Here is a 54,463-nt window from a genome sequence, read left to right on the forward strand (position 1 = left end):
CGGGTGGGCAATGCCGACTTGCCGAGCACCTGGTTGCGAATGACAGTGACGCCGGAGCCGGCATCGGCGATATCGGTCGCGACGTCGTTACCCATGCGGACATAATAGCCGGCGACGCCAAGCGCCGGGTCAGGGTCACGAACATAGGTCCAGTTCTCGATCTGCTCATTCCAGCAATCGGCGGTTTCGCGCAGATGCGTTGCGGCAGTGGCGTCATCGAGCAGGTCGGCCGCCGCCAGCAGCGCCGCGATTTCGACAGCGAGCGTGAACGGGCTATAGCCGCCATCCTCTTCCCAGCGGTCCTGCCGGCTGGCCGGACCATTGGCGACGATGTAGCCGGCAGCGCGACGGATCATCGGCAGATAGCGACCAAGCGCGGTACCATCGAGCACGCCCTTGCGGCGCAAGAGATCGGCCAGCAGGATCGGAAAAGCGCATTCATCCATCTGCACGCCACGCCAATAGGGCCGCCCATCCAGCCACATATTCTGCGCCCAGCGGCCGGAGGCCAATTGCACCTCGCGCAGATATTCGAGAATGCTGAGCGCCTCACGCTCGTCGCCTGCCGCGAGGAAACCGCCGGCGGTTTCGACCAGGTCGCGCGGCCAGACGAGATGGTAGCCGCCCATGTCGTCGTCACCCTTGGCCGGGCCCCAGGGGATGGAAAGGCTCGCCACTACCGCACCCGGCCGATCGACTGCCCGGTGGCTGGCGAGCACGGCGGTGGAGACGCGGTAGGCATTGATGGCGCCGGATCGCGGCTGGTCGAGTGGCTTGAGGCTCTGTTGCCAGTCGTGCCAGTTGTTGCAGTAACCGGCGAACGCCCGATCCCAGCCTTCGCGCAGGCTAGCCCCCACATTGGCACCCGCCTCGGTCTCGGACTGCCCGAAACCCACGACCAGCTCGACGCTGTTGTCGCCATCGAAGCCGATCTCGGCGCAGAGGGCGACATTGCCGTCATCGGCGCGCTGGTATTGCGGATTGAGCCGGCCGTTGCGGCTCAATTGCTGATAGCCGTCCGAGACACCGACAAAGCCGACGGAGCGGCTGCGCCAGGGCAAGGAACTGCCCAGCGCCAGATAGCGCGAGCGACCGCTGGCATAGAGCAAGGTGATGTCGCGTTGCTCGCCGATCCAGGCGGAATTGTCCATGCCGGCATTGACCAGATGCGGCGCCAGGAGCGCATAGACTCGATAATCGGCGAGACTGCCCACCAGCGGGGTAAATGTGACCTTCTGGATGAGGCTGGGCCGCGCCGGATCGGAGATGACATGTTTTTCGATGCGGTAGCGACCATCGCGCGAGAGATTGCTGACGGAAAAGGCCGGAATACCATCCTCAACCTGGCGTGTGGTGCTCTGGCAGTCGCGCTTCTCCTCGGAGAAATAGCCATCCGGCCCCACCACCAAGAGCTCGAAATCGCGGGTGCAGGCGCTGTCGACGCGTGGAAAATAGACCTCGTTGACCACGCCATGGCTGATCGTGAACCAGAGCGGGGAATGCCGCGACAGCGCCGTGCCGACACCGCTCTTGGCGCTCGAGGTCCAGCGGGGCGCGATACCCGGCGCGCCGGGAGCGAAATCCAGCATGGGGGCGGCGGATGGACGCATGGGAAGTCTTTCGGGTGGAGAACGAGACGCCGGCAGGATGCTACCGCGAAAACGCGCCGGAACAATGGACGTTGCTTGCAATGCTTGCTGCGGCGTTGCGGCAGAGCCACCAGGAAGCAGCGAGGTGCCCAACTGTCTGGTGGGTTGGCGGTGTGCGTGCTAGTCAGCGCGGTCGAAACTTTCTGCCGAGCCCCGCGCCCATGACGTTCTGCATCGTGACCAACGAAACTCCGGCCGCCATTGCTGCGGCGGCACGGTTGCGTGATCGCTATGGCATGGTGTCGCTCGAAGATGCCGATGTGGTGGTGGCGCTGGGCGGCGATGGGCTGATGCTGCAGACGCTGCATCAGGTCATGGGCTCGGGCAAGCCAGTCTATGGTATGAACTTCGGCTCTGTCGGCTTCATGATGAACAATTTCAGCGAAGACGATCTCGACGAGCGGCTCAAGGTCGTGCAGCAGACTCAGATCTATCCGCTGTCCATGAACGTGCTCGATGCTTCGGGGACGAGCCGCTCGGCGCTGGCCATCAACGAGGTGTCGCTGTTCCGTTCGACCTACCAGGCTGCCAAGCTGCAGATCCTGGTGGATGGTGAAGTGCGGCTCGACGAGCTGATCTGCGATGGCGCGCTGCTGGCGACGCCGGCTGGATCGACCGCCTATAATCTTTCTGCCCACGGCCCGATCCTGCCGATCGAGGCGCCGCTGCTGGCGCTGACGCCGATTTCACCATTCAGGCCGCGCCGCTGGCGCGGGGCCATCCTGTCGAACCGCGCCGAGGTGACCTTCATCACCCGCGAGGCGGAAAAGCGGCCGGTGAGCGCGGTGGCCGACAATGTGGAATTCCAGAATGTGCGGGAAGTGACGGTGCGCGAGGACCGCACGCACGGCGTTACGCTGCTGTTCGACCCCGGCACGAGTCTCGAAGAACGCGTGCTGAGCGAACAGTTCCGCTTCTAGATTTTATGCCGCCGGCAGGGCCAGGGCGGGCTGGACTTGAGCGGGCGGCAGGGACATGACAGCGCTGCTGGAGCCGGCAAAGGCCGCCATGACGCCGCGCGCAGCCTTGCGCGCCAGGGCGATGTTCTGCTCGCCGAGATAGGCAAAGGCCTCTTCCAGCTCGGGCGGGATATCGCCGTCATAATCGGCAATCATTTCCTCCGTCAGCGCCGTGACGACGTAGTGACGGGCCGCCACGTCGTCGGCGAGGTCGGCCGCACGGGCATGCAATACCAGCCGGACGAGCAGGCGGCTGATGCCGCTGTCCAGCCCGCAACGGACGAATAGCGCCATAAGGGCCGGGCGGCTGCCGGATTCCAGCAGCGAAAAGACCTTGTCCCGCGAGACCTGCGCCAGATTGGCAAGGCAGGCAGCAAAGAACATCACATGGCCGGTGACCACGGCATGGAGCAGGAGGCGCGTGTTGAGCTGGTTGGCGCCCACTAGCTGCTCGACGAAATTGGGGTCGGCAGCGACGCTGGCGCGCTCGCCAATGGCCGAGACGGCGGTATCGTTGCCGTCGCGCAGGAGGCGCTCCAACCGGTCCGGCGCGAGAGCACCCTTGACCATGCGGCATTGGCGCAGGCTTTCGGTGGCCCGCTGCACCAGCAGCAGCCGGGCGGGCGCGGGCAGATCCTTACGGGCCAGCAAGGCACCGCGCATCTGGGCATTCTCGCCGCGGGTATTGGCCAGCGCCTGCAGCACATCGGCGGCGAGTTGCACCTCCTTGCGGCGCAGCACGCGCAGGGTCAGGCTGTCATCATTGCGGGCAATGAGCGCCGCGCCGATGCGCGGGCTGATCGTGGTGCGCTGGGCAATCGAAACGAGCGCCGCGATATCGCCATTGCGCACCACCGACATGAGATCGGCATCGACCAGAATGGGCGAATATTGCAGCACGGCGCGGGAAATGATCGGGCTGTCGCGCAACAGCGCCAGGATGATCGGGCGCGGCGCATCGAGCGAATGCAGCAGGCCATAGGCCAGCGAGGCGCGCACTTTGACCGAAGGATCGTCGAGAAAGGAAATCAGCGCGGCGTAAAGCGCAGCATGCTCGTCGGCCGGACCATCGTGCTTTAGATAGGCCAGCGCGGCCAGATGAGCGGCATGCCCACGCTCGTCACTGTCACTCGACTGTGAGAGATCCGCAAACGCCTGATACCCAATCATTACACTCTCCGCGCACTCGCGAAGAGCACCTTAGAATGCAGAGTTTAAGGAACGGTTCACCATAAACATGGCGTGGGTCAGCCGGTTACGAATGTCCAGAGCCCGGCCAGCGTTTGCGCGGCGGCGATGGTGACAAGCCAGGAGCAGAGCGCCAGCGCCGAGATGACCCAGCCGCGCGGAATGGCTGCAATGGCGAGTTCCCATTCGAGCGGTCTGTCTTGCATGTGTGGTCGGTCTCCGGCGAGACCCTGACTTCACTCGGAAATAGCTAACGTAGCGTTAGGATTGCCCGGTGCCACCCACTTTGATGGAGTGCCAAATGCGACCTATTGGCCGTAGAGCTGGGTGAAGAAAGCGGCGCCCGCTCCGGCGGCACTCTCGGCTTCGCTGGGCAATTCGACTTCGTTCTTGAACAGGCCCGTGAACGACATATTTTCGCGCGAGAAACGGGAGGGCAGCGGCGGCGCCTGATCTACCCCGCGCGATCCACCCTGCCCCGCCATCTGCTGGGTGGAAAAGGCCGCATTGGTGCCGGTCTCGTGCTTGGCCACCAGCACCCGGTAAACCTCGCGAATGGTGCGCGGTTTGCCATTGTCGAAGAAGATGGCGACGTTGGAGGAGGCCTGGCGGGGGAAAAGGTCGGCTGCGAGCTGGTCGGCATTTTGCAGACCGGCGCGGAACAGCTTTTCGGCGCCCTGCGCGCCCAGGAAATGGGCAATGTAGAGCTCGCCGGCACTGGGCATGCGCCCGAAGGCACCGCGCAGATAGTCGCCATTGGAACGGGTGAAGGCGGCGGCGAGGTCGGCTGCTATCTCGGGGTTTTCCCGCAGCTTGAGAATAGCGTCACGCGTCGCCGGATCACGCACGGTGTAATTGCCGTCGCTGGTGATCTCGATCTTGTCCGCATAGGTTTGATAGCCGAGACGCGGGCCTTCCTGCTTCATCACCTGCAGCCAGGTGCTTTCGAGAAACTGGAACAGGCCGACCGCGCTCGATGTGCTGGCCTTGGCCGCCGGATTGAGACTGCTCTCGCGCATTGCGGTCTGCAGCAGGTAGCTGAAGTCCACACCGCTGCGATTGCCGGCCGTGGTCAGGGCCTGCGCAAGGTTCTGCGGGATGGAAATCGACTGCACACCCATCGACGGGCTTTCGTGTGGGAATCAACCGCAGCGATCCTATCACGCAAGCCCGTTAATACGTGATTAACCATGTGCAGGATGCGGGGCCGTCCAATAGGTGACGATATCGGCGAGGTCAGGACGCGGACGATCCTCGGGAGCGACGGTCGGGGTGCCGATATGCACGAAACCGACAAAACGCTCCCCAGGGCCAGCGCCCAGCATGGCGGCGGCGTCTTCGTCGAAGCTGAACCAGCGAGTGATCCAGGACGCGGCAAAGCCGAGGGCGTAGGCGGCATGTTCGAGATTGAAGGCGACATTGCCGGCGGACAGCAATTGTTCGAATTCGGGCACTTTTGGGTGCGGCTTGGGGGTGGAGAGGATGCCGATGACCAGGGGGGCGGGCAGGAACTGGCGGCGTTCGATCTCAAGGCTCGCTTCATCGATATCGGGACGCCGCCGCGCCGCGATTTCGGCTAGGGCATTGCCGGCATCGATGCGGGCCTGACCCGCGAAAACCACCAGCCGCCAGGGCGCCAGCTTGCCGTGATCAGGCACGCGGGTGGCAATGGTCAGAAGCGTCTGGAGTTCCCCTGCCGAAGGTCCCGGCTCCTGCAGGAAGGCCTGGCCGACCGAGCGGCGGGTCAACAGATAATCGCGCAAAGCAGAATTGGCGGGCATGGCTGGCTCCTTGTTGGCCGACACATAGCCGGGGCAGCGCAGCGCGACCAGCCCTCCCGCAAAATTGAGCGTTCGGGCATCGCGACGGTTTTAAAACCGCTGGGGTTGTGACACAGCTTTTCCGTGATTGCGGCTTAATCACCGCGGAATCGGCCAGCCAGCTGGCCTATCGGACGACGTCGGAGAGTTCATGCGTATTCTACGCCTTTTGTTGTCGGTTGTTTGCCTCGCCGCCGTCGGCATTACAGGCACGGCGCATATGGCCGCCTGGGCGCAGGAAAATGCCGAAATCCCACCCCTGCCCCGCCCGCGTCCGGATCGCGATGCATCAGGCGCCGTGGCGCCGGTTCCAGCCCCGCCGCCGCGGCAGCAGACACCGGCGACCGAAGCCATCGACACGCTTGCCGGTGCCCCGCAACCGGTCACCCTGACCGCCCGGATTACGCAGGACGGCACCAACATCCCCGAGGGGTTGATCTGGCGCATCTTTGATAGCGTTCCTGATGCCAATGGCGAGATGGCGCTGGTGGCCAAGGTGGAGGGCGGCACGGCGCAGCTGGAACTCCCCCCCGGTGAATATGTCATCCACCTCGCCTATGGCCGTGCCCAGACCAGCGAACCGCTCTCGGTGGCCGCCGGACAGAACAGCAAGGACATCGTCATGGAAGCGGGCGCGCTGCGCCTCAATTCGGCTGTGACCGGCGATATCCCAATCGCGCCGAACCTGCTGCATTTCGACATCTACACGGCTGGGCCGGAGAATAGCCGCGTCATGCTGGCTGAAAACCTGCAGCCCAACGAGATCATCACCCTCAATGCCGGCACCTACCACATCGTCTCGCGCTTCGGTGATATCAATGCCGTGGTCAAGGCCGACCTGCGGGTCGAGCCCGGCCAGTTGACCGACGCGACGCTCTACCATCATGGCAGCGAAGTCTCATTCAAGCTGGTGTCCGAAGAAGGCGGCGAGGCCATTGCCGACGTGGAATGGACGGTGAAGTCGACCGACGGGGCGACCTTGTTCACCGACCGCGGCGCCTTCCCCTGGACCGTTCTTGCTGAAGGCGATTACACCGTTCTCGCCAAGCTGGGCGACCAGGTCTACAATCGTGACTTCCAGGTGCAGCCGGGTGGCCAGCGCGAAATTGAAATCCTGAACAATAAGTTCTGAGCGCGCCTCCCCGATTGAATTGCCACTCTCATGTCATCTTTGTCGCTTGGACTGGGCAAGCCTGCGCCTCACCTCGCCGGGGAAACCTTGGCATTTGCACAACGGGTGGCGTCTGGGTATTTCTGTTGCTTGAACAGCAGTGGCCAGTTTCCTAGGTCTGGCCGGACAATGGGAGAAAAGCATGCTCAACAGTTCAACGGGTCGGCGCCGCCTCGCCACCTTCGCCGCCGCCTGTCTGCTCAGCGTTGCCCTTCCAGCCGGCGCCGCCTTTGCCCAAAAGCAGAAGAACAAGGACGTCGCGCCACCGCCCGCGGCAGAAATGTCGATCGACTATGTCGTCTCCATTCCGACGGTGACGGGCGTCGACTCCAGCATTGATGACGCGACGCTCACCGACATCCTAACCGGCGCCTTCGTGGAAAATGCCGACGCCCTGGCCGGTCTGGACGCTACCAGCATCACCGTGCCCGAAATTGCAGTGACGGTAAAATCCACCCGCGCCGACGAGGTCAAAGAAACCACCATCACCTTCAGCAACCTGGTGCTTGAGAACGTCACCGATGGCGTTGCCGACAGCGTCAGCCTGGGCTCCATCGGCATGGAAACCGGCGAGGGTACGGTGGATTTCGGCGCGATGTCGGCCGCCAATTTCGATATCGGCGGCGTCCTGGGCATTTATGGCCTGGTCGACCGTGGCGGGCAGACCGCACTCGAGACCATCTATACCGATTTTACCGCTGAAGGCGGCAGCATCGACATGACTGACGGTTCCTGCACGATTGGCGGGACCTATGGTGCCGAATTCAAGGCGCGGCCGCTGAAAATGCCGTTCGGCGAGATGATCGCGCTGGCGCAGGAGCTGGAAGATGATCCGGACACCATGGATCCGGCGCTGATCGGCCAGGTGATGCGCATGTATGCCGACATCCTCACCGCGTTCGAGACTTCGGAAGTCACCTTCGACGGTTTCAGCTGTGACATTACGGACGAACAGGGTCGTCCGGTGAATTTCGCCATTGCCAGCATGACGCTTGGCGGCATGTCGCCCGGCACCTACCCCTCCATCGTCCTCGAAGGCCTCAATATCGCCGTGGAAGACGACGGCGCGATATCGCTCGACAATTTCACCTTCAAGCCGATGGACCTCAGCGGCACCATTGCCGTGCTTGAAGGCGCGCCCGAACTGGTCGACGAGGCCTGGCTCGAGGCAAATGCGCGTGGCCTGATCCCGGCGATGGAAGGTTTTTCTCTCAGCGGCATGAGCGTGGACGTGCCGGACCCTGACAATGAAGAGGCGCGGGTGAAAGCCGATATCGGCAATTTCGACCTGACGCTGGGCAGCTATGTCAACGGTATCCCGACCCTGCTCGACACCTCGGCGGCCAACATCCAGGTCGCCCTGCCCGAGAATGGCGGCGACGAACAGATGCAGCAGCTCATCGCCCTTGGCGTCACCGATATCGACGCTGGGTTCCGCCTGGCGGCAAATTGGGACGAGGCCAACAGCACTATCGTGCTTGAGGAAGCCTCGGTCACCGGCGCCAATCTCGCCACCGTCAAGCTGGCCGGTACTATTGCCAATGCCACTGCCGACCTGTTCGCGCTCGACACCGACACGGCGCTGATGGCGGCAATGGGCGTGGCGATCCAGTCGCTCAATCTCGACGTGACGGATGCCGGTCTGTCGGACATTGTCCTCGCCGCGGCTGCGGCAGAACAGGGGGGTGACCCCGCAGCGTTGCGACCGATCTTTGCCGGTCTGGCCGAAGGCACCATTATCGGCTTCATGGCCGGGGCCGCCGACGCCGCCAAGCTGGGCGCCGCGGTGAACAGCTTCGTCAGCGGCACCGCCAAGTCGCTGAACATCACCATCGATGCCAAGTCGGCGCCCGGTCTGGGCCTCGAAGACTTCATGGCCGCCGAGGAAGACCCCACCACGCTGCTGGGCAAGGTGAACATTTCCGCCACGGCAAAGTAAGCCGCCGAAAAATATTCGAAAGCGAAACGGGGCCCTTGTCACAAAGGGTCCCTTCTTCATTGGCGTTGGCGCAAACTATGCCGCTTATCCCCGGGCATCGCGGCGCTTCTACACTGGGCTCATCAATCTTTGAGGAGTCTGAGGACCATGACCGACCGTTTCGCCAGCCATGCCGCCACCATTGATGGCCCCGCCCAGCATGGCTTTGCCATTTCGCCCCATGACAGCACCGAGCTGAGCGAAGCGACGCGCGCGCTCTATGTCGGCGCGGGCGGCACGCTAGCCGTCGTCACCGTGTCCGGGGCAAGCCTGGCCTTCGCCAATGTCAGCGCCGGCAGCATTTTGCCGCTGCGCGTCGTGGCCGTGAAGGCCACCGGCACCACGGCCGCTGACATCGTGGGTCTGGTCTGATGCTGGGGCTGAAACTCACGCCTCTTAATTGGCGCCCTCGGCAATGGTGGCCGCAGGGTGCCAGCTCCGCGATCGATTTCATCGCAAATCGCTCCATGTTCAATGGCTTGGAGAGCCCGCTTGACTCAATTCTTGAGTTTTCGCGGGGCTCGACCAAGCTCGCCGCCGATGCCTCGGGCAATTATCACGGCTTTTCCGAAGACCAGCTGGCGCGCACCAATAGGGGCGCCAGTCTCGAACCGCAGGCCACCGAACTGCTGCCGCGCAACAGCTTTTCAGGCATGACGCCAGCGCGCGGCAGCGGCGCCTTCCCCATGGGCTGGAGCGTCGTCGGCCCGAGCTCGGAGTTTGCCGAGATCCTGGCGCCGGAGCTGGTCTGCAATGTGGAAACCCAACCGCTTCGCTATAATGGTGGCGGCGAGGAAAGCTATGCCGGCTTCAGAACCGCCGGGGGGCTGCCCCACAGCAGCGGCACCGACTATTGGCTTTCACTTTATGCGCGCCTGCCGCCCGGCAAAGTGGCCTTCGACCTATACTGGTATACGCCGCTGGACTCCGAAGGCATCGCCAGGATCGTCGAAGGCGCTGCACTCACCCCCGACTGGCAGCGTTTCGACGTGGGCCGCCAGGCGGGGTCGACCGGGGCCCGCGAGGTCAACCTGATCAAGACCGCGGTACTGAGCGCCGATCATGCCATCGACATCGCCCTGCCCATGCTGCGGGAGGCGCGTCCCGGCTCGTTCATACCGACCACCGGCAGCCCGGCCACCCGCGCCGCCGACCGGCTGGCACTGAGCCCGGTCGATCTGGGGATCAGCGCGGCGTCTGGATCACTGTTCCTGCGTTTTGCCCTGGACGCCCAGGCAACCGGACAGAACGAAAGGCTCTTGTCCCTCGAAGGCGCCAGCTCTGCCGAGGATTGCATCAGCATCATCCGCGACACGAATGGTAACATCGTGGTTGCCGTTATATCGGACGGCGTTCTGCAATTTGAGCGCAGTTTTGATCCACTCCCTGTGGGCGAAACGCACAAAATTGGCATGGCCTGGGGTGGTGGCTCGGTGCGCGTCAAATGCGGAAATGCAGCTGCCCAGACAATCGCCGCAGCCGGGCCGACACGCCTTGAGGCATTGGCGATCGGCGCTGGTGTCGATGGCGCTGAGCCGACGACTATGTGGCTTGAGGCGCTCGCCGCCTATTCAGGCCATCTCGACGACACCGCCTTCGCGGCCGCATTGGGCGACCTGGGGGGCGGACTATGAAGCCTTGGCTCGCTGGGCGGCGTCGCGATAGATCAACAGCAGATGTTCGAGATTGCGCTCGGGCGTGTAGCGGCGGAGATAGTCGCGCCGCGCGCCTGCGCTAAGCGCTCCCAATGTATCGGAATTGTCCAGCACGTCGGTGACCGCCCGCACGAGATCGGCGGCGTCGCCGGCCTTGAACAAGACCCCGCCTCCGCTTCGGCCGACCAGTTCGGCCGGAGCCCCGATATCTGATGCAATAACCGGCAGCCCCGCCGAAAATGCTTCGGCAATGGTCATGCCAAAGGTTTCATAGGCAATCGAAGGCACGACCAGCACGGCGGCGCGGCGCATCAGCGGCGTAACCGCGTCCTGCCGGAGGTGACCGGTAAACACCACATTGCGCGGCGCACTCGCCATGAGACGCGACCGCTCGGGGCCGTCGCCGACAATGGTGAGCGGGATATTCGGCAAAGAGCGCCAGGCCTGGATCAACGTGCCGACGCCTTTCTCAGGCGATAGCCGGCCGACGAACAACGCCCCTGCCCGGCTATGCTCCATGACGCCGACATCTTCGACAAAGTGCGGCTTCACCACGATCCTGTCGCCATCGAACCCGCCGTCGATGAACTTGCCGCGGGCGAACTCGGTGAGCGCAATAAACCGATGCACATGCCGGGCCCAGATGTCATTGCGCGCCGCATGCTGGCGCAGGCGCATGGCGGCCAATGTCGCGGCAAACGAACCGCGATAGCACCGGCTCAGAAACGCAACCGCCTTGTTACCGTTTATGCAGGTTTCGCACACCGCACCATTGCGCAGGAACAGGGCATTGGCGCACAGCAGCCGATAGTTATGCAGGGTTTGCACCACCGGCAGCTGCCGTTCTGCCGCCCCTTCGTGCACTGCGGTGGTGAGCAGCGGAAAGAAATTGTGGATATGAACGATATCGGGGCGATAGTCGTCGCAGAGGCCCTGTACCCAAATCTTGCGCTTGGGATCGTTGGCAACGGTTAAAAACAGGCGCGCCTGCTCGACGGGAGAGGAAATGCCCCGGTTCGACACAGTCTCCAGCCGCACATCCATGCCGGCCTTGCGCATGATGTCGACTTCGCCGGCGACGGCAAGGTCTTCGCCACCTTGGTTGCGGTAGCTGTTGTGCAGGACAAGAACTCTCATGCGCGCTGCGCCTTTGCATTCGCCCGCACCGGCCCCAGCAGCCAGGCGATCATGAGGGCGTTCGCGAACATGAAGTTGGCGCTGTCGAGGCTGGGATTGACGGTGAGAGAGGTCAGCAACGTGCACAAGGCCATCCAGGCGAGCGCCGGTCTGGCGTTCTGCCTTGCCAAAGCGCAAAGCCGCCAGCAGCCCAGGCCGAGCAGCAACAAGCCAGCCATGCCGACCCGCACCAGCGCCTGATAGAACGAGCTATGCAGGCCGATAAAGATCAAATGCCCACTGCCGTCATCCACCAGGCGCCAGTCGAACGGCAGCGACGGATAATAATTGCGCACCAACTCAGTCCCCAAACCAATACCGATAAAATGTGATTGCGCGGCCAGTTCCAAACCGTCGCGCCAGAAAAACGCCCGGACCCCGGAATTGGCGTCCAGCGACAGCAATTGCAGCGGAAATAGCGGCGCCAGAACTGAAAAGATTGCCAGCAACGCCGCAATGAGCACCGCAGTTCGGCCGCGGCAGGCAAGGACACCAAAGAGGATGGCGAAGACGCCCAGCAGTGCTGCCGATGTGGTGCCGGCACAGGCGATGACATAGACGCCGCCCAACACTGTCCAACCCACGCTCGGCCGCGCCACCATCGACCAGTAAAAGAACAGCAGCAGCGGGATGGCGTGTTGATTGGTGAGGTTCTCGACATTGAAAAGCGCGGCGAGAAATCCCGCCTCACCGCTCCAGGCCGACACCGCCGCCATGACCAGTTTCAGCCCAAGCGCCGTCAGCACCGCGTTATCGCCCGCCATAAGGCCGCTGCCGTAGCTGACCCGATGAAGCAGACACACAAGGACCAGCAGCGCCGGATAGCTCACCACCTGCTGCGGAATGGCGCGCGGATCGAAGAGCCGCGTCCAACCGGTTTCGAACAATCCAAGGGTAGAAAGCACCGCATAGACAAGATAAAGCGCCGCCAGGGCCACGAAAGGCCAGAGTTGGCGCAGAAGGGCGCGGTTGACGAAGGGCAGGCATAGCGCCAAGACCACGGCCAGCGCGCCCCCGCCCCAGCCGCGTGTCACCGGCCATGCCGCGCAGTAGAGCAGCACCAGCCCATAGGCAGCGCCTAGAACCGGAAACATGAGGACGGGTCGCGCGGATAGTCTCTGGCGCATTGGAGCGGGTTGAAAGGCGGCGAGAGCGTTCATTTACCCTTGCCCCTGAGCGACTGCGCCGATGTCGGCCGCCCTCGCGATCTCAGGGCCTGCAAGCCTACGCGCCAGACGAAACGCGGCGCCAGCACCAGGTAGCGGCGCCAGAGGCGGCGCGGCTCGTTCAGCAGGCGATAGGCCCATTCGAGGCCGTTGATCTGCATCCATCGCGGCGCCCGCCGCTTGCGTCCCGCATGATAGTCAAAGGCAGCCCCGACCCCGATCAGCAGCCGCCCGATCTCGCGATAGTTGTCACGCATCCAGGCATCCTGCTTGGGTGAGGACAGCCCCACCCAGACGATGTCGGCGCCGCTATCCCGAATGCGCCGCAGGGTGTCGGCCTGTTCAGCTGCCGTCGGCGGGTGAAAGGGCGGGGTCTCTACCCCGACAATTGAAATGGCCGGATTGAGCTGCCGCAACTGCTGCGCCAGAAGCGCGGCGGTGCCCTCGCCGCCGCCATAGAGATAGTGGCGCAGGCCATTGTCCCGCGCGCAAACGAATGGCAGCAGATCAGGACCACAGGTCCGCTCCACCGCATGACCTTGCAGTCGTCCCAGGAACACCAGCGGCATGCCGTCGGGGACGATCATCGCCGCCTCTCCATGCAGCGGCGACAGCACAGGATCATCGATGATGGCCATGAGACTAGCCACATCGCGGGCGCAGATGAAGCGGCCGATGGGTTCGCCGGCCCAGGCCTCGATACTGTCCGTGGCGTCCGGCAGGGTGGTGACGGCAATCGGCACACCCAAGACGTCATATGTCGTCGCGGACCCGCTCATGCCCCCGCCCCTGCCCGCTGCGCCTGAAACCACGCATAGGTTTGGCGGATTCCATCCTCGAGACCGATACGAGGTCTCCAGCTGAGAGCGCTCATTGCGGCGCCATCGAGCAGCTTGCGGGCCATGCCGTCGGGCTTGCTGGTATCGAACACGATCTCACCGTCGAAGCCGACAGTGTCGCAGATGGTTCGCGCCAGATCGGCAATGGCAATATCGGTACCACTGCCAACATTGACCGGCAGATCGCCGGAATAGCTGCGCAGCAACAGAACCAGCGCTTCGGCGCAATCATCGACATGAAGAAATTCGCGACGCGGCCGGCCACTGCCCCAAACAGGGAGCCTCGCCCATCGCTGCGCGCGTGCCGCATCGGCCTTGGCGATCAGCGCCGGCAGCACATGGGCACGGACCGGATCGAAATTGTCCCAGGGGCCATAAAGATTGGTGGGAAGGGCGGCAATATAGTCGCGGCCGAACTGGCGGCGATAAGCTTCGGCCAGCTTGACCCCGGCGATCTTGGCCACGGCATACCATTGATTGGTCGGCTCGAGCGGGCCAGTCAGCAGCGCCGCCTCGGTAATGGGCTGCGCGGCATCGCGCGGATAGATGCAACTGGACCCCAAATAGAGCAGGCGACCGATATTGGCGGCATGGGCGGCCGAAAAGATATTGGTGGCGATGGCGAGGTTTTCGAGCAGGAACGGCACCGGCTCACGATCATTGGCCAGAATGCCGCCGACGCGCGCCGCGGCAACGATGATCGCATCCGGCCGCTGCGCCGCTACGAAGGCCTCGACCTCGGCCTGCCGCGTCAGATCGAGTGCGCGCCGATCGGCGAGAACAAGGCGGCAGTCTTCGCGCTCCAGACGCCGCGCGAGGGCCCGCCCCACCATTCCGGTATGGCCGGCAATCCAGATGCGCTTGCCCCCGAGATCAAACATGCTCACCACCGCCCCGGATCCAGGCGGCGGCTAAGCAGTTCGATATCCGCGCGCACCATTTCGGCAGCGATATCCTGCACGCTTGCCTTGGGCGCCCAGCCCAGTTCCCGTCGTGCCTTGCTGGCATCGCCGAGCAGCAACTCAACATCGGTGGGTCGGAAACAAGCTGGATCGACCGCGACGAGACATCTGCCGGTGGTTCGATCGAAACCCTTTTCGTCCTCCCCCCGCCCCTGCCAGTCGAGCGCAATGCCAACTTCGGCGAAGGCCAGTTCGACAAAATTGCGGACTGAGGTGGCGACGCCCGTGGCGAGAACATAGTCGCCCGGCGACGGCTGCTGCAGCATACGCCAGGCGCCCTCCATATATTCGCGCGCATGGCCCCAATCGCGCTGCGCGTCGAGATTGCCCAGCACCAGACTTTGCGGCAGGCCCAGGTGAATGGCGGCCACGCCAAGCGATACCTTGCGGGTCACGAAGCTCTCGCCGCGCAGGGGACTGTCATGGTTGAAAAGGATGCCATTGCTGGCATGCAGCCCATAGGCTTCGCGATAATTGATGGTTATCGCATGGGCGTAGAGCTTCGCCGCCGCATAGGGCGAGCGCGGATAGAATGGCGTATTCTCATTCTGCGGTACGTCGCGGGCCTGGCCGAAAAGTTCGGAGGTGGAGGCCTGATAGTAGCGACTGTGCTGTTCCAGGCCGGCCACGCGGATGGCCTCGAGCAGGCGCAAAGCGCCAAGCCCATCGATATTGGCGGTAAGCTCGGGCGTGGCGAAGGAAACGCGCACATGACTTTGCGCTGCCAGGTTATAGATCTCGTCCGGCCGCGTGGCCGCCACGACGCGCGTCAGGCTGGCGGCATCGCTCATGTCGCCATAATGCAGGGTCAGGCGTTGGGACAGTTCCGCGTCGTCGCCGATCAGTCGCTCTATCCGGCCGAGGTTGGACATGGAGGCATGGCGGCGCAGGCCATGAACGACATAGCCCTTCTCCAACAGCAGCCGCGCCAGGAATGCACCATCCTGCCCGGTAATGCCGGTAATCAGCGCCACTTTGTCCGACACAACCACTGCCCCCGAAATAACGCCGGCACTGCAGGCTGCCGCTGCGCTATCGGCGACAATCCGCGCCTATGAATTTGCATAGTTCAAGCCGTGTTACATTAGGGTAGATTTACGGCCAGACCCCAGTACAAGGCCTCAATTTCTCACCAGGCAAGAAGTCTTGCATGAATTTCGGCAGGTCGATCGCGGCCTCCGGTAGCAACAGCAACAGCAGTGCGCGTATTCAGGCATAAGTGTTTTCTTCCCGGATCTGCGGAAAGTGCTGGGCGGCGGGATACTCGGTCATGGCGAGCAATACCGGCAAATTCGGGCGACCGGCATGGGCCATGGTATCGAGAGCCCGCAGCACATCGCGCTGCGGGGTTCGGCTCCAGCGGACCAGCAGCACTGCCGCGTCACAAAAGCGGGCGAGATAGGCAGCATCCACCAGCCGCCCTACTGGCGGTGTATCGATGATGACGATGTCATAGGCCCGGCCGGCGGCCTGGATCAGTTGGGCCATGGGCCTGCCGGCCAACAGATTTTCAACCGATTGCCGGTGGACGCCAAACCCGGGAACAACCGAAATTCCGGTCATGGGATCGGCGGCCAGAATGGCATCGATCCGGTCTGGCAGCATCTTTCCGCGCAGATAGTCGTGCAGGCCTGTGCCCCCGGCAATACCCATCAGCCGGCCGATCGCTGGCGTGCGCAGATCGGCGTCGAGAAGCAGCACCTTCTTGCCCATGCCCCCATAGGCACGAGCCAGCAGCAGCGCGCTGATGGACTTGCCTTCCTGCGGCAGGGCCGAAGTCATGAGAATGACCCGCCCTCGTTCCGCATCAGGCGGCGCACCTGTGGCGAGCGCGCCATCCAGGCGGAAACGCAGATGCCGCAGGCTTTCAGCATAGGCCGAATGGCCATCCAAATTGTCGAGGTCGGGTGGTGGTCCCGGCCGTGTTTTCCAGCCGGAGCGGCGGGCCATGGTGGCGGGCAAGGTCGACACCACCTCACGCCCAGTCGCGCTCTCCAGTTCCTCCAGGCTATGGAAGCCTCCAGCATAGGCATCCACCGCAAGCACCGCCGCGATGGCAAGAACGGCCGATGAGATAGCTGCAAAGACAAGGAGCAACCGTGTATTGGGGAAGGACGGCAGCAGCGGCATAGGCGCATTGGCGACGATGCGACTGTCAGCAACCTGCAGGTCCAATTGCCCCTCGAGATCGCTCATGCGTTGGGTCAGCCGGTTCATGCCCACGACGTCGCCGCCAATTGCAGGCGACAAGCCGAGCTCGCTTCGGCGCTGTCCGAGAAGATCGAGCGCCTGCGTCAGGGCCTGTCGCTTTGCCGCCACCTGTCCCTCGAGATAGGCCTGCGCCGCAGCGTTGGCGATTTGGGCCGAGAGTGCTGGCGAGGCGGTTTCGGCTGTTATCGCGATAATATAGGTCAGCCCCCGCCGCTCGATACGAAGACGGGGAACCAGCCATTCCATGGCCATGGCCCAATCTGCACTGGTCGCCTCGCCCGCTGGCACGATGGGAACTGGGCGCCCGAGCACGTCAGGATTTTCCAGCAGGTCGGCGAGATCGACGATGCGCAGAAGCGTTGGCACCGAACGGATGATCTCCACCTCACTTTCGACCCGGGCCGCATCGACCGAGCCTAGCGGCGGCGCGGCGAAATCCAGTTGCAGGGGCTCGATCCGGGACGGATCAACCGCCACGAGCGCCGTTGCCGCATAGCGCGTGGGCAGCAGCAGGATGATCACCACGGCGAGGATCATCAGGCCCGCGAATATAGCGAGGCCCGTTCTGGCCCGTCGCCGCAGCACATCCACGATCGCGCCGATATCCAGACCATCGCCTTGCACGGCACCCTCTTCCTTTGTCTGGACAAACGCGGACAGTTGTTATGCTGAATTCACCTAGGCAGAGGCACGTAGCGCATTGGTAGATGTCCCAATTCTGGCCAAGTCCAAAATAGTTAACAATACGTAAAAATACATGGAATGAGGCACTGGAATGCAATTGCCCGAGGAGACCTGCTATGCATTCCAGGCCGAACATTGTTCATGCAGGAACGTCACTACGCATAAATTGAGAAATGTTGAGCTGGCCAGCGGCTTATCTGTCGCCGAGCCAGACAACATAGCGGTAGCTTTACCCAATCCCTGGCCTCTGGCGATCAAGCGCATGATCGACGTCATAGGCTCGATCGTTGGATTGGCCCTGCTGGCGCCGTTGCTCCTGGCGACAGCCATTGTCATCAAGGCTGCAGATGGTGGACCGGTATTGTTTCGGCAATGGCGCGTCGGCAAGGATGGGGCGCGGTTTCGCATCCTCAAATTTCGCACGCTGGCGGCCGACAGCTGTGACAGCGCCGGACTGGTGCTGGTGTCCTCCGCCGATGACCCACGTCTGACCCCGCTCGGCGCCATCCTCCGACGCTACAATATCGATGAATTGCCGCAGCTGCTGAACATCCTCGCAGGCGAGATGTCGCTGGTCGGGCCGCGCCCGCATGTGCCTGACATGCTGGTGTCGGGCCTATTCTATGAGGCGGCGGTGCCCGGCTATGCGCTACGCCTGAACATGCGCCCGGGACTGACAGGCTGGGCGCAATGCAACGGATATCGGGGACCGGTGCACGATCTTGGCACGGCGTCGCAACGGGTGCGGCACGACCTGGCCTATATCGGCAACTTTTCGCTGGCGCTGGACTTGCAAATTCTGGCGCTCACCTTCGTCCGCGAATTCATCTGGCGCCAGCAACCCACTGTTCGGTCTGGTCCCTATCGTGTCGATAAGCTACCGGCTGCCATGCCGTGACGGGGCTTGTACCAGTCTGCAAACCGCCGCACACCCTCACGCATCGGCGTATGCGAGAGCCCGGGAACGAGGGTATTGAGCAGGCTGGTATCGGCGAAGGTGGCCACCACATCGCCCGGCTGCATGGGCAACAGGTTCAGTTCGGCTTTGACGCCGAGCGCCTCCTCTAGCGCGGCAATGAAGTCCATCAGTTCCGAAGGCGCACCGCCACCGATATTGACCACGCGATAAGGGGCAACCGCTGAAAGCGAGTCCCCGGCGACCCCCTGCCCTTGAACCGGGACCACATCGAGCAGAGCAGAGATGGACGCCACGAGATCGTCGACATAGGTGAAATCGCGGCGCATACGGCCATAGCCATAGACATCGATGGACCGGCCCGACAGCATGGCATCGGCGAATTTGATGGCGGCCATATCGGGGCGGCCATAAGGCCCGTAAACGGTGAAAAAGCGCACCGCAGTCGAGGCAATGCCGAAGAGATGGGCATAGGAATGCACCATCGCCTCGCCAGATTTCTTGGTGGCGGCATAGAGAGACACCGGATGATCGGCCAGATCGGTCTCGACGAAGGGCAGCTTTGTATTGCCGCCATAGACCGAGCTGGTGGAGGCGAACAACAGGTGCCGCACCGGATGCGCCCGCAGAGCCTCGAGCAGATTGGCCGTGCCCACCACATTGGACTGGATATAGCTCTGTGGCGCCTCGAGGCTGTAGCGAACACCGGCCTGGGCGGCGAGATGCACCACGATCTCCGGCCTGGCCTCGGACACCGTCCGCCTCAACAATGCTGCATCTTCAAGCATGCCCTCAACAAAGCGGAAGGTGCCAAAACGCTGCAATTGTGCCAGGCGCTCGTGCTTGAGGGCGGTATCATAATAGGGCGTCAGACCGTCGAACCCGACAACATCATGGCCGCTTTCGAGCAGCAGGCGGCCGAGATGAAAACCGATGAAGCCAGCAGCGCCGGTGACTAAAATACGTGTCATGGCCTCGGCTCTTCAGCATCAGGGCGGCCGACACTCATATAGCGCAGGCCCGCACGTTGCATCTCTTCGCGGCGGTAGACATTGCGCAGATCCACAAAGACCGGGTGCCTCATGACGCCAGCCACCCGCGCAAGATCGAGGGAGCGGAACTCGTTCCATTCGGTAACGAGCACCAAGGCATCGGCTGTGTCGGCGGGCGCATAGGCATCCTCGGCCATGACCACGCCCGGCACCACTAAAGCTGCCGCCGCCATGCCCTGCGGATCATAGGCAACGACGCGCGCGCCGCGTTCCATCAGCATGGTGGCAATGTCGATTGCCGGGGCGTCGCGAATATCGTCGGTGTTCGGCTTGAAGGTGAGGCCAAGCAGACCGATTGTCTTGCCGCTGACATCGCCACCGCAAGCCCCGACGATCTTGTCGACCATCAGAAAGCGCTGACGTGCATTGGCGGCAATGGTGGCCCCCACGAGGGACAGCGACACATCGTGGTCTGCCGCCGTGCGGACCAGAGCCAGCGTGTCCTTGGGGAAGCAGGAGCCGCCATAACCGGGCCCGGCATGAAGAAATTTGCTGCCAATGCGCCTGTCGAGCCCGATGCCCCGCGCCACCTCCTGCACATCAGCGCCGGCGCGCTCGCAAAGCTCGGCCATTTCGTTGATGAAGCTGACCTTCATGGCAAGAAAGGCATTGGCCGCATATTTGGTCAGCTCGGCAGTGCGGCGATTGGTGAACAGCAGCGGCGCCTGGTTGAGATAAAGCGGACGATAGACTTCGGTCATCACCGCTCGGGCCCGCTCATCTTCGATGCCGACAACAATGCGGTCGGGACGCTTGAAGTCTTCGATCGCCGCACCTTCGCGGAGGAATTCGGGGTTGGAGACCACCAGCACATCGGCATCAGGTCGATGCTCGGCGAGGATGCGTTCTACCTCGTCGCCGGTGCCGACGGGCACGGTGGACTTTGTCGCCACTACGGTGAAGCCATCCAGATGCTCGGCGACCTTGCGCGTGGCATCATAGACATAGCTGAGATCGGCATGGCCATCGCCCCGACGACTGGGGGTGCCTACCGCGAGAAAAACCACATCGGCTTCGGCGACGGCCGCACCAAACGACGTGGTGAAGACCAGCCGGCCGGCGGCCATGTTGCGGCTGAGCAATTCATCGAGACCGGGCTCGAAAATCGGCACCACACCCTGCTGCAGCGCCGAGATGCGGTCGGCATCCACATCGATGGCGGTCACCTGGTGGCCGAAATCGGCCAGGCCTGCCCCCGTCACCAGCCCGACATAGCCGGCACCGACAATGGCGATTTTCATCTCGAATCTCACTCCGCACGTGGCGCACAGGGACAATACGGGTGGGCCGCACGTTCGGCTCACAAAAAAGTCTAGTCGTCGGCGGGCGGTGCGCTGCGCATTTTCTTGACGCCGGAGCGAATGGTCTTGCCCTCGAGCCGGCGCTTCTTGGACGCGAGGGTGGGACGCGTGGCGATACGCGGCTTGGGCGGAAAGGCCCCCTCGCGCAACAGCGCCACCAGTCGTGCCTGGGCTTCGGCGCGGTTCATCGGCTGGTCGCGATGCGAATTGGAAGTGATGACGATAACGCCATCCTTGGTGATACGACTACCGGCAAGCGCGGCGACGCGACGCTTCATCGGCTCGGAAAGATTTGGGGAATTGGCAAGGTCGAAGCGCAATTGCACCGCGCTGGCGACCTTGTTGACATTCTGTCCACCGGGCCCAGACCCGCGCACGAATGACTCCTCGATCTCGCTGGGATCGATGGAAATGGAGCGGGTGATCATGATCGGATCGGCCAAGATACCCCTCCTGTCCTCCCCTGAAGAAGGGGAGGAAACCACCGCGTGGGTGGCTCGATCTATTCTCACCCACAGGCCTGCTCCTCCCCCTTCTTCAGGGGGAGGCTGGGTGGGGGTTAAAACGCAGTCTACCGTTTCCACCGCCCGGTGAAATAGACTTCCTCGTCGTGAATGACGCGGCCCTTTTCGGTGGTGCGGAATTTCCCCGGCTCCACCTCTTCGACCCATTTCTTCTTCAGCATGCCGGCAAAGGTCTTTTCGCCGATATCCTTGAAGTCATCCGGGCCGAGGATTTTGTCCTCTCCCAGATGATAGAGGGCCTTCATTTCGCGGTTCGATGGACGCTGTGGCATCAGAGCGCTTTCTGCCCGGCTTCCTTGAGATCGGGCGGGGTCGCCTCCGCCATCAGCGCTACCAGCGCATCCATGAACGGTTGCACCTGCTGGCCCTCGGTGCCGAGACGGCGGATGGAGACATTGCCCTCCTCGGCCTCGCGCTTGCCGACCACGAACAGCAGCGGCACCTTTTGCACCGAGTGCTCGCGCACCTTGTAGTTGATCTTCTCGTTGCGCGTGTCGATCTCGGCCCGAATGCCGGCCGAACGCAGCTGGCGCACCAGCTTTTCGGCGTAATCATCGGCTTCCGAGACGATGGTGGCCACCACAACCTGGGTCGGGGCCAGCCACATCGGCATCTTGCCGGCATGGTTCTCGATCAGAATGCCGATGAAACGTTCGAGCGATCCCAGGATGGCGCGGTGCAGCATCACGGCGAACTGGCGCGAACCGTCCTCGGCCACATAGGTGGCGTTGAGACGCTCGGGCAGCACGTAATCGAGCTGCAGCGTGCCGACCTGCCAGGACCGGCCGATGGCGTCCTTGAGATGGAATTCAAGTTTGGGCGCATAGAAAGCACCCTCGCCTTCCGCGATCTCGAAGTCATAGCCGGTCGCGCGCAAGGCATCGCCCAGCGCCTTCTCTGCGGCATCCCAACGCTCGATGGTGCCACCAAACTTCTCCGGGCGCGTCGCAAGCTTGATGACGACGTTTTCGAAGCCGAGATGGCCATAAACCGAATAGAGCAGATGCACGAAGTGCTCGGTTTCGCTCTGGATCTGGTCTTCGCGGCAGAAAATATGCGCGTCGTCCTGCGTCATCTGGCGCACGCGCATCAGGCCATGCAGCGCGCCATGGGCCTCGTTGCGGTGGCAGCAGCCGAATTCGGCCATGCGCAGCGGCAAGTCGCGATAGGACTTGATGCCCTGGTTGAAGATCTGCACATGCGCCGGGCAGTTCATCGGCTTGAGCGCCAGGAGGTCGCCAACCTCTTCGAACACCGGACCGTCTTCGTCGGTGTTGGGCACCACATCGGGCACCACGAACATGTTTTCGCGATATTTGCCCCAGTGGCCGGACTGTTCCCAGAACTTGGCGTTCATCAGCTGGGGCGTCTTGACTTCGACATAGCCGGCGCCATTCAGGCGGCGACGGATATAGGCTTCCATCTGGTTGTAGATGACAAATCCGCGCGGATGCCAGAACACCGAGCCCTGCGCCTCTTCCTGGAAATGGAAGAGATCGAGGTCACGGCCGATCTTGCGGTGGTCGCGCTTTTCGGCCTCTTCCACCATGACGAGGTAGGCGTCGAGCTCTTCCTTGCTCGCGAAAGCCGTCCCATAGATGCGGCTCAGCACCTCGCGATTGCTGTCGCCACGCCAATAGGCGCCGGCCACCTTGGTCAGCTTGAACGCCTGGCCGACATCCTTGACGCTACGCATATGCGGGCCGCGGCAAAGATCGATCCACTGGCCCTGCTTGTACATCTTCAACGACTGGTCAGCAGGAATCGCATCGACCAGTTCGACCTTGAACTCTTCGCCCTTGGCGCGGAAGAAATCCTTGGCCTGATCGCGGGTCCACACTTCCTTGGTGAAGGCTGCGCCGCGATCGATGATCTCGCTCATCTTCTTTTCGATGGTGCGCAGCTCGTCTTCCGTGAACGGGCCCTGCTGGCGATAGAAGTCGTAGTAGAAGCCGTTCTCGATCACCGGACCGATCGTCACCTGCGTATCCGGCCAGAGCTCTTGTACCGCCTCGGCGAGCACGTGCGCGGCATCGTGCCGGATCAGTTCCAGCACGTCCTTGGAGCCACTGTCGCGCGTGACGAATTCGATCTTGCCGTCGGCATCGAGCGGGTCCGCAAGATCGGACAGCACGCCATTCCACTTCATGGCGACCGTCTTCTTGGCCAGGCTCTTGGAGATCCCTTCGACCACGGTGGTGCCGGTGGTGCCGCGCGGGAACTCGCGAGATGCACCATCGGGGAACGTCACCTTGATCGACATTTCATGTCTCCAGAAATTGGGTTGAGTGCAGCGCCTGTCGCTGCAAGGGCGCCTGAATAGCACGATTTCCAGGCGATGCCAGCCTTTAGATGCCGGTCATTCCGGCATGCCCTCGAACTGGGGCAGGCTGTCCGTGATCTCGTACCAGGGCGCTTTCGAGCCGACGAACATGTGGAAAGACGGGCGCACCGTGGGCGCATCGATCAGCGTGCCCATGGCCACATGGGTGTTGCCGTTGTCGGCGATGACGGAATAGAGGAACGAACCGCAGGTCCCGCAATGAACATCGTGGTTCCGGGGCGGCGTGCCATAATACAGCACAAGCTCGGCGCCATGGGTCAGGCGCAGACGACCCGTCTTGATCGCAGCCATCGGCTTGAACGCCGAGCCGGTAGCACGTCGGCAGCGTGAGCAATGGCAATAAAAGGCCGCGGCAAAAGCGTCTTCGACCTCGTAGCCGACAGCGCCGCACAGGCACCCGCCCCTAAGCGTGCTCATGCTTTTCCCCTCGCCACTGTCCGTAACGCCACGGCAAGTACCAGCGCCCCCGCTCCGGCAAGCTCGAGGGCACCGGATCGTAACCGTGAGTGCCGCCGGGCCGGCAGCGCCAGAAGCGCGCCAGCCCCATCCAGCCGCCGGGCCAGAACCCGAATTGCCAGATCGCGTCGCGGGTAAATTCCGAGCAGCTGGGCATGTGCCGGCAGGTGCGCCCCATAAAGGCGGAGAAGGTGTAGCGATAGAGTGTGATGAGGAAGACCGCGGCCACCTTGAAGGGGAAATCTATCGCCCGCCATAATTGCGTCATGAATCGATCCATCAGCTTTGCGCCGCAACCTCTTGTGCCGACTCGAGCTTTTCCAGCGCCTGAGCGATGGCATCGAACACCAGAAGGGTGGACATGTGCCTGTTGGGATAGTCCCGCACTGGCTCTAGATATTTGAGATCGGACCATTTGCCAGCAGGCGGCACGCCACCGGCCTTGAGCATGTCGTGCATCTGCTGGCGTACGCCGAGAAACTCGGGCACCGGCGTACCCACCACCTCGCGCGCCACCACGGCGGCAGAGGTTTGTCCCAAAGCACAGGCGGACACGTCGTGGCCATAGGCGACGATCACGCCACCCTCGACCTTGAGGTCGACCTCGATCACCGAGCCACAGACGCGGCTGACCTTGCGCGCCGAAGCGTCGGCATCGGTCAGGCGCCTCGGCTGGACCGCATTGCCGGCCAGGTCGAGGATTTTTTCGGAATAGAGATCGCTGAGCTCCATGGCGGCGGCAATTCTGTTTCTTGTTCCGGTCTCGTTCCGCTTCTATATAGGAGCTCTCCAGCGGACTGTCAGAACAATCTGCTGCTGACATGATCCGACACGCCTACAGCCACGTTATATCAAGCGGTCGCAACGCAAGGAGCCCGACCTATGGACGCCCCAGTCAAGCCGCTCAAGCCAGCGACCACGAGCCAGGTCGCATTGCCCCGCCCGACCAAGGAAGAAGCCGAAGCCGCCGTGCGGACGTTGATCGCCTGGGCCGGAGACGACCCCAATCGCGAGGGCCTGTTGGACACCCCCGCGCGCGTCGCCAAGGCCTATGGCGAGCTGTTCGCCGGCTATGGCCAGGATGCAGCAGCGGTGCTGTCCAAGACCTTCAAGGAGGTCGGTGGCTACGACGATCTGGTGCTGGTCCGGGACATTCCCTTCTACGCCCATTGCGAGCACCACATGGTGCCCTTCTATGGCAAGGCCCATATCGCCTACCTCCCCCATGACGGCGTAGTGGGCCTGTCCAAGCTGGCACGGCTGGTCGAAGTTTTTGCACGGCGCCTGCAGACGCAGGAAACCATGACAGCGCAGATCATCGACGCCATCAACGAAAACCTGGGCCCGCGCGGCGCGGCGGTTATGCTCGAGGCCGAGCATATGTGCATGACCATGCGTGGCATCAAGGCGCATGACGTCAAGACGGTTACGCACCGCTTCACGGGGGTCTTTGCCGAAGATCGCGTCGAGCAGGATCGTTTCTTTGCCATGGTGGCCGGCCGCCGTTAGGGCGGTCCGCGATTCCTCGTTCCACATTCACGAAACTGCGCAGTGCCAGTGCTAAATTAGCGCTGGCCTCTTGCTGCCTAAAGGTCTAGACCGGCCGGGCAATGACAGACCCTTCCTTACGGAACGCATCGACAATCAAGAGCAGCAAAGCGCTATAGCGCCCGGGTTATCCGGCGCGCGACAGCGCCGGCAAACCATGGAGCCAGCCATGCTGAAAGCCTTCTCCTGCGCCAGCGATCTGCTGACCGAAACCGAATTCACCGGCGACCCCAGCGGCCTGGTCTGGATTGATCTGATCAATCCCTCGCGTGATGAAGACCGCGCCGTCGAAGAGGCCCTGGGCATCGTCATCCCCTCGCAAGCCGACATGGCCGAGATCGAACTCTCCGCTCGCCTCTATCACGAGGACGGCGCCGAGTTCCTGACCATGACGGCACTGGCCAATCTCGATACCGATGACGCCATCAAGATGCCGGTGACCTTCATCCTCAAGGGCACAACGCTGGTGACGGTGCGCTGGTGCGATCCGCGCCCCTTTTCGGCCTATCGCGTCCGCGCCGCCAAGCAGAAGGATACACCTTCACGCACCGGCGAACATGTCATGCTCGGCCTCTTGGAAGCACTGATCGACCGCATGGCGGACGCGCTGGAGCGGCTTGGCACCGATGTCGATCACATCTCCCGCGACATCTTCCGCAACAAGTCGCGCAACGTCTCCAAGAAGACGCGCGACCTGCAGGCGGTGATCGAAAAGATCGGCGCCAAGGCCGAACTGCTGAACCTGATCCAGGAAAGCCTTGTCAGCATTGGGCGGCTAACCGCCTATCACGGCGCCATGGACGACACACCGCGCAAAAGCGCGGTGAACAAGGAAAACCGCAACCTGCTCAAGGTCGTGCAGCGCGACGCCATCTCGCTTGGAGAACATGCAAGGGGACTCAATGGCCGCGCCAGCTTCCTGCTGGATGCGACGCTGGGCCTCATCAATCTCGAGCAGAACCAGATCATCAAAATCTTCTCGGTCGCCGCCGTCGTCTTCCTGCCGCCCACCTTGGTAGCCTCAATCTATGGCATGAACTTCGACATCATGCCGGAACTGCATTGGGATTTTGGCTATCCCTTCGCGATCTTCCTGATGATCCTGTTCGCCGTGCTGCCTTATCTGTTCTTCAAGCGGAAGGGCTGGCTGTAAGCCCGCCTGCCGGACGGTCCTTATACCCTCGCCGCGCATCACCCTTGGGCTTGATCCGAGGGGCTTGTGCGGAGTTTGCCATGGGAAAGTGAAGAGCCCTCGGGTCACGCCCGAGGGTGACGTGCTGTGAATGCGGTGGCATTTCAGAAGCCCGCCTCCCCCTTCCCCTCATCCCGCTTCCACGCTAAAGCCCGCTTACGCCAACCGGAGCCACGGCAATGACCATCGCTTTCGCCGATCCGAAATCACTCGACCACGCTGCGCTCGAAGAAGGTACCGCCTTTGCGCCGCGCTTCGATGCGCATGGCCTGGTGACCGTGGTGACCATCGAAGAGGGCAGCAATGCCGTGCTGATGGTCGCGCATATGAATGCCGAGACGCTGTCGCTCACGCTCGAAACCGGCATCGCCCATTACTGGTCGCGGTCGCGCCAGTCGATCTGGAAGAAGGGCGAGACCTCGGGCGAATTGCAGGAAGTGGTGGAGATGCGCGTCGATTGCGACCAGGATTGCCTGGTCATGGCCGTGCGCCAGACCGGCCGCGGCGCTGCCTGCCACACCGGCCGCAAATCCTGCTTCTATCGCCGCGTCGCGATCAAGGACGGCGCGGCGGTGCTCGAAGACACCGGCATGCCGCGCCTCTTTGATCCGCACGCAGTTTACGGCCACTGACCGGTCAGGGCGCTGGCGCGGGCGGCGGCACCGGCCGCTCGAACAGCCCCACCATCAGCATGCCGGCTATGAAACCGCCCAGATGCGCCTGCCAGGCGATTCCCAGGCTGGTGCCCGTCAGCAATGGCAGGAAGGGAATGGCGGCGTTCAAAATCAGCCATATCAGCGCGAAATAGCGCGACCTTGGATTGGTAAAGACCTCGCCGATGCTCGCCAATTTGCGCCCAAGAATCACCTGCTGGCCGGTTTCGGGATGGCGCGCCACCAGCACCGGCTGGAAGATGAAGCGGGTCGCCGCCCCGGTCAGGCCCGCGACGCCACCGGATGCACCAATGAGATAGACCCCATCGCGCAGCGTGAAGGCGGCAAAGGCTGCCGCACCCGCCGCCGCCGAAACCAGGAATATCACCAGCATCGCCCCTGCCCCATATCGCCGCGCCACCGGGGTGGCGAAGATGGCCAACCAGGCGACATTGATCAGCAGGTGGTCCCAACCGCCGTGAAGGAAGGCGTGTGAAAACGGCGTCCAGATCAGCGGCATGGCGATGCCGATATCCTGTGCCGCCAGCCAGATGCGGGCGGGCTGGAACGCGAACCAGAAAATCAGCTGCTGCTTGCCTTCGGGGTTAAGAACCAGGGTTGATGCGAGGTGAATCGCGACGAGCACGCCGGCAAGCACGGTCACCGCGCCCGGAAGCAGAAAGATTGGCTCGCGCGCTGGAGAGCCCTGATTGGCGGGCCCTTGCCCCTGATCACTCATCGAATAGTCCTGAACCTGAGGTGCTGCGCCACTTTGCGTTAACTTTTCCACATTGGGGCAGCCGCGTTAACCTTAACTTTTCTTTAAGCGGGCGTTTGCGTCGGCATTTTGCCATTGTCTCGGACGCGGCGGACGCGCTCCCAGGGGGTGAGCGCCTCCCCTGCTTGGAATGGCGGGTCCAGACGATGCAGATGTCGAGCACCAAGACGCTCTATACCTATTGGAACACGATTCGCGGCTCCCGCAGCGCGCCGGATCGCCGCGACATCGACCCGACCCGCATCCGCGAGGCGCTTGCCAACACCTTTATTCTCGAACTCGACGAGTCCGACCGCTTCTCGTTCCGCCTGGCCGGATCGCATCTGTGCACCAGCTATTGCCGCGAATTGAAGGGTCGCTCCTTCTCGGCGCTCTGGCACGACCGCGACAACGACGCCATGGAGACCCTGCTCCGCGCCGTGACCGAAGATCATGCCGTGGCGCTGGTGACCTTCCAGGGCACCACGGCCCTGCACACCAAGACCAATTTCGAAGCCATCCTCATGCCGCTGCGCCATAATGGCACCACCCATACGCGGGTGCTGGGCGCGATGACGGCACTCGATGAGCCCTATTGGCTCGGGGTGCAGCCGATCCTCGAGCAGCGGATCACCGGTCTGCGCCTGATCTGGCCGGATGAAGTGCCTGCTGAGGAAACCGTGCGCGAGGTCGCCTCCAGCGTCGTCAATGACGTGCGCTTCGCCCACAGCGCCCCATCCTTGGCCATGCCGACAACGGTCTATGGCCGCTCAGCCCGCCGCTATGCCCACCTGGCGGTCATCGACGGCGGCCGGAACTGATTGAACGCGCGGCATTTTCCGCGTGTTCTGCTGACCACCAACACCATGCGTTAACCAAGATCGCTTAGCCTGCTTGTGGAAAACCCTCGAGGCTGGGACCGGTTGACGCATGCTAAGTGATGACATCTCCTCGCCGGATATCGTGGCCGTTCGCCCTCGCGCGAACGATGAGCGTTTTCAGCGCGTCAAGGTGTCGATTCTCGGCCGCTACATGCTGGCCGACCGCCGCGAATTCCCCTGCCAGGTGCTGTCCATGTCGCCCGGCGATGCCGTGGTCATTGCCCCGGTCTCGGGGATCAATGGCGAACGCGTCATCGCCTATCTCGATCATATCGGGCGCATCGAAGGCACCATTATCGGTCAGATCGATGGCGGCTTCGTCATGGATATCGCCGCCTCGCCGCGCAAACGCGACAAGATGGCTGCCCAGCTGACCTGGCTGGCCAACAAGGATTTGCTCAACCTGCCGGAAGACCGCCGGCATGAGCGCGTCGTCCCCGACATCCGCCACTCGACCATCGTGCTCGATGACGGCCGCCGCTACAACTGCAAGATCATCGACATTTCGCTCTCTGGCGCGGCCATCGAGCTCGACGTTCGCCCGGCCATGGGCACGCCGGTGACGCTGGGCCGCATGCGCGCCCGCGTCGTGCGCCATTTCCAGAATGGGGTCGCGGTCGAGTTCGCCGCATCCCAGGAAATGCTGACCGTGGTGCAGCAGAACCTCCGGATGAACTGACGCGCCCAGAGGCAGGCCGGCATTGTGCCGCGATGGGCTGGACTCAGTTGGTTAATGCAACCCTGCAAGCCCCTGTAAAATACCGATAAAATTCGCATAAAAACTGTCTCGCAGTTTTCGGGTCGGGGCAATGGCCCCTCTCTAACGTGGTCTCCATCAGGGAGATCGCGTTATGGCAATCAACAACAAGGGCGTGCTGGCGGGACTTATCGCCGCTTTCGTGGCAATCGCCTGCGCTGCACCGGCGGCGGCACTCGACCTTACCAATGTCGCCTTCATCCAAACCGCGACCGGGACCACCTCGATCCCCGTTGGCCACCTGGAATTCTGCAAGAGCCGCGCCAATGAGTGCCGCCCCAATGACGGTGTGGTCGAGGCCATGCCGCTCAACGAGACCAATTGGCAGCAGCTGGTTTCAGTGAATGCCTATTACAACCAGACGATCCAGCCGGCGACCGACATGGAGCTCTATGGCGTGGAAGAGTTCTGGACCTATCCCACCAGCGGCTACGGGGATTGCGAGGACTACGCGCTGATCAAGCGGCGCGACCTGATCAATGCCGGCTGGCACCCCAGCACGCTGATGGTGGCCGTGGTCCGCCAGACCAATGGCGATGGCCATGCCGTGCTTATTGCCCGCACCGATCGTGGCGACCTGGTGCTCGACAACCAGGATGGCACCATCCGCCTGTGGAGCGACACGCCTTACCAGTTCATCAAGCGCCAGTCGCAGGCCCATGCCGGCCAGTGGGTCGACATGATCGATACCCGCCCGATGGTGATTGCGGCCAGCACCCGCTGAGAGTTTCCGAGCCCCGCCCCAAGCTTTCCCTGATAGGGGTTCGAAGAGCAAGGCCGGTCACGCGCAAGCGGACCGGCCTTGCTGTATTCGGCGCTGGCAAAAGCGCTCAATAGCGGATTGCCACATAGACGCTCATGAACAACAGCCCGGTGATGAAGGCCCAACCAAAGGCGACGAGGGCCGAGAACAATACCGATGCCATCGAGATCGTGCCGTCGTCCTCATGGCGCCAGCCCATCTGCAGCATGATGTAGGGCCCACACACGAAGCTGACCGCCAGATTCCCCAGCGAGCTCACGAAAGTCTGCCCATCGTAACGGAGCATCGCCGGCTGACGCACCAGCCATTGATACAGGTGAGTCGTGGCGCCTGAGATGCACAACCCTACCCCCATGATCAAGGCAGCCAGCAAGAGTTCTCGCGTCATCCGATGCGTCCCCACGATTTCGGCAAAGCCGATTTAATGCCTTAACTCTTTGTTAAGCATATTGGCTGCCCTATGGCCTGTCACCTGCGCGTGGAAAACTTGGTTAACGCTGGCCATGACCAACAGCACTTCATCGGCCGATGCGCCCTATGCGGGTCGCAGCCATGTCGCCTATAACCTTGCGGGCATTGCACTTTTGCTGTTGCTGGCGGCCGTCGGCGCTGCCTATTTAATCGACCGGGCAGCGCGCAATACCCACATCACGGCGCCCGTCATCGACGATTCGAAAAGCCTGACGCAGACCGTCGGTGGCCAGGAATTAACTATCCCAGCCAGCTGGTTCCGCTATGGGGAACAGATGCGCAGCGGCTTTGCCAGCCAGGTCGACCTGGAGGTCCAGCTCAAGCTGCTCGAGAACGGACCTGCCCTGCCGGTGCAGGTCACCCTGTTGCCCAGCAACAAGGCGCGCGCCAGCAGCGTGCTGCTCGACACGGTCTATCTGCATCAATTCGGGGAGGGCACGATCGGCGGCTATGCTGGCCTTGTGGGCAAGCCTCTGCTTGCCAGCGACGGTTATAGTGGCGAGACCGTCTGGTACGACCCGCTTTCGCCGGTGCCCTTCGTGGCCAAATGTGCAATTCCCGTCACTGACCAGGGCGAAGGGCGCTGTCTGCGTACCGTGCATCTGCCGGGAGGCCTCGCGGCCATTTTTACCTTCGACAGGACGGCTCTTGCCGCCTGGAGAGCCTTCGATCCGGAGATGGCGCGCTGGCTAGGCCAGATCGGGGCACTTTAGGCCCGCTCCCTCCGGATGGTTCGGGCAATGACCCGCCAGGGGTCATCGCCAGCAACGTCAGTTGATCTCAGTCGATATCGTCGAGGTCGATGTCCAGGATCGACATCGAGAACATGTAGGACTTGTCGCCGTCTTCGTCGTCGACATGGATCAGCCCGATCGACTCTTCACCAACGAAGACCTCGACCGAGTCGTTCAGCTTGGCGCGCGGACGCACGTCGATGTTGCGATTGTTGAAGGTGCGCTGCAGAAACTTCTGCAGCTTGATGATCTCGGGATGGTTCACGTCCAAATGTCCTGCTGTTGGGGTAAGGCGGCAATCTAGTGACTGCCTCGGCGCTGACAACCCCCGCTCCGGGGCATTTTATCGGGAACAACCCTGCCGCGACCCTTGCAGTGGGATCAGCCGTTCTGATCGTAAACCAGCACCATCTGGTCCATCACCAGCGCCGGCTGCGCACATCCGGCCTCCCCGATCACTTTGGCGGGTACGCCGGCAACGGTGCTGCGCGGAGGCACTTCCTTGAGCACGACCGAGCCAGCGCCGATGCGCGAGCAATCACCGACCTTGATGTTGCCCAGTACCTTGGCCCCGGCGCCAATCAGGACGCCATTGCCGATCTTGGGGTGACGATCCTCGTCGGACTTGCCGGTGCCGCCCAGGGTAACGTTCTGCAGCATCGACACATTGTCCCCGATCACCGCGGTTTCCCCGATGACGAGACCAGTGCCGTGGTCGAGCATGATTCCCTTGCCCATCACCACGGCGGGATTGATATCCACCTGGAACACCTGGCTCGAGCGGCTTTGCAGGTAAAGCGCGAAATCGCCGCGGCCATCGCGATGCATGGCATGGGCAAAGCGGTGGGTCTGGATGGCCTGATAGCCCTTGAAATAGAGGAGCGGCTCAACAGCGCGATGACAGGCCGGATCACGCTCCAGCGTCGCGGCCAGATCGGCGCGTGCAGCCTCGCCGATTTCGGGGTGATCGCGCACGATGTCGGCAAAAGCCTGGCGGATGATGTCCGCCGAAACATCCTCATGATCGAGTCGGGCAGCCAGGCGATGGGCAAGCGCCGCTTCAAAGCTATCGTGATTGAGGATGGAGGCCAGCACCAGATTGGCCAGCGACGGCTCGCGATCCAGAATGTCCTGCGCTCCGGCTCGCACTGCTTCCCAGACGGGATCAACGGACTGGATCTGGGGCGACTTCTTGGCAATGCCGGTCATGGGCCGATCTCCGCATTATCGGGGACAACGGATATATGCCAGATTGTTTCCCGTTTCAAAGGCTACAAGCAGAGATTGGTTCCTCAAACCGCAACAGCGGGGAATGTCTTTCCCAGGAATTCCAGGGCTGCCGCCTTGAACGCCCTGTCACCGGTCGCACGCATGTGATCACGCTTGGGAATAACGAAAGCCTCGCCATGCGGCAGCAGTTCGGCCAGCGGCTGTGGCGACCCTGCCATTTCGTCCGCCTCACCCACTGCCACCAGCACCGGCACTTCGATCCGCCGAACATCGGCCCGCGCCATGGGCTGGCGTGAGGTTTCCATGCAGGCCGCCAGTGCCTCGCGATCCGACCCGGTATGATCGGCAAAGATGCGGAACTGTCGCGCCGTCGGATGCGTGAGGTCAGCCAGATTCGGCGCGCGCAGGCCGGCGATGATGTCATTGCCGTCGGTGAGACCATTGATGAGGTTCATGCCCATGCCGCCGAAAATCGCGGCGACGACGCGATCCGGGTGATCATAGGTCAGGAAAGCCGCAACGCGGGCGCCCATGGAATAGCCAAGCACGGCCGCCCGCTCGATGCCAAGGTGGTCAAGCAGCGCAAGCGCATCATTCGCCATCTGCGCCGGATAGTAATCCTCGGGATCATGCGGCTTGTCCGATAGACCATGCCCGCGATTGTCGAGGGTGATCGCCTGATAGCCTGCGCCGGTGAGCGTCTCGACCCAGCCGGTGTCGATCCAGTTCACCTTGCCGCTCGAGGCGAAACCGTGGATGCACAGCACCGGCGGGCCGTTCCCGGCGACTTCATAGGCAAGCTCGACATCACCTGATTTGAAACGCGGCATTTGAAGCTCCTTTGGTCTCTCTCTTATCCATCCGGACCTCCTACGACCAGATTCGATTGCGCCGCGGCCCATTCTCATTTAAAGCTCACTGAGCCATTAATGAGGTCCGACATGCGCATCTGCATTACCGCCCTGCTCAGTCTGGTTCTGGTTATACAAGCTCAGGCGGCGACGTTGCAGGAGATCGTGGCAAAGCTCGACGGCACCGACTATCTGGTGCGCAGCACCTGCAAGGACCTCGGAACGGACAAGCTCTATCTTGGCGACGTCGCGGATAGCGAGTTCCGGGTATTCATGCTGTTCACCGCCAATTCGGTAAATGCACTCAACATCACCAAGCAATGCGAGGCGACCGGCCAGCTGGTGGCGCCACTCACCGTTCGCAAGAACCAGGGCGGCACGCTCGACATACGGATTGGCGACGTACCAGAAAACGGCGATGGCGTTGAGGCGCAGTCGCTGGCTGATTTCGCCGCGACCATCAATGCCGAGCTGGCAAAGGCCGACACGGTGGAAGTGGCTATTGCCAAGGATGAACAACCCCTGCTGCAACCCATCGGCACGATTGTTGGGGCCGCCAGCACCACCCTACTCTTCTTGGACAAGATGCCACCGCAATTGGCCCTCGACTATCTCAAGGCCTGCTATCGCACCTGCGATACGGCGACCTTCGCCCTACAGCCGCCGCAGATCGACAAGAGCTATTTTTCCATTCTGATCCGCGCGATCGGCTGGTTCCCGGAAGGTGTGACGGCCCCCTCCGGTTCCGCCGAGCGCAAAATCGGCACCGCAGTCGGTGCGACAAAGAAGAATTAGCTTTCCCTTTTCTTCGCGCCTCGCCTTGGCTATGGTCGCGCCAAATCAAACCCTTATCCAGGTCCGACCATGGCCCACGGCACCACACCGCACTTCCACAACACCCAAGGTCTGCGCAGCATTGAGATTGGGTCCAAGGAGTTCCAGTGCATCGGCGCCCTGCCGCCCTTCGACCACCCGCACATCTTCCTGGACATGGGCAAGGGCGACGAGATTGTCTGCCCCTATTGCTCGACCCTTTATATCTATAAGGCCGAACTGGGCGCCGGGCATGCAAATCCCCCGTCGGCCATTTTCGAGGCCCACGCCGCCTGAGTAGTCCCATGCCCGCCACGGGCCGCAATTACATCATTGCCGGTGCCGGCATTTCCGGCATGACGCTGGCTCTGGCCCTTGCCAAGTTCGGCGCAAGCGTTCTCGTCCTGGAACGCAGTCCGGGCGTGCAGGAGTTTGGTGCCGGCCTGCAGATCAGTCCGAATGCCCGGCTGGTGCTGAACCAGCTCGGCCTCAGCGACGCCATCGACCAAGTCAGCCTCGAGCCCACTGCGCTGGATGTTTATCCGCAGGGCAGCTTGGCGCCCGCCGTGAGCATGGAGCTCGGCACATTGATGCGGGAGCGATTCGGATCGCCCTATGCCGTCATGCATCGCGCCGATCTCGCCGGCCTGCTCTACAAGGCGTGCCGGCGCTTCGCCAATATCGACATCCTGTTCGGCGTACGCGGCTGGACTGTAGACGCCCAGGACCGTGGGGTCACAGTTTCGGTCGAGGAAGCCAGCGGACAGACCCGCACGACTCGCGGCCTGGCTTTTCTTGGCGCCGACGGTGTGCATTCGCAGACGCGCCAGACGCTGCTCGACGGCCCCGCAGCGCGTTTTGGCCGGCGACTGGCCTGGCGGACGCTGGTGCCTGCCGGCGATGTCGCCGACTATCTGGCCATCGATCATGTCTCGGTGTTTTTCGGCAGCGGCTTCCACCTTGTCTGTTATCCGATGCCCCATCGCGGGCAGGTCAACCTGGCACTGTTCATGCCTGGCGATACGCCGGACAAACCCAGCGGACAACCAAGGCCAGCCAGGCCCGGCAAGCGTGCCGGCGCCATCATCGCCGCCGCCGGCAACCGCTGGACGCCCTGGCCCCTGTTCACGGTCGACACGCCCACCTGGCACAAGGGCAATATCGGCCTGCTCGGCGACGCCGCCCATGCCATGGTGCCGTTCCAGGCGCAGGGCGCGGCCATGGGCATCGAGGATGCTGCCGTCCTGGCACGCTTGCTCGCCAATGGCGCCGCCGAAGACGCCAACAGTGCGCTGGCCAGCTATGTGACGGAGCGACAGGCGAGAGTGCGCCGCGTGGCTGCCCTCTCGGCCAGCAATGGCCGAATTTTCCACATGAAATGGCCGCTCAGCATGGCCCGTAACCTTGTGATGACATCGCAGGGACCGCGGGGGCATCTGAAACGCCTCGGCTGGATTTATGACTATGACGCCGGGCTGGTGTGAGGCCGGCCCGATCAACTGAAGGGCTTCGCCCTTGCTTCGCGGCGCGCGCCCGTGTCAATTGCGACATGGGCCATCGGCCGGGATAGACAGAAGGGTTTGAACCACCGCATGCCATCTGCGACACGCTCCCGACTGACGCTCACCTGCATTCTCATCACGGTCCTGCTCGACATGATCGGCGTCGGCATCATCGTGCCGGTGCTGCCTGAACTGCTCGAGGATTTGACTGGCGGCAGCGTGGCCGATGCGGCCGTTATCGGCGGCTACCTGGTTTTCGCCTATGCCTTCATGCAGTTCGTGTTCTCTCCCGTGCTCGGCAATCTCTCCGATCGGTTCGGGCGCAGGCCGGTGCTGCTATTGTCTCTGCTGGGACTGACCTTCGACTATCTCATGATGTCGATCGCCCCTTTTGTCTGGTACCTGTTCATCGGCCGCATCATTGCCGGCATTGCCGGCGCGGCATTGGCAACGGCCACGGCCTATATGGCCGACATCACCCCGCCGCATAAGCGCACCCACCGCTTCGGCCTGATCGGTGCCGCCTTCGGCCTGGGCTTCATCATCGGTCCGGTGATCGGTGGCGAATTGGGCGAATTGGGGCCGCGGGTGCCCTTCTACGCCGCCGCAGCTCTTGCCTTCGCCAATTTTCTGTTCGGCCTGCTCGTCCTCCCCGAAAGTCTGCCCAAGGCGTCGCGCCGCAAGTTCGACATTCGCCGCGCCAACCCGCTGGGCGCGGTCGTGGCGCTGCGGCAATATTCCTCGGTGCTCTGGCTCCTGGCCGTGCTGTTCTTCCTGCAGCTGGCCACGCAGGCGCTGCCGACGATCTTCAGCTATTTCACCGTCGAGGTGTTTAGCTTCTCCTCGTCCAATATCGGGCGCACGCTGGGGGCCTTCGGCATCGGCTTTGCGTTCAGCCAGGCGGTTTTGGCCGGGCCCCTGTCGAAGGGCCTGGGTGAACCGGCGGTCGGCATAATCGGCCTCGCGGCGGCGGCAATCGCCTTTGCCGGCATCGCCTTTTCAGCCGATGTCTACCAGCTCTACCTGTTCATTGCCGTCGGCACGGTCAGCGGCCTGGCCCCACCAGCCATCAATGGCCTGCTCTCTCGTCAGGTGCCCGACAACAGCCAGGGGGAATTGCAGGGCGCGGTGAACGCGGCAAGCTCGCTAGCCACCATTATCGGCCCGCTCGCGGCAACGCAGATCTTTTCATATTATTCCGCCGCCCCGAGCTCGGGCCATTACTTCCCCGGCGCGCCGTTCATAGCCTGCGGAATAGCCGTGGTGATAGCCGTCCTGATCTTTGCCATCGCCTCGTTCCGCTTCGAGCTGGGGCGTCGTCCGAGCGTCGCCGATCACCCGCATGTGCCCGAGATGCCCCCGCCCGGACAGGTCCGCAATGCGCCATTGGAGACTGGGAATGACGACGACAATTCGCGCCGCTACTGACGCCGACTGGCCGGCGATCCTCGCCATGCTCCATCCCGTCTTCGCCGCGGGCGAGACCTATGCCGTGGACCGGGACCTTGATGAAGCCGGCATCCACAGTTTCTGGATGATGCCTGGACACGAAGTGTTCGTTGCCGAAATCGACGGCAAGGTGGTGGGCACCTATTACCTTATGGCCAACCGGCACGGTGGTGGCGCCCACGTGGCCAATTGCGGTTACGTCACCTCAGAGTCAGCGCGCGGAAAAGGCGTGGCCAGCGCCATGTGCACCCACTCGCTCACCAGAGCTCGTGAACGCGGTTTCCGCGCCATGCAGTTCAATCACGTCGTGTCGACCAATGAAGGCGCTGTAGCGCTGTGGCAGAAACTCGGCTTCACCATTGTCGGCACCCTGCCCGGCGCCTTCGAGCACCCGGTGCATGGTTTCGTGGACGCCTATGTGATGTTTCGCGCACTCTAGAGCGTTTCACGTTCTGGTTGACGCGGCTCCATCGCCCCCTCCCCCCATGAGGGGGAGGGCCGGGGTGGGGGGTGGTTGAGTGGGCCACTGATGGACCCCCACCCACATTCCCTCCCCTCAAGGGGGAGGGAGGCGAAAGCGCCCTGAGTTCACCTCAGTTTGAAACGCTCTAGATAGCGCAAACAAAAGGCCCCGCTTGCGCGGGCCAGTGACAGAAGTGCGAAAGCGGTCGCTTACTTGCCCAAAGTGCTCGGCCAGGTGCCGTGCAGGTCGGTGCCGCGGCCGACGATCTCGAAGCCGTGTGCGCCGAAGAAGTCGCGCTGACCCTGGATCAGATTGGCAGTGCCCTGGGCCTGACGATAGCTGTCGAAATAGCTCAGTGCGGCCGAGAGACAGATCATCGGGAATTCGCCGACGGCGGCAGCGGCCACCACCTTGCGCAGGCTCGGATGGCTGTCCTTCATGATGGTGACGAAATCGGGCACCACCAGAAGATTGGTCGCTTCGCCCTTGGCATAGGCCGAGCTCATCTGATCAAGGAAGCGGGAGCGGATAATGCAGCCGGCGCGCCAGATCTTGGCAATGGTGGCCAGTGGCAGTGCCCAGCCGTTCTCTTCCGATGCCTTGGCGATGACGGCAAAGCCCTGGGCATAGGAGACGATCTTGCCGGCGAGCAGCGCCTTTTCCAGGTCTTCGAGCGTCACATCGGTCTTGGCGCGGTTCGGCTTGCCATAGATGGCCTCGGCCGCGACGCGTTCATCCTTGCGCGAAGAAATCGAGCGAGCCGCCACGGCGCCTTCGATGGCTGTGGCCGGCACCCCCATTTGCTGGGCGGCGATGGCGGACCACACGCCAGTGCCCTTCTGGCCGGCCTTGTCGAGGATCAGATCGACCAGCGGCTTGCCGCTTTCGGCATCGACCGCATCCAGCACATGGCCGGTGATCTCAATGAGGTAGGAGTTGAGCGGACCCTCGTTCCACTTCTTGAACACGGCGGCGCATTCCTTGGCCGTCATGCCCAGGCCGTCGCGCATCACGCCATAGACTTCGGCGATCATCTGCATGTCGCCATATTCGATGCCGTTGTGGATGGTCTTGACGAAGTGGCCGGCGCCGCCTTCGCCGAGATAAGCGCAGCAGCTTTCGCCATTGAACTTAGCGGCGATGGCGGTCAGTACCGCTTCGGCATTGTGCCACTGCTCCTTGGAGCCGCCGACCATGATCGAGGGGCCATGGCGAGCGCCCTCTTCACCACCGGAAACACCGACGCCGAGATAGCCGATATTCTTGGGCTTGAGATAGTCGAAGCGGCGCTGCGTGTCGGTGAACAGCGAGTTGCCGCATTCGATGATAGCGTCGCCAGGCTCGAGATGGGGCAGCAACTGCTCGATCATGTCGTCGACCGGCTTGCCGGCCTTGACCATGATGATGATCGAGCGCGGCGCCTTTACCGTCTGGACGAAGTCGGCCAGGTCATATTTCGGAATGGTCTTGCCATCGAGGCCCTGTTCCTTGGCCTCGGCAACGAATTCATCGATACGCCCGGGCGACCGGTTGTGAACGGCGACGGTGTACCCCTTTTCGGCGATGTTGAGGGCAAGATTGGACCCCATCACTGCAAGGCCGATAAGGCCAATATCCGCTGTCGACATCCACAAGTCCTTCCGAATTCGTCATACTATGCACGCAGCGCATAGCGCGCGGCGGCGAAATGACCACAATATGCGCGGATAAGGAAGGGCCGAATGCACACTTTTCGACCACGCCACGCTTCTTGTATGGAAGTTTTCGACAATGATTGTACCCCTGGCCGCGCTAAACTAATGAACACGCACAAAAGAAAGGGCAGCTCCCATGGCTCCAAGCAATCCGTTTGACCTCAAGGGCCGTCGTGCCCTGGTCACCGGCTCCAGCCGCGGCCTCGGATTCGCCATGGCCAAGGCCCTGGCCCAGGCAGGCGCGGCGGTCGTGCTCAATGCCCGCGACAGCGTCGCGCTCGGCAATGCCGCAGCCGATCTCGGCGATGGCGGTCACGATGTCAGCGCCGTCGCCTTCGACGTCACCAGTCGCGATAGCGTCAATGAGGCCATTACTCATATCGAGAACGAAATTGGCCCTATCGACATTCTGGTCAACAATGCAGGCATGCAATTCCGCTCGGCCCTCGAGGCCTTCCCGCCCGAAAAGTTCGACCAGATCGTCACCACCAATCTGACCTCGGTGTTCAACGTCGCCCAGCCGGTGGCGCGCCACATGATTGCGCGCGGGCATGGCAAGATCATCAATGTCTGCTCGCTCCTGGCAGAGCTTTCCCGGCCCTCAATCGCGCCCTATGCGGCAACCAAGGGCGCAGTGGCCAATCTCACCCGTGGCATGGCGGTGGACTGGGCCAAGCATGGTCTTAACGTCAACGGCATCGCCCCCGGCTATTTCGCCACCGAGATGAACGAGGCCCTGCTCAAGGACGAAAAATTCAACAGCTGGATCGCCGGCCGCACCCCGATGGGGCGCTGGGGCCAGCCCGAAGAACTCGGCGGCGCCGCCGTCTTCCTGGCCTCCGAGGCCTCACGTTTTGTCAACGGACACATTCTCTATGTCGACGGCGCCTTCACAGCTACGGTTTGAACCGGCCCGCATCATCATCGTGATGGGCGTGTCATCCTCGGGCAAATCCACGATCGGGGCGGCGCTCGGCCGCGCCCTGCACGCGCCGTTCCTCGATGGCGACAAATACCATCCCGAGGCCAATGTCGAAAAAATGCGCAACGGCATTCCGCTGACCGACGAGGACCGCTGGCCCTGGCTGGAAGCGCTCAGCGCCGCCTTGGTCGAGGCGGCGGAAAAGAAAAACGTCGCGGTTGGCGCCTGCTCGGCACTGCGCAAAGCCTATCGCGACTTCATCACCGAAAAGGCCGGCGAGCCGGTGCTGTTTGTCTATCTCGACGGCAGCCGCGAAGTCATCGGCGAGCGCATGGCCAAGCGCCATCACGAATACATGCCGACCAGCCTGCTCGACAGCCAGTTCGCGACGCTGGAAGTGCCCGATCCGGACACGGAGAATGTCCTGAAAGTGCCGGTGACCGATCCGGTCAATCGTATCGTCACCACGGTCACGGCAGCGCTTCCCCAGCACAAGAGTTTTAAGCGCTGGCAGTAAAATGGCGTAAGCCCCGACCATAAGCCGGGGCCTGCCGATTATGCCGCTTATTGCGCGGTGTAGGCGCCGTCCACCAGATGGTAGGAGCCGGTGATATTGGACGCAGCGTCGGACAACAGGAACAGCGTCAGCGCCGCGACCTCCTCGGACTTGCCCAGCCGACCGATTGGATGGATGGAGGTCAGTCCGTCATAGGCTTCCTTGGGCACGGCGGCCAAGAGCGGGGTATCGATGAAGCCCGGGCCAACAGCGGTAACGCGAATGCCCTTTTTGGCATAATCCAACGCGGCCGACTTGGTCATGCCGACCACGCCATGCTTGGCGGCGACATAGGCCGGAGCGTTGGGGAAGGCTACGGAGCCAAGGATGGAGGCCATGTTGACGATGGCGCCGCCACCATTCTTCAGCATCTCGGCAATTTCGTACTTCATCGAATAGAAGACGGAGTTGAGATTGATGTCGATGACCTTGTGCCAGCCTTCGAACGTGTAGTCGCCCAAGGGCGCTGCATCGCCGCCGATGCCGGCATTGTTCACGGCCAGATCGAGCTTGCCGAAGGTGTCGACGGTGAACTTGACCGCCTTTTCGACCTGATCGACCTTGCCGACATCGACCGCAACGGCAGCGGCTTCGCCGCCGGCGGACTTGATCGCCTCAACCAGCTTCTGGGCGGCGTCGAGCTTGAGATCGGCCACCACTACCTTTGCGCCGCGCGCGGCCAGCTGTTTGGCAACGGCCTCGCCGATACCCGACGCTGCGCCGGTAACGAAGGCAACCTTGCCTGCAAAATCCTTGGTCATGTGGACCTCCTGTGTTTGTCCATCACATGTGGGCCACCGAAGCGGGCGCTGCCATGATCGAGGTCAAACTTTGGAGTGAACAGCCCGTTCAAAGGACAGGACCAATGCTGTCAAGATGCCGTCGCAATCGGCACGCCTGGCATGCGCGACAGACTGGCATTGGCGTAGCGGTCGTCGTGGCTGACTTCAGGTCCGGCCCAGTCCGGCAGGGCCACAGCCTGGTCGGCCGAAACAAGTTCTACTTCGGCCATGACCAAACCCGCATGGGCGCCCTCGAACACATCGACCTCCCAGGTCAACCCGGCATGCGGCACGATATGGCGACGTTTCTCGACAACATGCGGCCTTGCCATGTCCAGCATGGCCCTGCCCTCGTCCAGCGGCACCTCATATTCAAACTCGGCACGTGAAATGCCTGATGTCGGCCCCTTCAAGGTCAGGAAGGCCCTGGCATCGTCGACGATGCGGATGCGCACGGTGGCCTTGGCGCTGGTGGAGAGATAGCCCTGTCGCATGGCCGAACTGCCGATCACCGCCTCGCGCCAGCTATCGCCCAATACCAGGAATTTCCGTTCGATCTCGACGCCCATCGCTCAAAACCCGAATGTCATCTGCCCGGCTGGCGTGCCGACCGACACCCCTTCCAAGGCCAGCATTTTCACCTTCGATGCCGCTCCACCCGGCGCCGAAAACCCGCCCGGCTTGCCATCGCTGGCCAGCACCCGATGGCAGGGAATAACCAGCGGCATCGGATTGGCCCCCATCGCCTGCCCCACGGCACGGGACAGGTTCACATCGCCCAGTTGCCGCGCCAAGTCGCCATAAGTCCGCGTTTCGCCCCAAGGCACGCTGAGCAGGAGATCATAGGCGCGGCGATGGAACTCCGGCGCCCCGCGCAGATCGAGCGTCACCCCCGAAAAATCCACGCGCTCGCCCTCCGCATAGTCCTCGATTCGATCCATCAGGGCCGCAATTTCACGTGTCGGCGACCCCAACCGGGCGCCATTGCGCCCAAGACGCTCGGCCATGATCTCCGGCGCATCGCCCGGCAGAAGAACCCGGCAAAGACCCCGATCGGTCCAGCCCAGCCCGAATACACCCAATGCCGTATCGAAGATTGCAGTGTCCATTTTCAGACCATAGGCGCCGCGCCGCAGAGAAACCAGAACCTGATACGGCGCTGCTGACAGCTTCTGTCGCCGTCGGACGGCACTGAGCGGCGACAACAAAAGGATATCGCCTATGGCCCGCATTGTTGGATACATCGCCGCCAGCCTCGACGGTTACATCGCTGACGCCGATGGAAGCCTCGACTGGCTGTTCAAATACAACGACATGGACCTGGGTGACCACGACTATCGCAAATTCGTCGCCACGATCCGCACCGTGGTGATGGGCCGCGCGACCTATGACTGGCTGGCCGCGGATGAAAGCCCGTGGGCCTATGGCGCGCAACGATGCTTCGTCGTCACCCGCGGCAACATCGATAGCCCCAAGGGCGAGCTAGAGACACGCTCCGACATCGATGCCTTGATCGCGGAATTGCGCGCCCTCGATGATGGTGACGTGTGGATGCTGGGCGGCGGGCGCCTGCAGATGGCGTTCATGGAACGCGGTGCGCTCGACGAACTGGAAATCTATGTCATGCCGGAATTGCTTGGGGGTGGAGCACCACTATTCCCGGCAACAGGCTTTCGCACCTCTCCGAAACTGCTCTCCGCCAAGGCGCTCGACAAGGGCTGCGTCCGGCTCCACTACCGCTTCACATAGAAAAAGGGCCCCTTACGGGGCCCTCTTTTCGATCAGTTCTTCAGGGCCTTGCCGGCCTTGTCTTTCAGCTCGCCGGCCTTTTGCTGCAGCTTGCCTTCGGCCTTGTCCATCTTGCCTTCGGCCTGCAGCTTGGTGTTGCCGGTCAGGCCGGCTGCGGCGTCCTTGATCGCACCCTTGACCTGCTTGCCGGCGCCTTTGACTTCGTCCTTATGCATGATGGTCTCCTTTCAAGAAACTCGAACACAACAACGGACGGATAGCGCCGGCGTTCCCAGGCATTTCGATCACATTGCCGTGCCGAACCGACGCGCTGTCCATGCGGCCGCCTTGTCCTTGATCTGGCCGAACTTCCGGGATGCGGACGTCAGCCGCTGGTCCCAGGCCGGATCGGGGTTCTGTCCCTCAATGGTCTTGAAATAAGCCTGCATCATGCAGGCAATGGCGAAGGGTTCGATGAGCGCCACCTTCACCGCCCAGGCGAAAAGCAGCGCAAAGACGAAACCGCCGGCCGACCAGGCGCCGGGGATGAGATAGACCAAAGCCGCTGCTGGCGCGAGCATGATCAGAAACACGAGGAAAGCCAGCCCATAGGTGATGATCGTCAACCAGGCGGCGTTCTTGAGCATGCCCTGATAGTTCTGCCCATACAGCACCAGCGCCGTCTTGGCCGATTCCCAGGGATTGGTCGAACGGGTCTTGATGGCATAGGCGAGGATCACCTCATCGACGAGGCCTACTGCAATGCGCAGAAAGGCCCGCACGATACCGACGATCTGCTGCAACCCCGGAATAGGCAGGATCGAGGCAATGCCCTGCACGAGACCGGTAATGGCACCGAGGACACCCTTGACCAGCTGGTCCACACCGAACAGCACGCTGGCCTCGGCGAAGCGTTCCTTGACCACGCCGCTGGCATAATCGATCTGCGAGCGGCCATCTGGAATGGACTTGCCTTCCAGCAATTCCACCATCACCGCAATATGGCCGGCCTTGACGATGTAGAGAATGTATTCCCGCAGGAAATAGAGCACACCCGCGGTAAGCCCGAAGCCGAAAATACCGCCCCAGACGGCGCTGCTGGCCTGGAATTCGGCGTCACCAAAGGCACCCACGCCCCAGCCGACGCCCGCACCTGCGCCGGTGGCCACCACATAGGCCACGGCGATACCGAAATAGACCACCATTCGAAATGCGACGAATGGCCAGGTGCGGGCCATCAGGCCCAGCCCCCTGCTGATTGAAAAGTCCCACATGCTTGTTGTCCCTCAAGCCCTTGGTCAAAGGGGCCGATCTCTGGTACAGGGCCTCATGCCCGGTCCCATGCCCACTCTCATCGATTACTTTCCGCCGACTGAACCCTACCTGAACATCATCCATGTCGATGATGACATTCTGGTCGTGGACAAGCAAAGCGGACTTCTGAGCGTGCCGGGCAAGGACCCCAGCCTCTGGGACTGCATCGAATACCGCGCCCGCCAGACCTGGCCGACGGCCGGCATGTGTCACCGGCTCGACAAGGATACCTCGGGCGTGCTGGTGCTCGCCCTGAACAAGCGCGCCCATGGCCGCATCGGCAGCCAGTTCGAGCACCGCAAGACCACCAAGAGCTATGTTGCCCGAGTGTCCGGCATCATCGAGGACGATAGCGGCCTCATCGACCTGCCTCTGGCTACGGATTGGGAGAACAAGCCGCGCCAGCGGGTCGATTACGACAATGGCCGTTCGGCGCAGACGCAGTGGGAAGTGGTGGAGCGCGAGGACAAGGCTACGCGCGTCCGCCTGGTGCCGCTGACGGGCCGCACCCATCAGCTGCGAGTTCACATGAAGGCCATCGGCCATGTGATTCTGGGCGATGCATTTTACTCCGAAGGCGAGGACTTTGCCGCTGCCGACCGGCTGCAACTGCACGCCGCCGAGCTCGGGTTCACCCACCCGACCACCGAAGAGTTCATGACCTTCTCGGCGCCCACCCCGTTCTAGGGCTGGCAGAGTCTGTTTCTGCTGGCATGATGATAGCAACGGAGAATGTCTATGCGACCTCTCATTGCCCTTGCCATTGCCCTCGTCAGCCTGGCGCCGAGCCACGCCTATGACCAGGTGGCGCGCTTTGCCGCGGCCATTCCCATAGAGCAAAACGACGGCCCGAGCTTTCTCTACGTCGCCCCGCCCCTGGGATTTATCGGCGTGAGGACGATCGATTTCACCCTGCCACAGGATATCGCCATCGGGCGAACCCTGATCTCCGCCAAGTCGATCGATCCGATGACCGGCATTGATTTCCGCAGGGTCTATGCCGTCCTCTCGATCGGCAATGGATTGAACACCACGAACGTTCTTTTCGGACAGAACGGCTTTGCGGCCGACACTGCAGCAACGCTTGCAGCACGCGGTTTTGACAGCCGGGACATCGGCGGCATCGCGGTTCTGGCCAATGGAGAAGACGCCTCGCTCGACCTGTCCCAGGCCAGAAACGCCGATCCCCTTGCCGCCGATATGGGGCGAGCGCAAAGGGTCGCGGTTGTGGAGGACATGGTTCTGGTCAATCCGTCATGGGCGGGCATTGAAACAGCGCTAACCGCGCTGTCACCCAAGGCGGCCAAGGCGCGTCCGGAGTGGGTTGCGGTGTTCGATGCCCTCAACGCGCTGCGGGGATCAGGAACGACGGAGGCCGCGATCGGTTGGAGCGGCGCAGTGCTGAGCACGCTGGAGACGACAAGTCAGGCGATTCTGGATGGCAGCATCTACCAGCAAGCCACTGACAGTGGACGAAAATTCGTCTTTCCCCCATTCCCGATCGCGGCGATGGGCATCGACCGCCTGCATGGCGACACGCATCTGCGCATCGCACTGCCCTATCGGGATGAACGCGATGCTGAGCTCGCCCTCGAGCATATCGGTCGCTATCTGGTCCGTTTCCCCGAAGTGCCGGACGTGCCGCAGCAGCAGGTGATTTCCTCAGGAGATTGGCACGTCGCAGTGCTGACCCTGACCCTCAAGGCAGACAAAGGCGGCAAGGCCCATGCCCTGCTGCAGAGCTTCACCAGCGCCATCCTGCGGCGCCAGTTCTTCCCGCTGGAATTTCTCTAAGCCGTAGCCTCAGGCCTCGATGTCTCCGGCATAGGCAACTTCGATGCGTTGGAAGAGGCTGCCCTCTTTCATCGTATCGAGCCAGCGCCGGAAATCGGCAACGTCTTTGAAGCCGGCGCGCTGGGCCTCGGCATCTGTAACATCGTCGGGGCTCATATCAGTGATCGACTTGATGGCCAGAAGCCCGACCTTGCTCTTGAGCGTACCACCAGCCTTGACCGTTGGGCGATTCCAGCGCCGGAAAATCAGATCGATCTTGCCGGCCTTGATGTCTTCGAGCAGATCGCGTTTGAGGAGCATCAGTCCAGCACCGCCGTTGCCGTCATTTCGATACGCAGGCCCTCGGCCAGCAGTTCCTTGACCACCACCGTGGCACGAACCGGAAACGGCTGCTCGGTGAAGAACTCGCGATAGACCGCGTTCATGCCGGATGCGTCAGCGCTGTCGATGAGAAAAATCTGCACCATGACCAGATTGCGCAAGCTGCCCCCGGCCGCCTTGATCGCGATGTCGAGATTCTGAATGCAGCGCCGCGCCTGCGCCTCGATCCCGCCAGCGACGATCTCGCCGCTGACCGGGTCTTCGGCAATGGCTACCAGCCACACATGCTTGCCCGCCCGCACCGCATCGCTGATGGGCGCCGATGACGGCGCAATACCGGTTTCAATGCGTTCGATCATGGCCATCTTTCACTCTTTTGGTGCGGGCGGCGGGACTCGAACCCGCACGGGGATACCCCCTCCGGATTTTAAGTCCGGTGTGTCTACCATTCCACCACGCCCGCGAACTCAGGGGATCAGTCCGTGCCGCCAGAGATGGGGGCGACATAGGCGACGTCGAGATCCCAAGGGAAGAAGATCCAAGTGTCCTGGCTGACCTCGGTGATGAAGGTATCGACCATGTCGCGGCCCTTGGGCTTGGCATAGACGGTGGCGAAATGAGCGCCCGGCAGCATTTCGCGGACCACGCGCGCGGTCGAACCGGTGTCGACGAGGTCGTCAACGATCAGCACCTTGCCGCCATTCTTGGCGATGTCGAGCACCGGCTGGCTGATTTCCTTGAGCACCTTGATGCCACCCTGGTTCTGGTGGTCATAGCTCTTGACCGCAACCGTCTCGACGGTGCGGATGTTCAATTCGCGCGCGACGATTGCCGCCGGAACCAAGCCGCCACGGGCGATGGCGACCACCGCATCGAAGCTGCCCATGCCGGCAAGGCGCCAGGCCAAAGCCCTGCTATCGCGATGGAACTGATCCCAGGTGACGGGAAAGGATTTTTGATTGGGGTTGCTCAATGCGCTCTCCAGGCAAGCGGCTGACGCCAAAAGTTTTCTGTATCGATGTGTGCTTAGCAAAGGCGAGCGGGATCGCCAATCATTCAGAGTCGGGCGGCGCGACGCCGGCCTTTTCATGCGCCGCCGCAACCATGGCACGAACCTGCTCCGCCGCTTCGGCCAGCAGGGCCTCGTCGGACGAGCGCAGCACCAGTTCGGTCATCACCTTGCCATGCCCCATCTGCGGATAGGAGCCCATCTTGACTGCAGGATACTGCTCCTGCAGCGCCGCCAGCGGACCGCCGACTGTGCCTTCGCCAACCGCAGCCTTGACGGTGACCGACTTGACCTTCTTGCCGCCCTTGAGGATCGGCGCCAGCGCTTCGAGCATGGCGCGCATGATGACGGGGACCCCTGCCATCACATGCACATTGCCGATGCGGAAGCCCGGCGCGGCGCTGACGGAATTGACGATGAGGTCGGCGCCTTCGGGAATGCGGGCCATGCGCAGCCGCGCCTCGTTGACCTCGGTGCCGGTCTGCTTCCAGCGCGCCTCGAGCATGTCGCGGGCCTGGGCATTGATCGGCAGGGCAACGCCGAATGCGGTGGCAATGGCGTCGGCGGTAATGTCGTCATGGGTCGGCCCGATGCCGCCCGAGGTGAAGACATAGGTGTAGCGCTGGCGCAGGGCGTTGACCGCCTCGACAATGGCGTCCATCTCGTCCGAGACTACGCGCACTTCGGTGAGGTCGATGCCCAGATCGGTGCAGAAATCGGCGACGGCGCCGATATTGACGTCCTTGGTGCGGCCGGACAGGATTTCGTCGCCGATGACAATCATTGCGGCGGTGACGCGTGTTTCTTGGGTCATGACAGGGTCCCGATGAAGCAAACTGCATGCCCCTGCCCGGCCCATCAAGTCAAGCCGATGACGCGCCGGTGTCACCGCAATTGCCGCAGAAGCCGCACCGCATCTTCCAATCCCGCCACTAAGGTCCTATTTTCGCGCCAAGGAGACCTTTCAGCATGATTACCTATGTCGACGCGACCAGCAAATCCCGCCGTTCCCCGGGGATCATTCCCCTGCACGGTGAAGAGGGATTCGCCGGCATGCGCAAGGCGGGGCAGTTGACGGCTGAGGCGCTGGATATCCTTACAGACTATGTCGAAGCGGGCGTGCCCACCGCCACGCTGGACAGGATCGCCTATGAATTCGCCCGCGACCACGGCGCGGTGCCGGCGACCATCTTTTATAAGGGCTATCGCCATTCGCTGTGCACGTCGCTCAATCACGTGGTCTGCCACGGCATCCCCGATGACCGGCCGCTGCGGGAAGGCGATATCGTCAATATCGATCTCACCCTGGTGGTGGATGGCTGGCACGGCGATTCGAGCCGCATGTATCCGGTGGGCGAGATTTCGCGGAAGGCCGAACGCCTGATCGAGGTGACCTATGCCGGTCTCGAGGCCGGTATCGCTGCCGCCAGGCCCGGCAATACCACCGGCGATATCGGCGCCGCCATCCAGACCATCGCCGAGGCCGAGCGCATGAGCGTGGTCCGCGATTTCGTTGGCCATGGCCTGGGTCGCTTGTTCCATGACGAGCCAAATATCCTTCACTTCGGCACCCCAGGCTCCGGCGTGCCGCTAAAGCCGGGCATGATCTTCACCATCGAGCCGATGATCAATCTCGGCCGGCCGCACGTGAAGATCCTTTCTGATGGCTGGACCGCAGTGACCCGCGACCGCACATTGTCTGCACAGTGCGAACACTCGATCGGCATCACCGAAACCGGCTGCGAGATCTTCACCCTGTCGCCCAAGGGCCTGTTCAACCCGCTTGCCGCGCGGTCTGGTCAGTGAGCGACAGCGGCAAGGACAAGAAAGACGGGCTCGCCGAAGCGGCAAAGCCGCATTATGTGGGCCACCGGGAACGGGCGCGCGACCGGTTCAATGCAGTTGGTGGCGAAGCGCTGGCCGATTACGAACTGCTTGAACTGCTGCTGCACATCATCCTGCCGCAGCGCGACACCAAGCAGTTGGCCAAGGAATTGCTGAGCCATTTCGGCTCGTTTTCCGGTGTGCTGGGCGCCTCGCCCAACCGCCTTGCGGAGATCAAGGGGCTCGGCGCCACCTCGATCACCCACCTCAAGGTGATGCAGGCAGTGGCGCAGCGCTATGGCCGCGACCAGATCGATGCCGAAAAGCCCATTCTCTCGTCCTGGTCGCAGTTGATCGACTATTGCCGCAGTCAGATGGCCTACGAAATGGTCGAACAGTTCCGCATTCTCTTCCTCGACAAGAAGAACCGCCTGATCGCCGACGAGGTCCAGCAGGTCGGCACGGTCGACCATACGCCGGTTTATCCGCGCGAAGTCATTCGCCGGACGCTGGAGCTATCGGCGACCGCCTTGATTCTGGTGCACAATCACCCATCGGGCGATCCGACACCCTCGGCGGCAGACGTGCGCATGACCAAGGAAATTGCCGATATCGCCAAGCCGATGGGCATTGCCCTGCACGACCACATCATTGTCGGCCGGAACGGCCACGCCTCGCTGCGCGGGTTAAAGCTGATCTGAGCCCGCCGACTGGCGGCCGCGGAGCTTGTCGACCAGTTGCCGAAGGGTTCGCAGCGCCGTCTTGATCGTGGGATTGGCCTTGGCGCGGGCGCGCGCCTTCTGCAGGCCGCGATGGACATGGGCGATGGCAGCGCCGCGCGAATTCAGGCCGATATAATGCTGCCGCAGCGGCATTTGTACATTGCACCAGTGTCGCTTTTCGTCGGTGAAGCCTGAGCCCATGTCGAACACGGTGAAGCCGCTATCGAACACGGTTTGCATCACGCGCAACAGGCACTGCTTGCCCGGTGAGCCAGACTGGATATGGGGGTCATCGCTCATCGAGGAGATGAGGCAGAACATGCGGTCTCCATGGACCACATTGTAGCGCACCGCGACGATGTCTCCATTCAGACGCAGCGCATGCACCCGCACATCGATGCCCGAACCCGGCAGTGCCGCGTCCTGATAGAAGCCGATGAGTTTGTCATAGACAAAAATATCGCGAATGCCCTGCGCATGGAAACGCGCTGAGCGCTGCCTGAACATGACGTCGATAGCCTCGCGCCGCGCCACCTCTCCTGCCACTTCCTCGAACGCAACCTCGCCAAGGGCTGCCAGTCGATCGCCCTGCTGCCGATCATGCTTGCGCCGTGACTTGCTGCGTTGCTCACGATCGCATTCCTCCCAAGAGGAAAACTGCGCGCGGTAAAGGGTTTCCACCGCCAGCGTACTGCCCAGCTCGTCGAAAAGGCCCGCGTGGCCCCCGGCTTCGACCGGAATGGACCGCAGATAGAGGAGATCGGCGCCTTTGAGGGCAGCAGTCATGGCCTTCCACAGTGCCGCCCGACCAGGCGCACCCAGTGAAGCCAGCCGCTCATAATCGGCGACCGGGGCATAGCACCCCACATTGGCGCCGGGAAACCAGGTGAAAACGGCGACACCCTGCACCCGCTTGCGATGCAAGGGCAGGAGCGCGACAGGCTGGCCATCGACCTTGCCGACCACATAACGTTGCGACTCGGGCGCCAGCCCTCGATTTTTCACCCAAAGGCGAATGAAGTCATAGCTTTGGCCGGGGGATTCGATGGATTGCGTCGAAAGCGTCCGCCAGACGGCTTCGACGTCTTCGATTTCGTGGGTGACTGTGACGTCGATTTCGCAGCGCATGGCCGCCGGGGCGGCCGTGGCCACCGCGCTGGTGCTTCCCATTTCCGCCGCTGACGTGGCAAGCGGTTGGCTCTGTGCGTGCACGGTCCGACTGTCCCTTCCCGAACGGCCTCACCATGATCCCCGGAAGTAAACCACCCCTGAAGGCAGGCTCTAGAAAATGCGCTTGTGCTGCCCAACCCCCCGCAAGGTTAACGCAATCTTGCTCAGCCGAAGGTAGCCAGCACCGGGAAGGTCTCGAGGAACCAATAGGAAATGCGGGTGAAATCGCCGGTGAGGAAAAGGATGCCGGTGACGATCAGCAACCCGCCCATGACTTTCTCGACCATGCCCAGATGCTTCTTGAAGCCCTGGAAAAAGGTGAGGAAGGGGCCGATGGCGATGCCGGCGAGGAAAAATGGAATGCCCAGTCCCAGCGAATAGAGCCCGAGCAGGCTGGCGCCTTCCCAGGCCGTATCGCGGCTCGCCGCTACCGACAGAATCGCCGCCAGTACCGGGCCGATGCAGGGAGTCCAGCCGATGGCAAAGGCCAGGCCGAGCAGGAATCCTCCCAGCGGTCCGGAGGCGACCCCTGGCCCATTGTGCCGCAACTGCCGGTCGAGCAGGCCGATGCGGAACACGCCGAGGAAATGCAGGCCCATGGCGATGATGACGATCCCAGCTATCGGGGTAATGATCGGCAGCAATTGCCGAAAAGCCTGGCCAAAGGCCGTTGCCGTCGCGCCCAGCGTGACGAAAACCACGGTAAAGCCAAGGATGAAGAAGATGGAGGTGAAAGCAACCCGCGCCGTCAGCTTGCCGGCCGATCCGCCCACAGCTTCGGCACGCAACTGATCATAGCTCGCCCCGCTCATATAGGTGAGGTAAGGCGGCACGAGCGGCAGCACACAGGGGCTGAGAAAGCTCAGCACGCCCGCTCCGATGACCAATGGCAGGGAAAATTCCACGATGACGCTCCTTGCTTGCGCCCTGTGTATCGCGCTCGCTGCAGAAGGCAATGAGCCGCGCGGTCGCATCGCGGCTATGTGAGCATCGGCCTTCCTCGTCAGACGCCATCGTGGCAAGTCGAGGCGCAACCATCGGCGCGCTTGTGCCTTTGGACCTTCGAATACCAATCAAGGAAGCAAGACGTGGACAATTCGGATATTTTTGGTGTTTCCACCGCCTGGGTGCTGGCCAATGCCTGGAATGTGGTCATCGCCGTCGTGGTTTTGGCGGTCGGCTGGATCATGGCCGACCTCATTTCTCGCCAAATGACCAATCTGATCCGTGCCCGGCTCAAGAACGACGCCACCATCGCACCGCTGGTCGGCGAGATCACGCGCTACGGCATTCTGTGTGTCACCATCGTCATCGTGCTCGGCCAGTTCGGCGTGCAGACGGCGTCGATTCTGGCGGTACTGGGTGCGGCGGGTCTGGCCGTCGCGCTGGCACTGCAGGGTACCCTCTCCAATATCGCGGCCGGAATCATGCTGCTCTTCCTCAAGCCCTTCAAGGTCGGCGACTATATCAATGCCGACGGCATTGAGGGCTGGGTGGTGGAGGTTGAGCTGTTTGCGACCCGCATGCGCACTGCGGATGGCGTCTTCATGTTCGCGCCCAATTCCAAGCTTTCCAATGCTCGCATCGTCAACTACACCCGCGAGGCCAGCCGCATGGTCGAGATTGCCTTCTCGGTGCCGCGCATGGCCGATTTGACCAAAGTGCGCTCCGAACTGACCGAGGCGCTCAAGAGCCCCTACTCGGAAGCCGGTGTTGCCGGTGAAGTGCTGGTGGACAGCATGGACGACAGCAAGATCAACCTTGTCGCCCGCATGCCGGTGCGCAGTGGCGACTGGCGGCAAGCGCGTTCCTTGCTCCAGGAGCAGCTGATGGCGGCGCTGGACCGCAATAGCGGATTTTCGACCAAGGTTTAGTGCGGCAAGCGGTGGCAAGCCTTGCCGGTTGGGCCGCCGCGCGCTACAGCACCGGCAACCGCACAGAGACCGAGGCGCTCCATGACCACCCGCCCCCTGCGCATTGCGCCGTCCATTCTCTCCGCTGATTTCGCGCGGCTTGGAGAGGAAGTGACGGCGATCATCTCCTCCGGGGCCGACTATGTGCATGTCGACGTTATGGACGGCCACTTTGTACCCAATATCAGCTTCGGCGCGCCGGTGATGAAATCGGTGCGCCCGCTGACCGATGCCGTATTCGACGTGCATCTGATGATCGCCCCGGCTGATCCATACCTCGCCGATTTCGCCAAGGCTGGCGCCGATATCATCACAGTCCATGCCGAGGCCGGACCGCATCTGCACCGCTCGCTGCAGGCCATTCGGGGCCTGGGCAAGAAGGCCGGTGTGGCGCTGAACCCGGCAACGCCCGTCTCGGCCATCCAGCATGTTATCGACGACTGTGACCTGGTTCTGGTGATGTCGGTTAATCCAGGCTTTGGCGGGCAGAGTTTCATCCCCGAAAGTCTCAACAAGATCCGCCAGGCCAAGGCGCTGATCGGCAATCGCGACATCGATCTCGAAGTCGACGGCGGTGTGACTGCCGACAACGCTCGAGA

General features: G+C 62.4%; 63 protein-coding genes and 1 tRNA gene (2 of these 64 running past the window's edge). 27 read left to right on the forward strand and 37 right to left on the reverse strand.

Features of this window, described 5'->3' with window-relative positions; genetic code table 11:
* On the reverse strand, nt 1-1,610 hold the 5' portion of the coding sequence (locus tag BGO80_RS02020) for a glucan 1,4-alpha-glucosidase (protein ID WP_286718655.1). It extends 793 nt beyond the left edge of the window; 1,610 of the gene's 2,403 nt are visible here — the first part of the coding sequence; its start codon is at nt 1,608-1,610; the stop codon falls past the left edge of the window.
* Nucleotides 1,611-1,810: 200 nt separating this feature from the next.
* Between BGO80_RS02020 and BGO80_RS02025 the strand changes: the two genes are divergently transcribed.
* Nucleotides 1,811-2,569: an NAD kinase gene (locus tag BGO80_RS02025; RefSeq protein WP_286718658.1), complete on the forward strand. Its 759-nt coding sequence runs from the start codon at nt 1,811-1,813 to the stop codon at nt 2,567-2,569.
* A gap of 3 nt (nt 2,570-2,572) precedes the next feature.
* Here the strand turns inward: BGO80_RS02025 and BGO80_RS02030 are convergent, their stop codons facing one another.
* The 4 genes from BGO80_RS02030 to BGO80_RS02045 all read right to left on the reverse strand — a co-directional run bounded on the left by BGO80_RS02030 (nt 2,573) and on the right by BGO80_RS02045 (nt 5,577).
* Nucleotides 2,573-3,778, reverse strand: a complete 1,206-nt coding sequence (locus BGO80_RS02030; RefSeq protein WP_286718661.1) for a DUF2336 domain-containing protein — start codon at nt 3,776-3,778, stop codon at nt 2,573-2,575.
* Between the two features lie 77 nt (nt 3,779-3,855).
* Nucleotides 3,856-4,002, reverse strand: coding sequence for a hypothetical protein (locus tag BGO80_RS02035; RefSeq protein ID WP_164550328.1), 147 nt, complete (start codon nt 4,000-4,002; stop codon nt 3,856-3,858).
* A gap of 102 nt (nt 4,003-4,104) precedes the next feature.
* Nucleotides 4,105-4,917: a transglycosylase SLT domain-containing protein gene (locus BGO80_RS02040; RefSeq protein ID WP_286718667.1), complete on the reverse strand. Its 813-nt coding sequence runs from the start codon at nt 4,915-4,917 to the stop codon at nt 4,105-4,107.
* A 63-nt stretch (nt 4,918-4,980) separates the two neighbouring features.
* Nucleotides 4,981-5,577 (reverse strand): nitroreductase family protein, encoded by a 597-nt coding sequence (locus BGO80_RS02045; RefSeq protein WP_286718670.1) that lies wholly within the window; start codon nt 5,575-5,577, stop codon nt 4,981-4,983.
* A 190-nt stretch (nt 5,578-5,767) separates the two neighbouring features.
* Between BGO80_RS02045 and BGO80_RS02050 the strand changes: the two genes are divergently transcribed.
* The 4 genes from BGO80_RS02050 to BGO80_RS02065 all read left to right on the forward strand — a co-directional run bounded on the left by BGO80_RS02050 (nt 5,768) and on the right by BGO80_RS02065 (nt 10,399).
* A complete protein-coding gene (locus BGO80_RS02050; protein ID WP_286718673.1) occupies nt 5,768-6,748 on the forward strand; it encodes an RgsD C-terminal domain-containing protein in 981 nt (326 codons plus the stop codon).
* Between the two features lie 181 nt (nt 6,749-6,929).
* A complete protein-coding gene (locus BGO80_RS02055) occupies nt 6,930-8,726 on the forward strand; it encodes an aq_1923 C-terminal domain (protein ID WP_286718676.1) in 1,797 nt (598 codons plus the stop codon).
* Nucleotides 8,727-8,873: 147 nt separating this feature from the next.
* A complete protein-coding gene (locus tag BGO80_RS02060; protein WP_126150152.1) occupies nt 8,874-9,137 on the forward strand; it encodes a spike base protein, RCAP_Rcc01079 family in 264 nt (87 codons plus the stop codon).
* Between the two features lie 95 nt (nt 9,138-9,232).
* Nucleotides 9,233-10,399, forward strand: coding sequence for a hypothetical protein (locus BGO80_RS02065; RefSeq protein WP_286718680.1), 1,167 nt, complete (start codon nt 9,233-9,235; stop codon nt 10,397-10,399).
* Here BGO80_RS02065 and BGO80_RS02070 read toward each other — a convergent pair.
* From BGO80_RS02070 to BGO80_RS02095, 6 genes are all read right to left on the reverse strand, one after another.
* Nucleotides 10,394-11,557, reverse strand: a complete 1,164-nt coding sequence (locus BGO80_RS02070; RefSeq protein ID WP_286718683.1) for a glycosyltransferase — start codon at nt 11,555-11,557, stop codon at nt 10,394-10,396. The genes BGO80_RS02065 and BGO80_RS02070 overlap by 6 nt on opposite strands.
* Nucleotides 11,554-12,690: a hypothetical protein gene (locus BGO80_RS02075; RefSeq protein ID WP_286718686.1), complete on the reverse strand. Its 1,137-nt coding sequence runs from the start codon at nt 12,688-12,690 to the stop codon at nt 11,554-11,556. Before BGO80_RS02075 ends, BGO80_RS02070 begins: the two co-directional genes overlap by 4 nt.
* Before the next feature lie 62 nt (nt 12,691-12,752).
* Nucleotides 12,753-13,541 (reverse strand): WecB/TagA/CpsF family glycosyltransferase, encoded by a 789-nt coding sequence (locus tag BGO80_RS02080; protein ID WP_286718689.1) that lies wholly within the window; start codon nt 13,539-13,541, stop codon nt 12,753-12,755.
* Nucleotides 13,538-14,482 (reverse strand): GDP-L-fucose synthase family protein, encoded by a 945-nt coding sequence (locus tag BGO80_RS02085; protein WP_286718692.1) that lies wholly within the window; start codon nt 14,480-14,482, stop codon nt 13,538-13,540. The genes BGO80_RS02080 and BGO80_RS02085 overlap by 4 nt, the downstream gene beginning before the upstream one ends.
* 2 nt (nt 14,483-14,484) lie before the next feature.
* The gene (gmd, locus tag BGO80_RS02090) at nt 14,485-15,567 is read right to left on the reverse strand and encodes a GDP-mannose 4,6-dehydratase (protein ID WP_502686538.1); all 1,083 of its coding nucleotides are present in this window, start codon (nt 15,565-15,567) and stop codon (nt 14,485-14,487) included.
* Between the two features lie 205 nt (nt 15,568-15,772).
* Nucleotides 15,773-17,398 carry a tyrosine-protein kinase domain-containing protein gene (locus BGO80_RS02095; RefSeq protein WP_286718697.1) on the reverse strand — a complete coding sequence of 542 codons (1,626 nt, stop codon included), beginning with the start codon at nt 17,396-17,398 and terminating at the stop codon, nt 15,773-15,775.
* A 151-nt stretch (nt 17,399-17,549) separates the two neighbouring features.
* On the opposite strand from BGO80_RS02095, the gene BGO80_RS02100 reads away from it, so the two are divergent.
* Nucleotides 17,550-18,356 (forward strand): sugar transferase, encoded by an 807-nt coding sequence (locus BGO80_RS02100; RefSeq protein WP_286718700.1) that lies wholly within the window; start codon nt 17,550-17,552, stop codon nt 18,354-18,356.
* Here BGO80_RS02100 and BGO80_RS02105 read toward each other — a convergent pair.
* The 8 genes from BGO80_RS02105 to BGO80_RS02140 form a co-directional block, all read right to left on the reverse strand.
* Nucleotides 18,320-19,345 carry an NAD-dependent epimerase/dehydratase family protein gene (locus tag BGO80_RS02105; RefSeq protein WP_286718703.1) on the reverse strand — a complete coding sequence of 342 codons (1,026 nt, stop codon included), beginning with the start codon at nt 19,343-19,345 and terminating at the stop codon, nt 18,320-18,322. The genes BGO80_RS02100 and BGO80_RS02105 overlap by 37 nt on opposite strands.
* On the reverse strand, nt 19,342-20,667 hold the full coding sequence (locus tag BGO80_RS02110) for a UDP-glucose dehydrogenase family protein (protein WP_286718705.1): 1,326 nt from the start codon (nt 20,665-20,667) through the stop codon (nt 19,342-19,344). The genes BGO80_RS02105 and BGO80_RS02110 overlap by 4 nt, the downstream gene beginning before the upstream one ends.
* 71 nt (nt 20,668-20,738) lie before the next feature.
* Entirely contained in the window at nt 20,739-21,170 is a 432-nt protein-coding gene (gene arfB, locus BGO80_RS02115) for an alternative ribosome rescue aminoacyl-tRNA hydrolase ArfB (RefSeq protein WP_353744180.1), read from the reverse strand.
* Between the two features lie 128 nt (nt 21,171-21,298).
* Nucleotides 21,299-21,523, reverse strand: coding sequence for a hypothetical protein (locus BGO80_RS02120; protein ID WP_126150163.1), 225 nt, complete (start codon nt 21,521-21,523; stop codon nt 21,299-21,301).
* Nucleotides 21,523-23,514, reverse strand: a complete 1,992-nt coding sequence (gene thrS / locus BGO80_RS02125; RefSeq protein ID WP_286718708.1) for a threonine--tRNA ligase — start codon at nt 23,512-23,514, stop codon at nt 21,523-21,525. Before thrS ends, BGO80_RS02120 begins: the two co-directional genes overlap by 1 nt.
* Before the next feature lie 96 nt (nt 23,515-23,610).
* Nucleotides 23,611-24,012 (reverse strand): GFA family protein, encoded by a 402-nt coding sequence (locus BGO80_RS02130; protein WP_286718710.1) that lies wholly within the window; start codon nt 24,010-24,012, stop codon nt 23,611-23,613.
* Complete coding sequence (gene yidD, locus BGO80_RS02135) at nt 23,999-24,319, reverse strand: membrane protein insertion efficiency factor YidD (RefSeq protein WP_286718713.1); 321 nt, start codon at nt 24,317-24,319, stop codon at nt 23,999-24,001. The genes BGO80_RS02130 and yidD overlap by 14 nt, the downstream gene beginning before the upstream one ends.
* An 11-nt stretch (nt 24,320-24,330) precedes the next feature.
* A complete protein-coding gene (locus BGO80_RS02140) occupies nt 24,331-24,783 on the reverse strand; it encodes an iron-sulfur cluster assembly scaffold protein (protein WP_286718715.1) in 453 nt (150 codons plus the stop codon).
* A 150-nt stretch (nt 24,784-24,933) separates the two neighbouring features.
* Between BGO80_RS02140 and folE the strand changes: the two genes are divergently transcribed.
* From folE to hisI, 3 genes are all read left to right on the forward strand, one after another.
* The gene (gene folE, locus BGO80_RS02145; protein ID WP_126150168.1) at nt 24,934-25,560 is read left to right on the forward strand and encodes a GTP cyclohydrolase I FolE; all 627 of its coding nucleotides are present in this window, start codon (nt 24,934-24,936) and stop codon (nt 25,558-25,560) included.
* Between the two features lie 208 nt (nt 25,561-25,768).
* Nucleotides 25,769-26,752, forward strand: coding sequence for a magnesium/cobalt transporter CorA (gene corA, locus BGO80_RS02150; protein WP_126150169.1), 984 nt, complete (start codon nt 25,769-25,771; stop codon nt 26,750-26,752).
* A 218-nt stretch (nt 26,753-26,970) separates the two neighbouring features.
* A complete protein-coding gene (hisI, locus tag BGO80_RS02155; protein WP_126150170.1) occupies nt 26,971-27,423 on the forward strand; it encodes a phosphoribosyl-AMP cyclohydrolase in 453 nt (150 codons plus the stop codon).
* Between the two features lie 4 nt (nt 27,424-27,427).
* Here the strand turns inward: hisI and BGO80_RS02160 are convergent, their stop codons facing one another.
* Complete coding sequence (locus BGO80_RS02160) at nt 27,428-28,183, reverse strand: rhomboid family intramembrane serine protease (protein WP_286718723.1); 756 nt, start codon at nt 28,181-28,183, stop codon at nt 27,428-27,430.
* Between the two features lie 191 nt (nt 28,184-28,374).
* On the opposite strand from BGO80_RS02160, the gene BGO80_RS02165 reads away from it, so the two are divergent.
* The 3 genes from BGO80_RS02165 to BGO80_RS02175 all read left to right on the forward strand — a co-directional run bounded on the left by BGO80_RS02165 (nt 28,375) and on the right by BGO80_RS02175 (nt 30,563).
* Nucleotides 28,375-29,022 carry a PAS domain-containing protein gene (locus BGO80_RS02165; protein ID WP_286718725.1) on the forward strand — a complete coding sequence of 216 codons (648 nt, stop codon included), beginning with the start codon at nt 28,375-28,377 and terminating at the stop codon, nt 29,020-29,022.
* A gap of 109 nt (nt 29,023-29,131) precedes the next feature.
* The gene (locus BGO80_RS02170; RefSeq protein ID WP_286718728.1) at nt 29,132-29,761 is read left to right on the forward strand and encodes a PilZ domain-containing protein; all 630 of its coding nucleotides are present in this window, start codon (nt 29,132-29,134) and stop codon (nt 29,759-29,761) included.
* Nucleotides 29,762-29,933: 172 nt separating this feature from the next.
* Nucleotides 29,934-30,563, forward strand: a complete 630-nt coding sequence (locus tag BGO80_RS02175; protein WP_126150174.1) for a transglutaminase-like cysteine peptidase — start codon at nt 29,934-29,936, stop codon at nt 30,561-30,563.
* 106 nt (nt 30,564-30,669) lie between these two features.
* On the opposite strand, the gene BGO80_RS02180 is transcribed toward BGO80_RS02175, so the two are convergent.
* Nucleotides 30,670-30,990, reverse strand: a complete 321-nt coding sequence (locus BGO80_RS02180) for a DUF6949 family protein (protein WP_126150175.1) — start codon at nt 30,988-30,990, stop codon at nt 30,670-30,672.
* Nucleotides 30,991-31,105: 115 nt separating this feature from the next.
* Between BGO80_RS02180 and BGO80_RS02185 the strand changes: the two genes are divergently transcribed.
* A complete protein-coding gene (locus BGO80_RS02185) occupies nt 31,106-31,786 on the forward strand; it encodes a hypothetical protein (protein WP_126150176.1) in 681 nt (226 codons plus the stop codon).
* Between the two features lie 67 nt (nt 31,787-31,853).
* Here the strand turns inward: BGO80_RS02185 and BGO80_RS02190 are convergent, their stop codons facing one another.
* The 3 genes from BGO80_RS02190 to BGO80_RS02200 all read right to left on the reverse strand — a co-directional run bounded on the left by BGO80_RS02190 (nt 31,854) and on the right by BGO80_RS02200 (nt 33,867).
* The gene (locus tag BGO80_RS02190) at nt 31,854-32,072 is read right to left on the reverse strand and encodes a DUF3126 family protein (RefSeq protein WP_126150177.1); all 219 of its coding nucleotides are present in this window, start codon (nt 32,070-32,072) and stop codon (nt 31,854-31,856) included.
* A gap of 116 nt (nt 32,073-32,188) precedes the next feature.
* Entirely contained in the window at nt 32,189-33,016 is an 828-nt protein-coding gene (cysE, locus tag BGO80_RS02195) for a serine O-acetyltransferase (protein WP_126150178.1), read from the reverse strand.
* Nucleotides 33,017-33,099: 83 nt separating this feature from the next.
* Nucleotides 33,100-33,867: an alpha/beta fold hydrolase gene (locus BGO80_RS02200; protein WP_286718743.1), complete on the reverse strand. Its 768-nt coding sequence runs from the start codon at nt 33,865-33,867 to the stop codon at nt 33,100-33,102.
* Nucleotides 33,868-33,978: 111 nt separating this feature from the next.
* On the opposite strand from BGO80_RS02200, the gene BGO80_RS02205 reads away from it, so the two are divergent.
* The 5 genes from BGO80_RS02205 to BGO80_RS02225 all read left to right on the forward strand — a co-directional run bounded on the left by BGO80_RS02205 (nt 33,979) and on the right by BGO80_RS02225 (nt 38,091).
* Nucleotides 33,979-34,683, forward strand: a complete 705-nt coding sequence (locus BGO80_RS02205; RefSeq protein WP_286718745.1) for a hypothetical protein — start codon at nt 33,979-33,981, stop codon at nt 34,681-34,683.
* A 69-nt stretch (nt 34,684-34,752) separates the two neighbouring features.
* The gene (locus BGO80_RS02210) at nt 34,753-34,998 is read left to right on the forward strand and encodes a zinc-finger domain-containing protein (RefSeq protein ID WP_126150181.1); all 246 of its coding nucleotides are present in this window, start codon (nt 34,753-34,755) and stop codon (nt 34,996-34,998) included.
* Between the two features lie 8 nt (nt 34,999-35,006).
* On the forward strand, nt 35,007-36,185 hold the full coding sequence (locus tag BGO80_RS02215; protein ID WP_126150182.1) for an FAD-dependent monooxygenase: 1,179 nt from the start codon (nt 35,007-35,009) through the stop codon (nt 36,183-36,185).
* 108 nt (nt 36,186-36,293) lie between these two features.
* Complete coding sequence (locus tag BGO80_RS02220) at nt 36,294-37,631, forward strand: MFS transporter (RefSeq protein WP_126150183.1); 1,338 nt, start codon at nt 36,294-36,296, stop codon at nt 37,629-37,631.
* On the forward strand, nt 37,603-38,091 hold the full coding sequence (locus BGO80_RS02225; protein ID WP_502686534.1) for a GNAT family N-acetyltransferase: 489 nt from the start codon (nt 37,603-37,605) through the stop codon (nt 38,089-38,091). Before BGO80_RS02220 ends, BGO80_RS02225 begins: the two co-directional genes overlap by 29 nt.
* Nucleotides 38,092-38,324: 233 nt before the next feature.
* On the opposite strand, the gene gnd is transcribed toward BGO80_RS02225, so the two are convergent.
* Nucleotides 38,325-39,743 (reverse strand): NADP-dependent phosphogluconate dehydrogenase, encoded by a 1,419-nt coding sequence (gene gnd / locus BGO80_RS02230; RefSeq protein ID WP_286718755.1) that lies wholly within the window; start codon nt 39,741-39,743, stop codon nt 38,325-38,327.
* Nucleotides 39,744-39,945: 202 nt separating this feature from the next.
* On the opposite strand from gnd, the gene BGO80_RS02235 reads away from it, so the two are divergent.
* Nucleotides 39,946-40,716: a glucose 1-dehydrogenase gene (locus BGO80_RS02235; protein WP_286718758.1), complete on the forward strand. Its 771-nt coding sequence runs from the start codon at nt 39,946-39,948 to the stop codon at nt 40,714-40,716.
* Nucleotides 40,685-41,248, forward strand: a complete 564-nt coding sequence (locus BGO80_RS02240; protein WP_286718761.1) for a gluconokinase — start codon at nt 40,685-40,687, stop codon at nt 41,246-41,248. The genes BGO80_RS02235 and BGO80_RS02240 overlap by 32 nt, the downstream gene beginning before the upstream one ends.
* A 47-nt stretch (nt 41,249-41,295) precedes the next feature.
* Here the strand turns inward: BGO80_RS02240 and BGO80_RS02245 are convergent, their stop codons facing one another.
* The 3 genes from BGO80_RS02245 to BGO80_RS02255 all read right to left on the reverse strand — a co-directional run bounded on the left by BGO80_RS02245 (nt 41,296) and on the right by BGO80_RS02255 (nt 43,178).
* Complete coding sequence (locus BGO80_RS02245) at nt 41,296-42,048, reverse strand: SDR family NAD(P)-dependent oxidoreductase (RefSeq protein ID WP_286718764.1); 753 nt, start codon at nt 42,046-42,048, stop codon at nt 41,296-41,298.
* 110 nt (nt 42,049-42,158) lie between these two features.
* Nucleotides 42,159-42,638, reverse strand: coding sequence for a CYTH domain-containing protein (locus BGO80_RS02250; protein ID WP_286718765.1), 480 nt, complete (start codon nt 42,636-42,638; stop codon nt 42,159-42,161).
* A gap of 3 nt (nt 42,639-42,641) precedes the next feature.
* Nucleotides 42,642-43,178: a methylated-DNA--[protein]-cysteine S-methyltransferase gene (locus BGO80_RS02255; protein WP_286718768.1), complete on the reverse strand. Its 537-nt coding sequence runs from the start codon at nt 43,176-43,178 to the stop codon at nt 42,642-42,644.
* A 112-nt stretch (nt 43,179-43,290) separates the two neighbouring features.
* Here BGO80_RS02255 and BGO80_RS02260 point away from each other — a divergent pair, with 112 nt between their 5' ends.
* On the forward strand, nt 43,291-43,818 hold the full coding sequence (locus tag BGO80_RS02260; protein ID WP_286718770.1) for a dihydrofolate reductase family protein: 528 nt from the start codon (nt 43,291-43,293) through the stop codon (nt 43,816-43,818).
* 32 nt (nt 43,819-43,850) lie between these two features.
* On the opposite strand, the gene BGO80_RS02265 is transcribed toward BGO80_RS02260, so the two are convergent.
* Nucleotides 43,851-44,033 carry a CsbD family protein gene (locus BGO80_RS02265; RefSeq protein WP_286718771.1) on the reverse strand — a complete coding sequence of 61 codons (183 nt, stop codon included), beginning with the start codon at nt 44,031-44,033 and terminating at the stop codon, nt 43,851-43,853.
* 69 nt (nt 44,034-44,102) lie between these two features.
* The gene (locus BGO80_RS02270) at nt 44,103-45,071 is read right to left on the reverse strand and encodes a hypothetical protein (RefSeq protein WP_286718773.1); all 969 of its coding nucleotides are present in this window, start codon (nt 45,069-45,071) and stop codon (nt 44,103-44,105) included.
* 67 nt (nt 45,072-45,138) lie between these two features.
* On the opposite strand from BGO80_RS02270, the gene BGO80_RS02275 reads away from it, so the two are divergent.
* Nucleotides 45,139-45,798 (forward strand): RluA family pseudouridine synthase, encoded by a 660-nt coding sequence (locus BGO80_RS02275; protein WP_286718776.1) that lies wholly within the window; start codon nt 45,139-45,141, stop codon nt 45,796-45,798.
* A gap of 51 nt (nt 45,799-45,849) precedes the next feature.
* Nucleotides 45,850-46,905, forward strand: coding sequence for a hypothetical protein (locus BGO80_RS02280; RefSeq protein ID WP_286718779.1), 1,056 nt, complete (start codon nt 45,850-45,852; stop codon nt 46,903-46,905).
* 9 nt (nt 46,906-46,914) lie between these two features.
* On the opposite strand, the gene BGO80_RS02285 is transcribed toward BGO80_RS02280, so the two are convergent.
* The 5 genes from BGO80_RS02285 to BGO80_RS02305 all read right to left on the reverse strand — a co-directional run bounded on the left by BGO80_RS02285 (nt 46,915) and on the right by BGO80_RS02305 (nt 49,049).
* On the reverse strand, nt 46,915-47,205 hold the full coding sequence (locus tag BGO80_RS02285) for an ASCH domain-containing protein (protein WP_286718781.1): 291 nt from the start codon (nt 47,203-47,205) through the stop codon (nt 46,915-46,917).
* The gene (locus tag BGO80_RS02290) at nt 47,205-47,591 is read right to left on the reverse strand and encodes a RidA family protein (protein ID WP_286718783.1); all 387 of its coding nucleotides are present in this window, start codon (nt 47,589-47,591) and stop codon (nt 47,205-47,207) included. Before BGO80_RS02290 ends, BGO80_RS02285 begins: the two co-directional genes overlap by 1 nt.
* A gap of 12 nt (nt 47,592-47,603) precedes the next feature.
* Nucleotides 47,604-47,689 (reverse strand) — tRNA-Leu (locus tag BGO80_RS02295).
* Nucleotides 47,690-47,701: 12 nt separating this feature from the next.
* On the reverse strand, nt 47,702-48,199 hold the full coding sequence (gpt, locus tag BGO80_RS02300) for a xanthine phosphoribosyltransferase (protein ID WP_126150242.1): 498 nt from the start codon (nt 48,197-48,199) through the stop codon (nt 47,702-47,704).
* A 79-nt stretch (nt 48,200-48,278) separates the two neighbouring features.
* Nucleotides 48,279-49,049 carry a competence/damage-inducible protein A gene (locus BGO80_RS02305; RefSeq protein ID WP_286718785.1) on the reverse strand — a complete coding sequence of 257 codons (771 nt, stop codon included), beginning with the start codon at nt 49,047-49,049 and terminating at the stop codon, nt 48,279-48,281.
* Nucleotides 49,050-49,207: 158 nt separating this feature from the next.
* On the opposite strand from BGO80_RS02305, the gene map reads away from it, so the two are divergent.
* Both map and radC read left to right on the forward strand, forming a co-directional pair.
* The gene (gene map, locus BGO80_RS02310) at nt 49,208-50,041 is read left to right on the forward strand and encodes a type I methionyl aminopeptidase (RefSeq protein ID WP_206437816.1); all 834 of its coding nucleotides are present in this window, start codon (nt 49,208-49,210) and stop codon (nt 50,039-50,041) included.
* Complete coding sequence (gene radC, locus BGO80_RS02315) at nt 50,038-50,760, forward strand: RadC family protein (protein WP_286718786.1); 723 nt, start codon at nt 50,038-50,040, stop codon at nt 50,758-50,760. The genes map and radC overlap by 4 nt, the downstream gene beginning before the upstream one ends.
* On the opposite strand, the gene BGO80_RS02320 is transcribed toward radC, so the two are convergent.
* Together BGO80_RS02320 and BGO80_RS02325 are read right to left on the reverse strand one after the other, a co-directional pair.
* Nucleotides 50,746-51,951, reverse strand: coding sequence for a GNAT family N-acetyltransferase (locus BGO80_RS02320; protein ID WP_286718788.1), 1,206 nt, complete (start codon nt 51,949-51,951; stop codon nt 50,746-50,748). The two genes, radC and BGO80_RS02320, sit on opposite strands and share 15 nt — an antisense overlap.
* A 164-nt stretch (nt 51,952-52,115) precedes the next feature.
* On the reverse strand, nt 52,116-52,856 hold the full coding sequence (locus tag BGO80_RS02325) for a cytochrome c biogenesis CcdA family protein (RefSeq protein WP_353744181.1): 741 nt from the start codon (nt 52,854-52,856) through the stop codon (nt 52,116-52,118).
* Nucleotides 52,857-53,039: 183 nt separating this feature from the next.
* Here BGO80_RS02325 and BGO80_RS02330 point away from each other — a divergent pair, with 183 nt between their 5' ends.
* Together BGO80_RS02330 and rpe are read left to right on the forward strand one after the other, a co-directional pair.
* On the forward strand, nt 53,040-53,825 hold the full coding sequence (locus BGO80_RS02330; RefSeq protein ID WP_286718789.1) for a mechanosensitive ion channel family protein: 786 nt from the start codon (nt 53,040-53,042) through the stop codon (nt 53,823-53,825).
* Nucleotides 53,826-53,906: 81 nt separating this feature from the next.
* A protein-coding gene (gene rpe, locus BGO80_RS02335) for a ribulose-phosphate 3-epimerase (protein ID WP_286718791.1) crosses the window boundary here: on the forward strand, nt 53,907-54,463 show its 5' portion. It continues 124 nt past the right edge of the window; the window shows 557 of its 681 coding nt (coding positions 1-557); it begins with the start codon at nt 53,907-53,909; its stop codon lies beyond the right edge, outside the window.

It is taken from the genome of Devosia sp. 63-57, from assembly GCF_001899045.1.
In the GTDB taxonomy this organism is placed as follows: domain Bacteria; phylum Pseudomonadota; class Alphaproteobacteria; order Rhizobiales; family Devosiaceae; genus Devosia; species Devosia equisanguinis.

Coding starts and splice junctions, on each gene's coding strand:
- BGO80_RS02025 (WP_286718658.1), top strand. CDS start 1,811: ATGACGTTCTGCATCGTGACCAACGAAACTCCGGCCGCCATTGCTGCG.
- BGO80_RS02030 (WP_286718661.1), bottom strand. CDS start 3,778: ATGATTGGGTATCAGGCGTTTGCGGATCTCTCACAGTCGAGTGACAGT.
- BGO80_RS02035 (WP_164550328.1), bottom strand. CDS start 4,002: ATGCAAGACAGACCGCTCGAATGGGAACTCGCCATTGCAGCCATTCCG.
- BGO80_RS02040 (WP_286718667.1), bottom strand. CDS start 4,917: ATGGGTGTGCAGTCGATTTCCATCCCGCAGAACCTTGCGCAGGCCCTG.
- BGO80_RS02045 (WP_286718670.1), bottom strand. CDS start 5,577: ATGCCCGCCAATTCTGCTTTGCGCGATTATCTGTTGACCCGCCGCTCG.
- BGO80_RS02050 (WP_286718673.1), top strand. CDS start 5,768: ATGCGTATTCTACGCCTTTTGTTGTCGGTTGTTTGCCTCGCCGCCGTC.
- BGO80_RS02055 (WP_286718676.1), top strand. CDS start 6,930: ATGCTCAACAGTTCAACGGGTCGGCGCCGCCTCGCCACCTTCGCCGCC.
- BGO80_RS02060 (WP_126150152.1), top strand. CDS start 8,874: ATGACCGACCGTTTCGCCAGCCATGCCGCCACCATTGATGGCCCCGCC.
- BGO80_RS02065 (WP_286718680.1), top strand. CDS start 9,233: ATGTTCAATGGCTTGGAGAGCCCGCTTGACTCAATTCTTGAGTTTTCG.
- BGO80_RS02070 (WP_286718683.1), bottom strand. CDS start 11,557: ATGAGAGTTCTTGTCCTGCACAACAGCTACCGCAACCAAGGTGGCGAA.
- BGO80_RS02075 (WP_286718686.1), bottom strand. CDS start 12,690: ATGTTTCCGGTTCTAGGCGCTGCCTATGGGCTGGTGCTGCTCTACTGC.
- BGO80_RS02080 (WP_286718689.1), bottom strand. CDS start 13,541: ATGAGCGGGTCCGCGACGACATATGACGTCTTGGGTGTGCCGATTGCC.
- BGO80_RS02085 (WP_286718692.1), bottom strand. CDS start 14,482: ATGTTTGATCTCGGGGGCAAGCGCATCTGGATTGCCGGCCATACCGGA.
- BGO80_RS02100 (WP_286718700.1), top strand. CDS start 17,550: ATGCAATTGCCCGAGGAGACCTGCTATGCATTCCAGGCCGAACATTGT.
- BGO80_RS02105 (WP_286718703.1), bottom strand. CDS start 19,345: ATGACACGTATTTTAGTCACCGGCGCTGCTGGCTTCATCGGTTTTCAT.
- BGO80_RS02110 (WP_286718705.1), bottom strand. CDS start 20,667: ATGAAAATCGCCATTGTCGGTGCCGGCTATGTCGGGCTGGTGACGGGG.
- BGO80_RS02120 (WP_126150163.1), bottom strand. CDS start 21,523: ATGCCACAGCGTCCATCGAACCGCGAAATGAAGGCCCTCTATCATCTG.
- thrS (WP_286718708.1), bottom strand. CDS start 23,514: ATGTCGATCAAGGTGACGTTCCCCGATGGTGCATCTCGCGAGTTCCCG.
- BGO80_RS02130 (WP_286718710.1), bottom strand. CDS start 24,012: ATGAGCACGCTTAGGGGCGGGTGCCTGTGCGGCGCTGTCGGCTACGAG.
- yidD (WP_286718713.1), bottom strand. CDS start 24,319: ATGACGCAATTATGGCGGGCGATAGATTTCCCCTTCAAGGTGGCCGCG.
- BGO80_RS02140 (WP_286718715.1), bottom strand. CDS start 24,783: ATGGAGCTCAGCGATCTCTATTCCGAAAAAATCCTCGACCTGGCCGGC.
- folE (WP_126150168.1), top strand. CDS start 24,934: ATGGACGCCCCAGTCAAGCCGCTCAAGCCAGCGACCACGAGCCAGGTC.
- corA (WP_126150169.1), top strand. CDS start 25,769: ATGCTGAAAGCCTTCTCCTGCGCCAGCGATCTGCTGACCGAAACCGAA.
- hisI (WP_126150170.1), top strand. CDS start 26,971: ATGACCATCGCTTTCGCCGATCCGAAATCACTCGACCACGCTGCGCTC.
- BGO80_RS02160 (WP_286718723.1), bottom strand. CDS start 28,183: ATGAGTGATCAGGGGCAAGGGCCCGCCAATCAGGGCTCTCCAGCGCGC.
- BGO80_RS02165 (WP_286718725.1), top strand. CDS start 28,375: ATGTCGAGCACCAAGACGCTCTATACCTATTGGAACACGATTCGCGGC.
- BGO80_RS02170 (WP_286718728.1), top strand. CDS start 29,132: ATGCTAAGTGATGACATCTCCTCGCCGGATATCGTGGCCGTTCGCCCT.
- BGO80_RS02175 (WP_126150174.1), top strand. CDS start 29,934: ATGGCAATCAACAACAAGGGCGTGCTGGCGGGACTTATCGCCGCTTTC.
- BGO80_RS02180 (WP_126150175.1), bottom strand. CDS start 30,990: ATGACGCGAGAACTCTTGCTGGCTGCCTTGATCATGGGGGTAGGGTTG.
- BGO80_RS02185 (WP_126150176.1), top strand. CDS start 31,106: ATGACCAACAGCACTTCATCGGCCGATGCGCCCTATGCGGGTCGCAGC.
- cysE (WP_126150178.1), bottom strand. CDS start 33,016: ATGACCGGCATTGCCAAGAAGTCGCCCCAGATCCAGTCCGTTGATCCC.
- BGO80_RS02200 (WP_286718743.1), bottom strand. CDS start 33,867: ATGCCGCGTTTCAAATCAGGTGATGTCGAGCTTGCCTATGAAGTCGCC.
- BGO80_RS02205 (WP_286718745.1), top strand. CDS start 33,979: ATGCGCATCTGCATTACCGCCCTGCTCAGTCTGGTTCTGGTTATACAA.
- BGO80_RS02210 (WP_126150181.1), top strand. CDS start 34,753: ATGGCCCACGGCACCACACCGCACTTCCACAACACCCAAGGTCTGCGC.
- BGO80_RS02215 (WP_126150182.1), top strand. CDS start 35,007: ATGCCCGCCACGGGCCGCAATTACATCATTGCCGGTGCCGGCATTTCC.
- BGO80_RS02220 (WP_126150183.1), top strand. CDS start 36,294: ATGCCATCTGCGACACGCTCCCGACTGACGCTCACCTGCATTCTCATC.
- BGO80_RS02225 (WP_502686534.1), top strand. CDS start 37,603: ATGACGACGACAATTCGCGCCGCTACTGACGCCGACTGGCCGGCGATC.
- gnd (WP_286718755.1), bottom strand. CDS start 39,743: ATGTCGACAGCGGATATTGGCCTTATCGGCCTTGCAGTGATGGGGTCC.
- BGO80_RS02235 (WP_286718758.1), top strand. CDS start 39,946: ATGGCTCCAAGCAATCCGTTTGACCTCAAGGGCCGTCGTGCCCTGGTC.
- BGO80_RS02240 (WP_286718761.1), top strand. CDS start 40,685: ATGTCGACGGCGCCTTCACAGCTACGGTTTGAACCGGCCCGCATCATC.
- BGO80_RS02245 (WP_286718764.1), bottom strand. CDS start 42,048: ATGACCAAGGATTTTGCAGGCAAGGTTGCCTTCGTTACCGGCGCAGCG.
- BGO80_RS02250 (WP_286718765.1), bottom strand. CDS start 42,638: ATGGGCGTCGAGATCGAACGGAAATTCCTGGTATTGGGCGATAGCTGG.
- BGO80_RS02255 (WP_286718768.1), bottom strand. CDS start 43,178: ATGGACACTGCAATCTTCGATACGGCATTGGGTGTATTCGGGCTGGGC.
- BGO80_RS02260 (WP_286718770.1), top strand. CDS start 43,291: ATGGCCCGCATTGTTGGATACATCGCCGCCAGCCTCGACGGTTACATC.
- BGO80_RS02265 (WP_286718771.1), bottom strand. CDS start 44,033: ATGCATAAGGACGAAGTCAAAGGCGCCGGCAAGCAGGTCAAGGGTGCG.
- BGO80_RS02270 (WP_286718773.1), bottom strand. CDS start 45,071: ATGTGGGACTTTTCAATCAGCAGGGGGCTGGGCCTGATGGCCCGCACC.
- BGO80_RS02275 (WP_286718776.1), top strand. CDS start 45,139: ATGCCCACTCTCATCGATTACTTTCCGCCGACTGAACCCTACCTGAAC.
- BGO80_RS02280 (WP_286718779.1), top strand. CDS start 45,850: ATGCGACCTCTCATTGCCCTTGCCATTGCCCTCGTCAGCCTGGCGCCG.
- BGO80_RS02285 (WP_286718781.1), bottom strand. CDS start 47,205: ATGCTCCTCAAACGCGATCTGCTCGAAGACATCAAGGCCGGCAAGATC.
- BGO80_RS02290 (WP_286718783.1), bottom strand. CDS start 47,591: ATGGCCATGATCGAACGCATTGAAACCGGTATTGCGCCGTCATCGGCG.
- BGO80_RS02305 (WP_286718785.1), bottom strand. CDS start 49,049: ATGACCCAAGAAACACGCGTCACCGCCGCAATGATTGTCATCGGCGAC.
- BGO80_RS02320 (WP_286718788.1), bottom strand. CDS start 51,951: ATGGGAAGCACCAGCGCGGTGGCCACGGCCGCCCCGGCGGCCATGCGC.